Annotated in this window: 36 protein-coding genes and 3 pseudogenes (2 of these 39 cut by a window edge); 14 read left to right on the top strand and 25 right to left on the bottom strand. The window is 52.6% G+C overall.

What is annotated here, in order from left to right:
• The 3 genes in view from BFP95_RS18845 to BFP95_RS18835 are tightly spaced (at most 60 nt apart) and all read right to left on the bottom strand, a layout consistent with a single transcriptional unit that may run on beyond the window.
• On the bottom strand, window positions 1–4,435 hold the 5' portion of the coding sequence (locus BFP95_RS18845) for an NEL-type E3 ubiquitin ligase domain-containing protein (RefSeq protein WP_065910551.1). The gene continues 380 nt to the left of window position 1, outside the view; 4,435 of the gene's 4,815 nt are visible here — the first part of the coding sequence; it begins with the start codon at window positions 4,433–4,435; the stop codon falls past the left edge of the window.
• A 60-nt stretch (window positions 4,436–4,495) separates the two neighbouring features.
• Window positions 4,496–9,436 (bottom strand): NEL-type E3 ubiquitin ligase domain-containing protein, encoded by a 4,941-nt coding sequence (locus BFP95_RS18840; protein ID WP_065910550.1) that lies wholly within the window; start codon window positions 9,434–9,436, stop codon window positions 4,496–4,498.
• A 36-nt stretch (window positions 9,437–9,472) separates the two neighbouring features.
• The gene (locus BFP95_RS18835; RefSeq protein WP_065910549.1) at window positions 9,473–12,592 is read right to left on the bottom strand and encodes a transglycosylase domain-containing protein; all 3,120 of its coding nucleotides are present in this window, start codon (window positions 12,590–12,592) and stop codon (window positions 9,473–9,475) included.
• Between the two features lie 292 nt (window positions 12,593–12,884).
• Here BFP95_RS18835 and BFP95_RS18830 point away from each other — a divergent pair, with 292 nt between their 5' ends.
• Window positions 12,885–14,303 carry an amino acid permease gene (locus BFP95_RS18830; protein WP_065872554.1) on the top strand — a complete coding sequence of 473 codons (1,419 nt, stop codon included), beginning with the start codon at window positions 12,885–12,887 and terminating at the stop codon, window positions 14,301–14,303.
• Between the two features lie 39 nt (window positions 14,304–14,342).
• Here BFP95_RS18830 and BFP95_RS18825 read toward each other — a convergent pair whose 3' ends face one another.
• The 5 genes and pseudogenes from BFP95_RS18825 to BFP95_RS18800 all read right to left on the bottom strand — a co-directional run.
• Window positions 14,343–15,473 carry an OpgC family protein gene (locus BFP95_RS18825; RefSeq protein ID WP_065910548.1) on the bottom strand — a complete coding sequence of 377 codons (1,131 nt, stop codon included), beginning with the start codon at window positions 15,471–15,473 and terminating at the stop codon, window positions 14,343–14,345.
• A gap of 132 nt (window positions 15,474–15,605) precedes the next feature.
• Window positions 15,606–15,902: a cupin domain-containing protein gene (locus tag BFP95_RS18820; protein WP_065872552.1), complete on the bottom strand. Its 297-nt coding sequence runs from the start codon at window positions 15,900–15,902 to the stop codon at window positions 15,606–15,608.
• A gap of 58 nt (window positions 15,903–15,960) precedes the next feature.
• Window positions 15,961–16,245, bottom strand: coding sequence for a putative quinol monooxygenase (locus BFP95_RS18815; protein ID WP_049709792.1), 285 nt, complete (start codon window positions 16,243–16,245; stop codon window positions 15,961–15,963).
• A gap of 14 nt (window positions 16,246–16,259) precedes the next feature.
• Window positions 16,260–16,631 (bottom strand): annotated as a pseudogene (locus BFP95_RS18810) (glutamate synthase-related protein); the annotation flags it as partial.
• Between the two features lie 1,159 nt (window positions 16,632–17,790).
• Window positions 17,791–18,309 (bottom strand): annotated as a pseudogene (locus tag BFP95_RS18800) (glutamate synthase-related protein); the annotation flags it as partial.
• Between the two features lie 471 nt (window positions 18,310–18,780).
• On the opposite strand from BFP95_RS18800, the gene BFP95_RS18795 reads away from it, so the two are divergent.
• From BFP95_RS18795 to BFP95_RS18770, 7 genes are all read left to right on the top strand, one after another.
• Window positions 18,781–20,829: a hypothetical protein gene (locus BFP95_RS18795; protein WP_139115320.1), complete on the top strand. Its 2,049-nt coding sequence runs from the start codon at window positions 18,781–18,783 to the stop codon at window positions 20,827–20,829.
• A gap of 5 nt (window positions 20,830–20,834) precedes the next feature.
• On the top strand, window positions 20,835–22,865 hold the full coding sequence (locus tag BFP95_RS29090) for a site-specific integrase (protein WP_083224236.1): 2,031 nt from the start codon (window positions 20,835–20,837) through the stop codon (window positions 22,863–22,865).
• Window positions 22,862–23,785 (top strand): ATP-binding protein, encoded by a 924-nt coding sequence (locus BFP95_RS29565; protein WP_139115319.1) that lies wholly within the window; start codon window positions 22,862–22,864, stop codon window positions 23,783–23,785. The genes BFP95_RS29090 and BFP95_RS29565 overlap by 4 nt, the downstream gene beginning before the upstream one ends.
• 11 nt (window positions 23,786–23,796) lie before the next feature.
• Window positions 23,797–25,029 (top strand): tyrosine-type recombinase/integrase, encoded by a 1,233-nt coding sequence (locus BFP95_RS29085; RefSeq protein WP_175405987.1) that lies wholly within the window; start codon window positions 23,797–23,799, stop codon window positions 25,027–25,029.
• A 695-nt stretch (window positions 25,030–25,724) separates the two neighbouring features.
• Complete coding sequence (locus tag BFP95_RS18780; RefSeq protein WP_065910541.1) at window positions 25,725–26,081, top strand: RIP homotypic interaction motif-containing protein; 357 nt, start codon at window positions 25,725–25,727, stop codon at window positions 26,079–26,081.
• A 343-nt stretch (window positions 26,082–26,424) separates the two neighbouring features.
• On the top strand, window positions 26,425–27,285 hold the full coding sequence (locus BFP95_RS18775) for an AbiJ-NTD4 domain-containing protein (RefSeq protein WP_083224234.1): 861 nt from the start codon (window positions 26,425–26,427) through the stop codon (window positions 27,283–27,285).
• 293 nt (window positions 27,286–27,578) lie between these two features.
• Window positions 27,579–29,480: an ATP-dependent nuclease gene (locus BFP95_RS18770; protein ID WP_065910540.1), complete on the top strand. Its 1,902-nt coding sequence runs from the start codon at window positions 27,579–27,581 to the stop codon at window positions 29,478–29,480.
• Between the two features lie 218 nt (window positions 29,481–29,698).
• Here the strand turns inward: BFP95_RS18770 and BFP95_RS30070 are convergent, their stop codons facing one another.
• The 7 genes from BFP95_RS30070 to BFP95_RS18735 form a co-directional block, all read right to left on the bottom strand.
• Window positions 29,699–29,875, bottom strand: coding sequence for a hypothetical protein (locus BFP95_RS30070; RefSeq protein WP_256534252.1), 177 nt, complete (start codon window positions 29,873–29,875; stop codon window positions 29,699–29,701).
• 463 nt (window positions 29,876–30,338) lie between these two features.
• Window positions 30,339–30,707: a histone-like nucleoid-structuring protein, MvaT/MvaU family gene (locus BFP95_RS18765; protein WP_065910539.1), complete on the bottom strand. Its 369-nt coding sequence runs from the start codon at window positions 30,705–30,707 to the stop codon at window positions 30,339–30,341.
• Window positions 30,708–31,151: 444 nt separating this feature from the next.
• A complete protein-coding gene (locus BFP95_RS18760) occupies window positions 31,152–31,691 on the bottom strand; it encodes a hypothetical protein (protein WP_065910538.1) in 540 nt (179 codons plus the stop codon).
• Between the two features lie 1,131 nt (window positions 31,692–32,822).
• Window positions 32,823–33,425 carry a lasso peptide biosynthesis protein gene (locus tag BFP95_RS18755; protein WP_065910537.1) on the bottom strand — a complete coding sequence of 201 codons (603 nt, stop codon included), beginning with the start codon at window positions 33,423–33,425 and terminating at the stop codon, window positions 32,823–32,825.
• A 291-nt stretch (window positions 33,426–33,716) separates the two neighbouring features.
• Window positions 33,717–35,030 carry a hypothetical protein gene (locus BFP95_RS29555; protein ID WP_139115317.1) on the bottom strand — a complete coding sequence of 438 codons (1,314 nt, stop codon included), beginning with the start codon at window positions 35,028–35,030 and terminating at the stop codon, window positions 33,717–33,719.
• A gap of 85 nt (window positions 35,031–35,115) precedes the next feature.
• The gene (locus BFP95_RS18745; RefSeq protein ID WP_065910535.1) at window positions 35,116–37,551 is read right to left on the bottom strand and encodes an SIR2 family protein; all 2,436 of its coding nucleotides are present in this window, start codon (window positions 37,549–37,551) and stop codon (window positions 35,116–35,118) included.
• Window positions 37,552–38,664: 1,113 nt separating this feature from the next.
• Entirely contained in the window at window positions 38,665–39,237 is a 573-nt protein-coding gene (locus BFP95_RS18735) for a hypothetical protein (RefSeq protein WP_065910533.1), read from the bottom strand.
• Between the two features lie 196 nt (window positions 39,238–39,433).
• Between BFP95_RS18735 and BFP95_RS18730 the strand changes: the two genes are divergently transcribed.
• Window positions 39,434–39,736, top strand: coding sequence for a helix-turn-helix domain-containing protein (locus BFP95_RS18730; protein ID WP_065910532.1), 303 nt, complete (start codon window positions 39,434–39,436; stop codon window positions 39,734–39,736).
• A 496-nt stretch (window positions 39,737–40,232) separates the two neighbouring features.
• Here the strand turns inward: BFP95_RS18730 and BFP95_RS18725 are convergent, their stop codons facing one another.
• The 7 genes from BFP95_RS18725 to BFP95_RS18705 form a co-directional block, all read right to left on the bottom strand.
• Complete coding sequence (locus BFP95_RS18725) at window positions 40,233–40,856, bottom strand: hypothetical protein (protein WP_065910531.1); 624 nt, start codon at window positions 40,854–40,856, stop codon at window positions 40,233–40,235.
• A gap of 49 nt (window positions 40,857–40,905) precedes the next feature.
• Window positions 40,906–41,610 (bottom strand): hypothetical protein, encoded by a 705-nt coding sequence (locus tag BFP95_RS18720; RefSeq protein WP_065910530.1) that lies wholly within the window; start codon window positions 41,608–41,610, stop codon window positions 40,906–40,908.
• 57 nt (window positions 41,611–41,667) lie between these two features.
• Window positions 41,668–43,515 (bottom strand): P-loop NTPase fold protein, encoded by a 1,848-nt coding sequence (locus BFP95_RS18715; protein WP_065910529.1) that lies wholly within the window; start codon window positions 43,513–43,515, stop codon window positions 41,668–41,670.
• A 69-nt stretch (window positions 43,516–43,584) separates the two neighbouring features.
• A complete protein-coding gene (locus BFP95_RS18710) occupies window positions 43,585–43,863 on the bottom strand; it encodes a hypothetical protein (protein ID WP_065910528.1) in 279 nt (92 codons plus the stop codon).
• Window positions 43,864–44,420: 557 nt separating this feature from the next.
• A complete protein-coding gene (locus BFP95_RS29080) occupies window positions 44,421–45,569 on the bottom strand; it encodes a reverse transcriptase family protein (RefSeq protein ID WP_083224232.1) in 1,149 nt (382 codons plus the stop codon).
• A 216-nt stretch (window positions 45,570–45,785) separates the two neighbouring features.
• A complete protein-coding gene (locus BFP95_RS29550) occupies window positions 45,786–46,976 on the bottom strand; it encodes a phosphoribosyltransferase-like protein (RefSeq protein WP_139115316.1) in 1,191 nt (396 codons plus the stop codon).
• 114 nt (window positions 46,977–47,090) lie between these two features.
• On the bottom strand, window positions 47,091–49,271 hold the full coding sequence (locus BFP95_RS18705) for a hypothetical protein (protein WP_065910527.1): 2,181 nt from the start codon (window positions 49,269–49,271) through the stop codon (window positions 47,091–47,093).
• A 146-nt stretch (window positions 49,272–49,417) separates the two neighbouring features.
• Between BFP95_RS18705 and BFP95_RS29820 the strand changes: the two genes are divergently transcribed.
• On the top strand, window positions 49,418–49,576 hold the full coding sequence (locus tag BFP95_RS29820; RefSeq protein WP_175405986.1) for a hypothetical protein: 159 nt from the start codon (window positions 49,418–49,420) through the stop codon (window positions 49,574–49,576).
• Window positions 49,577–49,704: 128 nt separating this feature from the next.
• Window positions 49,705–50,433 carry a restriction endonuclease gene (locus BFP95_RS18700; RefSeq protein ID WP_065910526.1) on the top strand — a complete coding sequence of 243 codons (729 nt, stop codon included), beginning with the start codon at window positions 49,705–49,707 and terminating at the stop codon, window positions 50,431–50,433.
• Window positions 50,434–50,461: 28 nt separating this feature from the next.
• Here BFP95_RS18700 and BFP95_RS29545 read toward each other — a convergent pair whose 3' ends face one another.
• Complete coding sequence (locus tag BFP95_RS29545; RefSeq protein ID WP_139115315.1) at window positions 50,462–51,565, bottom strand: hypothetical protein; 1,104 nt, start codon at window positions 51,563–51,565, stop codon at window positions 50,462–50,464.
• A 251-nt stretch (window positions 51,566–51,816) separates the two neighbouring features.
• Here BFP95_RS29545 and BFP95_RS18695 point away from each other — a divergent pair, with 251 nt between their 5' ends.
• Window positions 51,817–54,087, top strand: coding sequence for an nSTAND3 domain-containing NTPase (locus BFP95_RS18695; RefSeq protein WP_065910525.1), 2,271 nt, complete (start codon window positions 51,817–51,819; stop codon window positions 54,085–54,087).
• 199 nt (window positions 54,088–54,286) lie between these two features.
• Here the strand turns inward: BFP95_RS18695 and BFP95_RS18690 are convergent.
• A pseudogene (locus tag BFP95_RS18690) lies at window positions 54,287–55,027 on the bottom strand (glutamate synthase-related protein); the annotation flags it as partial.
• A 28-nt stretch (window positions 55,028–55,055) separates the two neighbouring features.
• Window positions 55,056–55,820: a helix-turn-helix transcriptional regulator gene (locus tag BFP95_RS18685; protein WP_065872550.1), complete on the bottom strand. Its 765-nt coding sequence runs from the start codon at window positions 55,818–55,820 to the stop codon at window positions 55,056–55,058.
• Between the two features lie 93 nt (window positions 55,821–55,913).
• On the opposite strand from BFP95_RS18685, the gene BFP95_RS18680 reads away from it, so the two are divergent.
• Together BFP95_RS18680 and BFP95_RS18675 are read left to right on the top strand one after the other, a co-directional pair.
• Entirely contained in the window at window positions 55,914–56,729 is an 816-nt protein-coding gene (locus BFP95_RS18680) for a carbon-nitrogen hydrolase family protein (protein WP_065910524.1), read from the top strand.
• A gap of 217 nt (window positions 56,730–56,946) precedes the next feature.
• Window positions 56,947–57,671: the 5' portion of an APC family permease gene (locus tag BFP95_RS18675; protein WP_065880110.1), read on the top strand. The gene runs 601 nt beyond the window's last position; only the first 725 of its 1,326 coding nucleotides appear in the window; its start codon is at window positions 56,947–56,949; the stop codon falls past the right edge of the window.

The following is a 57,671-nucleotide window of genomic DNA, read 5'->3' as shown; positions in this document are numbered from 1 at the left end:
CCTGCACCGTGGCATAAGCGTTATCCAGCCTGGCGTCGTCGACCTCGGCGGTGGCGCGGTAGGTCATGTGTTCGCTGACCCAAGGCAGGTCCAGGCGCCCCTTGAGCCCGCTTTGGTAGGCCAGGTAGACCTCGACTTCATCCACCGTGCCCGGCAGGCTGTCGACCATCTCGGTGCTGAAACGCAGGCCCTGGCCGCCTTGCGCCACGGGTGTGACGCGTTGGCGGATATCGGCCTGGGCCACTTGGTTGACCAGGTCCAGGCGCGCCTTGCCCTTGGCCAATTCAGCCAGGCGGATATGCAGGTATTCACCTCGTAACAGGCCCCGAGCGGCGAACAATTCCAGCTCGATGCCCATGGCATTGAACACATGGGCGCCGGCGTCGGCGCAGTTGATCGGGTGGCTGGCCATGGCAAACAGTTGCGTGCGCAGCGCCTGGTCCTCTTCGGCCCCGATCAGCAGGCGCCAGACTTTGTTGGTCAGCTCGCGGCGGTGCGCGCGGTATAAGCGTTCGTCCTGTTCGTGCTCAAATGCTTCCGGCTGTTCCAGGCTCTTGATCACTTCGAAGAAACCCTGTGAGCCATGTTCGCGCTCGACGTTGTTCCACATCTCACGTAGCCAGGGTTTGTGCCGCGTGCTTTCGTCCTGCAGCCAGAACGTGATATCGCCCTTGGGTGGATACGTTCGGTACGGGTCCAGGCCGTGGGCCAGGCGATAACTGACCAGGCGCTGTTCGCCTTCCCGGCTCAGTTGGTTGCGGTCGATGCGGGCGCGGGCCACTTGTTCCGCCTCCGGTTGCCAGGGCAGAAACTGCGGCACGTCGCTGATCGCGGTGTTTTGCAGGTCGAGGGCGAAGTTGGCCGGGCGCGGTGGGTCAAACAGGCCGATGGGCCATTCACTGATCCCGGTGCCACGCAACGACAGCGCACGCAGGTGCGGCATGCCAGTGATATCCGGGGCCTGGGTGAGGGCGCGGTTCTGTGCCAGGGATAATTGGCGCAGCTGCCCCATGCCCGCGAGTTGCTCCAGGCTGGCCGCGTTCCACTGGATCGGGTTGTTGTCCAGGTGCAACTGGGTCAGGTAAGGCAGCTCGACCACTGCCTGTGGCAATCGGGTCAGGCCGTTGCTGCGCAGGCTGAGGTAGACCAATTGCGGGAAGTTGGCGATGAAACCGGTGTCTGCGTCGAGCAAGCCGGCGTCGATCAAGTCCAGGTGCTGCACATGAGCGAAGCTGGCGCGCAACCTCGGCAGGTCGCTCAACTGGCCGCCCAGGGTCACGCCTTCGAGACTCAGGCCGATGCCTTCCTCACCGGGATTGAGGTTGTGTTCCCAACTGCGGATCAGCGCCTGGGCCAGGTCGAGACGGCGTTGGGTGGTTTGCGCCGTTGCTGGCTCGAAGGTGCGGTTGACCCAGTTGCTGAGGTCTTCCTGCAAGGCGTGTTTTTCCTGTTCGCGGGCTTCGAACACCAGGCGCTGGGCAGGAGATTCAAGGCCGCTCAGGTAGGCCTCGATATCAGGCTGGGGCGCGAAGGGGTAGAGAGATTTGACCCGGTCTTCCAACGTCGGCGGCAGGTATTCGCTGCTCCATTGCGGCACGCGGTGCATGGGTTTTTGCGTCAGCACCAGAGCGTCCGGCGCGACGTCGGCGCGCAGCGGCGGCTCGGCCAGGACGGTGCGACGCACCTCGGACGGTTGTAGGGTTGCCATCAGCCAGGTTTTTAAGGCAGCGCCGTCGCCTGGGGCAAAACCCAATGCAGTGCGCTGGCGGGCGGACAGGCAGTGGAGCAACGCCTCGTAGAGATCACTGGCGGCATGCAACGGTTGTTGATCGCCGTCGTACACCTCATACCGCCCGGCATCATTGCGAACCAGAACACGGCGGCGGCTGGCCTGCTGCGGTCCGGCGCTGTAACGCAGTGAGCCTTCGGGCGAATGCTGACGGATTTGCAGGTGCAGGTCGCCGAACGCATCGCTGTGCAACTTGAGGGTGTTGAGCAGCATGCGTTCGCTGTCCGCGCTCAACGGCCCCTTCTGGTAAAAACCTTCGTAGGCGTGACTGCCCCTGGCCTGCAACAGCCGCTCGCGGGCCAGGTTGCGCAGGCGCAGGGGCAGGCGTTGTTCAGCGTCCATGACCTGGCGTTCGTCGCGGCGCGCATGGCTCAGCACGTCGTCTACCAGGCTTTTGGGGAGCTCGGGAAGCGCCTCGCGTACCAACCTATCGTGTGCGCGGGTGACCTCTTCACTGTTGCGGTAGAGGTAGTCGAACACTGCGCCCTGCTGCCCCGCGAGGTGCGCCGCAAGCTGTTCGCGCAGTGCATCGATCTGCGCCGCGCGGTTTTCGGGCACTGCGCCGAGCATGGCATGGCGCTCGTCGGTGTCGAGAAAATCCACCAGCCGCTCGGGTAACAATCCGGCGTTCAGGTCCTGGCGGCTGATACGCAACACCAGGTCCGCATCCGCCTCGCCAAAGCGTACGCACGGGCCTTCCAACTGCGGGTTTTCATACACCTCAATCGCCTTGGCTGACGGCCAACCCGGTAATTCCCGCGCCAGGTGCGGGCTCCAGTAGGTGGTTTCATCGGCGGCGATGCCGGCGCGGATCTGCTCGGGCAAACGGCGTGCCTGCTGGTCGAGGGCCGCGCGTTTGAGACTGTCGGCCAGCAATGGCGCAATGGCTTTGCGCAGGCTGTAGGCGCCGCGCACTACGTCAATCGAGACGCCGCTGCTGGTCAGCGCTTGCCTGCGCTGTGAGGCATCGAGGTCGGGGGCCAGCGCGTGCAGCAGTCGTGGCTCGTCCCAGGCGGCGGCGGTGTCGTTGTGCTGAAGTGTCGGCGAGTAAGCGTCTCGTCGTTCGGGATGCAGGATGCGGTAAAGGCCGTTATCCGCTATGGGTTCCAATGCATAGTGCTCACCCTTCCACGGCAGCAGCGTACGGCCCTGATGGGTGTGCAGCCCACGGCTGTCGGGGGTCGACTCCGCCGGCAGCACGAGATTTTTTTGCGCGTAGGGTTTGAGGTCCGGGTTCCACAGGCGCGTCTTGCCATTGACCTCTACCGCCTTGAGTTGATTGACGAAGACCGAGGGAATCAACGCGCCCGCAATCCCGAACGCGCCCAGTTGCACCACATCGCTGACCACCCCGACCAGATGCCCGGCGGCTTCCAGGGCCTGCCCTTCGGCCAGGTCGACCACGCCTTCCACCACTTCATCAAGCAATTGATAGGCGGTGTAGCCCAGCATCACCTCCCCCAGCAGCGGTACAAAAGGCGTAATCACCAGCAACGCGGCATTGAAGATCTCGCTGAGCAGACCGCTGGCGTTGTCCCACCAGGCCCAGCGCGCGCGGCTGTCGGCGTCGGCGGTGGACACGGCCAGGTCGCGGGCGTCATTGAGGATTTTGTTCAGCGCCTGTTGGTAACGGGTGGTCCACAGGTCGCCGCCAATATGCTGGGCGGCGTAGTGCGCAGGTTGATCCAGGCGGCTGGAAAAAAGCCTGCGTTGCGACTGGTCGACAAAGCGGCTGAAGAAGGTGCGGTAGGCCGGTTCGCGCAGACGCGCACTGAGGTCCTGCTTAAAGGCCAGGGTGCTTGGGTACTCCTTGACCGGGCACTGTGGGTCATCGGGGATGTAGGCGATCACCGGCACCACCCTACTGGCGCTGTCCAGGTCGGCGGCGACCAGCAGGATGCCGGTCAACAGGCTGTCCATGATCTGCAAACGGTAGCACTGCATCACCCCGCGTTCGCCCATGATCAGCCGTTGCAGCACATGAAAGCTGGCCGCAGTGATTGCCTTTTGCGCCAGCGCCACGTGCGCGGCGGCGTCGAGCGCGGCCTTCTGGCTGGCGATCACCGAAGCCTGCAATGCCGGCTGTAACAGGGGCGGTTGCAAGTGCGCCTGGTATTGCTTGCCCAGGTCCAGCTCGCGGCACAGGGCGACGAACTGCTCGATGCTCATGCGCTGCTTGAGCGGCTTGATCGTGAAGTGGCCGCGCTGATCGGGCCGGGTGATGTAGCTGGAACTGGCGGTAAAGCGTTCGCGGCTGGCGAAGTTCTGCAGCGCCGCATCCAGCAGCGACACGGTGCGGCTGGTGCTGCCCTTGAGCAGCGTGCCGGACTCGGTATGCAGGAACAGGTAGGTGTCCTTGACGCTGTCGTTGAGGCCATGGCGTGTGTTGAGCGCCTTGGCCAGCAGCGGTTCGGCAAACGCATACAGGTCCTGAAGCGCCTGCAATTGCTGGTCGACGGTATTCTGAGTGCTCCAGGCCTGGGCGTTGGCGCGCTTGAGCTCGGGCGTTGCGCTCGGATGCCAGTGCTCGATGGCCAGTTGGGCGCTGGCCAGCGCTTGGGCGCGTGTCCATGACGTTGTGCGCAGCCAGTCGGGCAGGGTCTGTGTGATCAGTGAGTAATGCGGGCCTTTATCGGGTGGCGACATGGCGGATGACCTGTTATTAAACAAGGTCATCAGCCTAGGGGCGGCAAACACGCCCGGGCGTTAGATAGTTAGGTCGGCCATGGCCAGTGCGCGTCGCGTCAATTGGCGGCGCAAGGCTTTTTGCTCGACGGCCAGGTTTTGCAGCAGGCGGGTGTAGGTGGCGTCGGTCATCGGTGCGCCGGTCAGCACCTCGCTGTGGGGAATGCCCAGGCTGTCGGCGAGGTTTTTCAGGGTTTGACGCAAGGCGACTTTTTCCTCCTCCGGTGCCTGGGGTTTGTTCGCCAGGGTGTCCTGGATTTGCTGCAGATCATCGACCATGCCCGCTTTTTCCTGGAACCGTTCGGCGTTGCGTTGCAGTTCATCGCCGTGGGTGGCGTCCAGGTAGTCGTCCCAGAACGGCACGTCGAGCATCTGGTCCAGCAGGCCGTCGCCTTGTTCGGCGCTGATGATCTGTTGATGGGCGCTGTCGAGCAGGTTTGCCGACACGTCGGCGGTGGCGCGGTAGACCATGTGCTCGGCAAGCCAAGGCAAGTCCAGGCGCTGCTTGAGGCCAGTCTGGTAGGCCAGGTGTACTTGCACTTCATCCACCGTACCGCGTACACCGTCGAGCACTTCGGTGCTCAGGCGCAGGCCCAGGCCACCGCGCCCGGTCGGTGCCAGGCGGCGCTTCACCTCGGCTTCGGCCAGGCGATTGACGTGGTCCAGCCGGGCTTTTTGCCGCGCCAGGTGGGCCAGGTGTGCGGCGAACGTGTCCGCGCTCAACTGCGCCCGGCGCCGGTAGGTTTCGTACACCAGCGTCTCGACGCCGAGGTTATTGAAGATCTGTGCACTGGCATCGGCACAGTTGCCGGGGGTGCCGGCCATGCGGAAAAACTCGCGGCGCAGGCCTTCGTCCTGATGCATCGCGTCGAGCATGCGCCACACATTGGCGCTCAAGCCGGTGCGGTTGGCGATGAACGCGTCGCGGTCACGTTCGGTTTCGACCTGCTCGGGCAGTTGCAGGCTGCGGATCACCTCGAAAAAGCCTTGGGAACCGTGCTCCTGTTCCAGATCGTTCCATTGGTTCTGACGCCAGATACGCTCGCGAGCATCGAAGCCTTGTAGCCAGAAAAAACTGTCCTGCGCGCCGCGCGGTGGATAGGTGCGATAAGGGTCCAGGCCGACCTCAAGACGGTAACTGACCATGCGTTCCTCGGCGTCCAGGCCCAACTGGTTGCGGTCCAGGCGCGTGCGCGCCACCAGGTCTGCCTCGGGTTGCCAGGGCAAAAACTGCGGCACGTCGTGGACCGGCGCGTTCTGCATATCCAGCACGAAACCGCGTGGTCGCGGGTGCTCGAATAGGCCGTTGGGCCAGTCGGCGATAGCGGTATTGCCCAGGTAGAGTTCGCGCAGGTCACGCATGCCGCTGACATCCGGGGCGGTGGTGAGGTTGCGGTTGTGGGACAGGTCGAGGGTTTTCAGTTGGCTGAGGTTTTTCACCTGCTCCAGTTGCGCGGCATCCCAGCGCAACGGGTTGGAGCCTATATCCAGCTGGGTCAGGCGCGGTAGGTTGGCCAGGGCCGGCGGCAATTGGGTGAGGTGGTTGTGGGTCAGATCCAGGGACAACAGGTTGGGAAATAATTGCAGGAACGGCACATTGGCGTCGGTCAAGGCGGTGTTGGGCATGGCCAGGCTGGTGATGTGGCCGAAGTTGCTGCGCAGGGTCGGCATGCGCAGCAGGTTGGGGCCCAGGGGCCAGCCCTCAAGGTCGAGACGACTGCCCACCTGTCGCTCGCCAAGGTCGTCGATGTAGCCGCCTCCGGAGGTTTCCCAGCTGCGTTGCAAGGCACGCGACAGCAGCGAGCGGACCATGCGTTCGGTCTGGCGGCGTTCCGCATCGCCGTCATGGAAGTCGGTAGGGGCCTTGACCCAATGGTCCAAGTCGTCCACCAGGGTCTTTTTCTGTCGCTCCAGATCCTGCAGCACCAGGCGACCTTCAGGGGTTGAAAACGTCTGGGCGCGAGCGTTGACCTGTTCGGCGCGCAGGTGCGGGTAGAGCGCACGTACACGGTCTTCCACGGTCGGCGGGGTGACGCCGAGCATTCGGCTGACCCACCGAAAGCGTTGCAGGGGGATCAGGTTTTCGCCGAGCGGCGCTTGCATCGGCTCATCCAATAGCAGGCGCCGCGGCTCCAGGCTCGCCAGGCGGTCCATCAGCCAATCGCGTAGCTGCGCGCCGTCGGTGAAGGCACGCTGATTCACCTCGGGCAGGCTCTGGAGCAAGGCGCTGTAGAGGTCGCCGGGGGCGGTCAACAGGTTGCCGTCGTGGTCGTGCACCCGGTATTGCGCGTGCTCGTCGCGCACCAACACACGTACTCGTCCGGCCTGCTCGGGCCCGGCCTGGCAGCGTAGTTTGCCGACGCGGCTGTGCTGGCGGATTTCGACGCGTGTGCGGCCAAAGGCATCGCTGTGCAGCTTCAGCGTATTGAGCATCAGCCGTTCGGTGTCGGGAGTGATCGCTTGCGTGGCGTACAGACCTTCATGGGCATGGCTGGCGCGAGCGTCCAAAGCCATGGCGCGGGCCAGGTTTTTCACGCGCAGGGGCAGGTGCTGTTGTGCGGTGATGTGCTCGATCTCGTCCGGGCGTGCCTGCTCGAGCAGGCTGCGCACCAGGGGGGTGGGCACTTCGGGAAACGACGCGCGGATCACTTCGCCTGGTACCGAGCCCGATGCCTGGCTGTTTTCATAGAGGTAGTCGAAGACATCGGGTTGGCGCTGGGCCAGGTTATCGGCAAGGCGATTGCGCAGTGCCTCTATTCGTTGGGCGCGTGGCTCCGGCAGGGTGTTGTCGTCGAGAAAGTCCACCAGTCGCTCGGGCAACAGGCCTTTGTTGAGGTCCTGGTGGCTGATGGCCAAGACCTTGGAGGCGCCGGGATCGCCAAACTCGGTGGCCGTCCCGGTGAGGCTGGGTTCCTGGAACACATTTATCCGATGGCTGGCGGGCCAGCCCGGCAGTTCCAGGGCCATGGCGGGGCTCCAGTAGGTCTCCTCATCGGCGGCGACACCTGTGCGGATGTTCTGCGCCAGGGTGAGCGCCTGTTGGTTGAGGCGCAGGCGGTGCAGGCTGTCTTGCAGCAGCGGTGGCGGGGGGCTGTGTTCAGTGTGCATCGCGCATAGGTGTTCGGGTTCGGTGCCACTGTTGCGACTGACCTGAGCCAGTTGTGTGTCGCTGAGGTCGCTGACCGAATGGCCGAGGCGGCGCAGCAGTTTTGCCTCATCCCAGGCTCTGGGATTTTCCGCCTCATGGCTCCACGCGCCTTGGCCGTTGTGCTGCAAGCGGGGTGCATAGGCATCGCTACGGCGGGGATGAAGAATGCGGTAGTCGCCCTCGACGGGGTGTTGTTCAACCCGGTAGTGCGCGTTGTCCAGCGGCAGGATCGTACGGCCCTGCTGTGTGTGCAGGCCCAGGCGGTCGGGGCTCGAGTCCGGCGTCAGGTCGTGATGCACATAGGGCTTGAGGTCAGGGTTCCACAGGCGCTGCCGGCCCTTGACCCACACCGGTTTGAGCTGATTGACGAATAACGACGGCAGGATTTTCCCGGCCGCGGCAAACGCCCCCAGTTGCACCACGCTGCTCACCACCCCGACAAGATGTTGCGCCGCTTCCAGCGCCTGGCCCTCGGCGAGGTCCACCACGCCCTCGACCACTTCATCCAGCAGTTGGTACGCGGTGTAGGCCAGCATGGCTTCGCCGAGCAACGGTACAAAAGGTGTGACCACCAGTAAGGCGGCGTCGAAGATCTCGCTGAGCATCTTGCTGACGTTGTCCCACCAGCGCCAGCGTGCATGGCTGTCGCAGTCGGCGGTGGACACCGCGAGTTCACGGGCATCGTTGAGGATTTTATTCAGGGCTTGCTGGTAGCGCCGGGTCCACAGGTCGCCGTCGATGCGGGTTACGTGGTACTGCAAGATTGGACTGTTCACGGGCGTGTCGCGCCAGGTGGGGCGAGGGTCTGTCACGTCATCCTTGCGATGCCACTTGACCGTGCTCAAGCGCTGCGCCAAGCCACTGAAAAAATGCCCGCGTTGCTGCTGGTCGACAAACTGGCTGAAAAACCGGCGATAGTCCGCATCGCGCAGGCGAGTGGTGAGGTCATTCATCAAGGCCACGGTGTTGGCGTGCTCCTTGACCGGGGTGTGCGGGTCGTGGGGGATGTAGGCCAGCAGATTGACGGCCTCGCGAGCGGTATCCAAGTCGGCGGCGATCAGCAGGATGCCACTGAGGCTGGTATTCATCATGCCCAGCCGATAGAACTGCATCACCCCGCGCTCGCCCTTGAGGGTGCGCTGCAGCAGGTGAAAGCTGGCGGGCGTGATGTGCTGCTGCGCCAGCGCCATGTGCGCAGCGGCGTGCAGGGCGGCTTTTTGGCTGGCAATCACCGATGCTTTCAAGGTGGTTTGCAACAGGTGTCGTTTGAGATGGCGTTGATACTGCGCGCCGATATCCAGGCGGCGGCACAGGGCGGTGAACTGCGCGATGCTGATGCGCGGCTTGAGCTTGAGCACGGTGAAATGCCCACGGGCATCGGGCTGGTTGATGTAGTCGCTGGCGTCGGAGAAACGCTCGCTGCTGGAAAAATTATGCAGGGCCGCGTCCAGCAGCGACACGCTGCGGCTGGTGGCGCCCGGCAGGATGTGGCCTTTGGCACTGACCAGAAACAAGTAGGTCTGACGCACATCGACGTCGACCTGGTAGTGGGTTTTCAACGCCCCGCGCAATAACGGTTCAGCGAAAGCGGGCAGGTCCTGCAGCGCGCTCAATTGCTGGTCGACGGTATTTTGGGTGGTCCAGGCCTGGGCGTTGGCGTGCTTGAGCTCGGCGGCGGCGGTGCTGTACCAGGGCTGGATCGCCAGCGCGGTGCTGCTCAGCGCCTTGGCGCGGGCCTTTGAGGTGTTGAGCAACCATTTGGGCGCGGCCTGCTGGATCAGTTCGACGTGAGGGCTGGTATCGGGTAACGGCATGGCGGATGACCTTGTTGGATGAACGAGGTCATGAGCCTATTGGGCGAGCGTCGGGCCGGGAGTTAGATAGTTAGCGGCCAGCGGCTGGCACAAGGTCTGGCTGCCCGGCTGCAGGTACGGCATGAGGATCGGCGCCATGCCCTTGAGCACCTGCACCGGCAGCGCCGAGGTAAAGGTGAAGTGCTCGGCGCTGCGCCCCGGCACAAACGCAGTGAGCGTGCCGAAGTGATGCTCGCCCAGGTAAAACACAAAGGTCGCGGTGCGGTTGATCGACTTGGAACTGAGAATACGCCCACCAGCACCGACGGCCTCGATGCGGTTATCCCCGGTGCCGGTCTTGCCGCCCATGGCCAACGGCGTGTCGTCGGCCAGTTTGAAACTGCCGGCCACGCGTTTGGCGGTGCCGGCGTCCACCACTTGGGATAAGGCCCCGCGCAGCGCCCGCGCCACTTCCATCGGCATCACGCGCTTGCCGGGGGCGGGGTCGTTGACCAGCCGGGTTTCATAGGGCGTGCCGGCGGCAAAGTGCAGGCTGTCGATGCGCAGCACTTTATCGCGTACGCCGTCGTTGAGAATGATGCCCATCAATTCCGCTAGCGCCGCCGGGCGATCCCCCGAGCTGCCAATCGCCGTGGCCAGCGACGGCACCAGGTGATCGAACGGATAGCCCACCGCCTGCCAGCGCTGGTGAATCTCCAGGAACGCCTCGATCTCCAGCATGGTTCGGATGCGGCTGTCGCGCGCGCCCTGATGGCGGCTCTTGAACAGCCAGCTATAGACCTCTTGGCGCTCGAACTCGCTGGCTTTGACGATCTGGCTGAACGTCGCTTCGGGGTGATGGAGCAGGTAGCCCAACATCCACAAATCCAGAGGGTGGACCTTGGCGATGTAGCCCTGGTCGGGCAAGTCATAGGCGCCGGGGCCGTAGCTCGCATACAGTTTTTGCAGGCGTTCATCGGTCAGTTTGGGGGTGGGTTTGGCGCCGCTCAGGTGCGAGCGCAGGAAACGGTTGAAACTGTCCTGGCTGGCCTCGGGCAGCAGGTAGCGGTGCACGGCCGCCAGGCGGATCGGCGTGGGGTGGATGCTGTCGAGGAACGTCTCGAGCCGCGCCTGGGTGTCTTTTTTCTGGTACTTCTTCCAGAACTTCTGCAGGAAGGTAATACCCTCGCGATCGGCGAATTTAGCCAAGTATTCCTGGCGGCGCGGGTCGTTGTCGTCCTTGAGTAATTCAGCGCTGTTGTTGGGCCCGGCATAGGTGGTGTAACGCACCACGTCGCGCATCAGGCGAATGAACGGCAGGTTGATCGATTCGCGCAAGGCGTCGCGCAACGTGGGGTTGCGGCCATTGTCCTGACTGCGAAAGTTATGAAAGGTGTGCAAACCACCGCCGGTGAAAAAGCGTTCGCCGGGGCTGGCCGAGTAGGTCCGGTCGAGGGCGGCGTCGAGCATCTTGCTAAGGCTTTTGTCCGGGGTCTGGGTCAGGTAATCCACGGCCCAGCGGCTCAGGCGGTCCTGGTCGGCGACCTCGGTTTTCTTCAGTTGGGCCGGTGTGCGCGCGGCGTATTGGTCATGCAACTCGGCAATGATTTGCAGGTAGGTGGTGAGCACCCGCAGCTTGGCGGTGGAGCCCAGTTCCAGCTTGCTGCCTTCGTTGATGTCGAAGGGTTGGTCGGTGTTGTCGGTTTGCACCCGTACCCGCGAGCCGTCCGGTGTCAGTTCGAACAAGGTGAAGCTGTAGCGCACCTGGGGCGTGCTGGTCGCGGTGAGCAAGCGTTCGCCCAACAGGCCGATCTGGCGTGCGTAAGCCGGGTCGGCCAGTTGCCTGAGGTAGGCGCTAACCTCGGTTTGTAATTGGCTTTGCAAGGTACTGGTGGCGGACAGGTCGAGGCGGTCGAGGTCGTAGAGCGGGCGCTGAAGCAACCCTGCCAGGCGGCTGCGCGCCGCGCTGATGCCCTTATTGGTCTCGATCGGTTGCACCGTCGGTTGTTGCACCCAGTCCCGGTAAGTGACCTTGCTCGCCAGCGCGGCTTTCAAAAGCTCAGGTTCGATCACGCCATTCTGGGCGAGCAGGCGCAGGTGGCTGTCGGTGAGTTGCGCCAATTCTTCGCGGCCCTTGGCCAGGTAATGGGAAGGGCGGCGCTGGGCGATGATCAACGACAGCACCTGACGTAACGCCAGGCCTTGTTGAGCACTCACCGGCCCCAGCAGCGCCTGGTTGACCTGGTTGAAATCGGCGCCGTACCACACCCGCAAACCCTCGGCCATCCCGTGCACTTCGCCGTGCCCGGGGACTGCCGACAATGGCACGCTGTTGAGGTAGTCGCGCAGGATGTTCTGCCGTGCGGCGAGGGTGTCCGGCCCGTCGTGGTAGGCGCGCACGGCGGCGGAGAACATCTGCCGCAGCTTCTCGCCACCGGACAGGGTCAGGCCATCCGGCGAGTGGCGGTATTTTTCCAACTGGGTCGCGAGCGTGCTGCCGCCGGCGCTTTGGCCGGGCAAATGCAGCACTTTGGCAACTTGCGACCACGCCGCCTTGGCAAAGCGTGGCCAGTCTACCGCCGGGTTTGCCTGGGGTTGGGCGGGGTCGAGCAGGTCGCGGTTTTCGATAAACAGCAGGCTGTTGCTCACCAGCGGCGGGATCACGGCAAAACTGGCGTACAGCTGCTGTGGGTAGTTGTATTGATACAGCGGCACGGCGCGGCAGTCGGTGATGGACAGCCCGGCCTGAATCTTTTCCGCGTAGGGCACAAACAGGCCCTTGGCGCTGTAGTCCATCAAGGCCGGGGAAAAGCGCGCCTGGGCCTCGATCACATAACCGCGCTTGAGCAGGCGCGGCAGGAAGCTGTCGAGGTCGCTGTAGCCCAGGCGGCGGTCGAACGGGCCGGCGCGGGGGTAGGCGATGGTATCGCTGGGGCCGGGCTCGACCTGGTAGGTGAGGCTGCGGGCCAAACGGCTGAGTTCCTGGGCTTGCAGGCGCGAGGTGCGCACCTCCTTGGCGGCAGCAAACCCCAGGGCAATAAGCCCCATCAGCACGATCAGCCAGAACAGCCGGCGACCGTAACGGGGCCTGGGGGTATTTTTCGGTGACGGCGCTGGGTCCGAACTGCCGTGTACTTTCGCAGCCTTGGTCGATTCGGTTTGCCACAGTGCGCCCATAGTCGATTGATCCCTGCACGCAGATTGATCGGACTTGCTGGAAGCTTAGTCGCTGAGGGCTGCCCGTGAGGGAAATCTGTTTTGTTTGTGGGAAATATCATAAAGGAGGCCTGCGACGTTTAGTCGCTCGGGGCAGGTAAGATGCTCCTGTAAAGTGCGTTTTTCGCGGGCATTTCAACTAAATTGGATGGCTTTTATAGTGAAAGGCCCTGGGCTGGGCTTTTTATACTGCATGCCCCGCCGAGCTTGCCCAATGGCGGACACTCCAATAACAAAATGAGGTTGTACCTTTATGCCAGTCGGCAACCCACTGCCCCACGGCGAGACCGCTCAAGGCGGTCCGCTCAAACGCGAACTCGGCGAGCGGCACATTCGCCTGATGGCCTTAGGCGCCTGCATCGGTGTCGGCCTGTTCCTCGGCTCGGCCAAGGCTATCGAAATGGCCGGCCCGGCAATCATGCTGTCGTACATCATCGGCGGCCTGGCGATCCTGGTGATCATGCGTGCGCTCGGTGAGATGGCGGTGCACAACCCCGTCGCCGGTTCGTTCAGCCGTTATGCCCAGGATTACCTCGGCCCGTTGGCGGGCTTTCTCACCGGCTGGAACTACTGGTTCCTGTGGCTGGTAACGTGCGTTGCGGAGATCACCGCCGTGGCCGTGTACATGGGCGTGTGGTTCCCCGACACGCCGCGCTGGATCTGGGCCCTGGCGGCACTGATCAGCATGGGTACGATCAACCTTATCGCAGTAAAAGCCTTCGGTGAATTCGAATTCTGGTTCGCGTTGATCAAGATCGTCACCATCATTGCGATGGTCATCGGCGGCGTCGGCATCATTGCGTTCGGCTTTGGCAACAACGGCGTGGCGCTGGGTATTTCCAACCTGTGGGCCCATGGCGGTTTCATGCCCAACGGCGTGCAAGGCGTGTTGATGTCGCTGCAGATGGTGATGTTTGCCTACCTGGGCGTCGAGATGATCGGCCTCACCGCCGGTGAAGCACGCAACCCGCAGAAGACGATTCCGAGCGCTATTGGCTCGGTGTTCTGGCGCATCCTGCTGTTCTACGTCGGCGCGTTGTTTGTGATTCTGTCGATCTACCCGTGGAATGAAATCGGCACCCAGGGCAGCCCGTTCGTGATGACGTTCGAGCGCTTGGGCATCAAGACCGCTGCGGGCATTATCAACTTCGTGGTGATCACCGCGGCGCTGTCGTCGTGCAACGGCGGTATTTTCAGCACCGGGCGCATGCTCTACAGCCTGGCGCAGAACGGGCAGGCACCGGCCACCTTTGGCACCACCTCGAGCAATGGCGTGCCGCGCAAGGCGCTGTTGTTGTCGATCTTTGCGTTGTTGCTGGGCGTGTTGCTCAACTACCTGGTGCCAGACCAGGTGTTCGTCTGGGTAACGTCCATCGCTACCTTTGGCGCGATCTGGACCTGGCTGATGATCCTGCTGGCCCAGCTCAAATTCCGCAAAAGCCTGAGCCCCGCTGAACAGGCCGGCCTCAAGTACCGCATGTGGCTGTACCCGGTCAGTTCCTACCTGGCGCTGGCGTTCCTGGTGCTGGTGGTGGGCCTGATGGCGTACTTCCCGGATACTCGCGTGGCGTTGTATGTGGGGCCGGCCTTCCTGGTGCTGCTCACGGTGCTGTTCTACGTGTTCAAGCTGCAACCGAACAACGCGACTGCGGCGCCGGTGCGTTCGGCCTGACGCCACCAATGGCCCGCTGCGTGCGGCGGGCCATCCAGTCTATCCCGCCTGCACGCCTGCCTTGAGCGACTGATCCAGGCGCTTGTTGAACTCCAGCCACAGCGCGAGCAACCCCATCAGTGCAGCACCGGCCACAGCGGTCAGCAATTGCATCGCCAAGGCATCCCCGGCCATGGCATTGATCATGTCCGCCAATGGCGCGAGCACGACGCCCAGGCAAAACACCTCCAGCGAATAACGCCCCATGCGACAGGTATGTTGCGCCAGCCAGTTTTCGGTCCAGCCACGGCCCGGCAGCAGCTTGGCGGTGACATAAGCCAGGGCAAGGAAGTGCAGCAGGCGCAGCGGTGACAAGTCGGTCTTGCTGATGGGGTAGATGAGGTCGCTGATCACCGACGGCATCAGCGCATCGTGGATCTGCGGCCAGCGCCAGGACAGCGTGAGCACGCCGGCCATCAACACATAAATCGTTGCTGCGACAAACACCGGCTGGCGGCGCAGTGGCCGAGTGTCCACCGGCCGTTCTTGTCGGCTGTAGAGCGCCGCCGCGCCTCCCAGTATGAACAGCAGTTGCCAGGTCACCGGGTTGAAGTACCAGACACCATCGGCAATCGCCCGCAGATTCCAGCCCATCCACGGCGCCAGCAAGTAGATCGTCGTAGACACGGTCACCACCGCCCAGGTGTTGCGCAGCATCAACGGCAACACCAGCGGCAGCCCTGCCAGCAGCACAATGTAGAGCGGCAACGGGTCCATCAGGTTGGGTTTGAAACGCAGCAGCAGTTCATCGGTCAACGCTTGTTGCGGGTGGGTGACGAAATGCGTCAGGCCCATCTCTTCGACAAGGTCGCGGGTTTCCACGTGGCTGTTAGCGAAGAACACGATGCCCATCAGCATCGCCAGCAGGAAGATATGCACCACATACAACACCCAGGCACGCCGCAGGATTTTCAGCGAGGCAATCCAATAGCCATCGCGTTGCAGGATCTTGCCGTAGGCCAATACCGCAGCGTAGCCGGCAAGAAATACAAACACCTCAGCCGCATCGCTGAAGCCGAAGTTGCGCAGCGTGATCTGGCCGAGGGGGTTGTGGGGGACGTGATCCCAGAAAATGAAGATCAACGCCAGGCCCCGAAAAAAATCGATGCGCGGGTCGCGTCCGTTCAGCATGGCAGCGGGCTCTTGTACGAAATGTTTATTAAAGACAGGCAGGCGTGGGCGTTGGCGCACGCCACCCGTCGGGCGGGCGCAGGTTGGCGGTATTTGTAAGCAATTGCAAAGGCTGGGTATTACTGAATGTCTCTAGACATCGATGATGACTAACGTGCCTTGGCTGCCGGCGAGTACGCCATGGGCGGTACCCGCTTCGACCAGGTACATCTGGCCGGCGGCCACGTTGATGTGTGTATCACCGATGCTCAGGCGCAAGCAGCCGTCGATCACCAGCAAACCTTCGTTGTAGTCGTGGGTTTCTTCTTCATAGGCCTTCTCATCCATGCGCAACACCTTGATCCGCGCCGGGCCGACTTGGCCCAGGCGCGTTGATTTCCAGCTGTCAGGCAGTTGCTCGGCGATGGCGGCGAAGTCCAGTAACGGCATGTGAATCTCCTGTTTGCAACGATGCCGTCGGTGGTCCGGTTCAGCGCGAAGTTGTGGTTCAGAACGTATCCATCAACAGCACCCGGCAGGGCTTGGCTTCATACGCATTGATCTGTGGGACCAGCCGAGTGAAGTGTTCGGTCTGGCAATGTGTATCGAGTGCGGCCTGGTCCGGCCATTGCTCGACAAAGATAAAATGCCCCGGGTCTTTTTGATCAACGAACAGATCGTAGGCAATGCACAGCGGTTCCTGGCGGGTTTTTTCCACCAGTTCTTCGTACCACGGGCGCACCGTTTCCAGGTGTTCGGGCTTGATGAAATCTTCGGCGATGACTTTCAACACGGTGTCTCTCCTTTTTAAGCCGCCGCCACTTCATGTGGCTCAAAACTGTCCGCCCGCGCCATCTGCCACATGCGTGAATAGAACTCGCCATTCACCTCGCCGGTCAGCAACTCACCGGGTTTGAGGAACACATGCAACTGCGAAAACAGCTTGATCTCTGTCGCCGACATCCGCCGTACCAAGTGCTTGGCCGACAGTTGCGACGGATGATCCAGACCGGCCGCGGCGAGCATTTCCGCCAGCGCCTTGAGCGTGTTGCGATGGAAGTTGAATACGCGCTGGGCCTTGTCCGGGACCACCAGCGCACGTTGACGCAACGGATCTTGGGTAGCAACGCCGGTCGGGCATTTGTTGGTGTGGCAGCTCTGCGATTGAATGCAACTGATCTTTATGGCCCCCAAATTCCAACTACTCGTCTGTGAGTGACTGAGTGAGTGGGTCGCCTAGTAGTTGCTTATACTACTCAGCGCGCTAATTTGACCATCCACGACCTGCTTCACCCAAGACATGGCTAACAAATGTCGTTTGGATTTGCAGGGACAATCTCCTCATGTGCAGATCGCTCGCGTTTCATGAGTGCCTGAAGAGCGCCCGTCAGTTGTCAGCTTTCTCCCCCCCAGAGGCGATTGACGGTTGTCCACGTGCACCCTAGCTCTCGCGCAATCGCAGCACGGCTATGGCCCTGGGCCTTTAACTCCTGAACCAGCTGCATCCGGTGTCTGCCCTCAGTCACTCTAGGGGCTTCAAGCTTGTCCGGTTTCGCTGGCAAAACAGTGTCTGCTAGTCCTAAAGCTTCCATTTCTGCAATGGCTGCGAGCATGACGTTTCGCGGGGTTTCTTGTTGGCTGGCAGCGATAACTAGCCCAAAGAACGTTGCAGAATTTACGCCTAAAGCGTCTGCCAGAGCTTTAGTGACGTCCACTGTAGCGTTAGCTTTGGACGCTTCTAGCAAGCTGACATATGGCTGCGCAACCTCTCCAGAAATAGCTTGCTGGTGCAAGCCCTTGGATTTGCGTAGCAGTTGCAGTACGGCCGCGTACGGGCGACGCAATGACATTCTATCGCCTCATCAAAAGGAGACGGTATGCCGTGTTTGCCAATAAACACTCAAATATATATAGTTATTCAAATGTTGATTTGGCCTTGACCTTTAGCTTCGGCTCGGTAGCCCAGATGTCAATTTACGCATTACTAAACTGGAGGGGCGACTCATGGTGTGTCCGTCCGAAAGCGAGCTACTTCAAGGGAGCGGCCTAGCGCTAGAGGGCAGCACTTTCTCGGCCGTATGGGAACTTCGACGACGCTGTGAAACGAACGACGAACCACGTTAGACACCAATATAATAGTAAGGGGGTCTTTTCGGTATAGGAGGGTTTTTTTGAGGGAGCAACCTCGTCGGGCTGCTTATAGACGAACGGTGGGTTCTTGATCAAACGCTCGGTATAGAGGGGGTCTGGCAGGATACATTCGAGCCTATGCTGTAGATGCTCGACAACGTGCAACTGGCGGGACACTAAATAGTTTTAGTAGTAAGGGGGCAAAAACGATCGCGAACATAAAGCCCCGCGCCGAGTTGGCCCAGTCGGCGCCGATGGCCAGGACGCTGGCGATGTCGAACGCGCTGACGATCTTGCCGCTGGCGCCGAGCTTGATCTTGTCGCGCAGGTTCAGGCCCACCAGGGTGTTGTGCACAAACAGCAGGCCTTCGCGCAGCGGCACGCCGATATGGTCGGTGAACTCCACCGGCGCAGCGCCGGTGCCGCCTTCCTTGCCATCCACCACGATAAAGTCCGGGAGGATGCCGGTTTCGAGCATGGCCTTGGCGATGCCCATGAACTCCCACGGGTGACCCAGGCAGAACTTGAAGCCCACCGGCTTGCCGCCGGACAGTTCGCGCAGTTGGGCGATGAACTGCATCAGTTCGATGGGCGTGGAAAACGCGCTGTGGCGCGACGGCGAGATGCAGTCTTCGCCCATCATGATGCCGCGGGTGTCGGCAATTTCCTGGGTGACTTTGTGCTTGGGCAGGATCCCGCCATGGCCGGGTTTGGCGCCCTGGCTCAAAAAGTTAGAATTTCCCAAGTGTTGATCTAACGAGAATTGACCCGCCCATAGGCGCTGCTGCGTGGCCACGCTGTATTAACCATAAGGTTTATGGCTGCCTTACTGCATCAGCCCTGACAGCTGTGATGTGCGATTTTTACCAAATAGCTAACAACTGCCCTTATATAATATATCTGTAAGTATCGCTAGAGAACTGCTGGGGTTACACCCAAAAGCCCGGATTTTCTAGGCTAATGTCCTATTCGGAGCGTCAGCTGAATAAACTCTAGCGGGCGGTTGAAAAACATGATTTAGTTATCTTAGGTCGGGTGCTATGGAAGTGTGTTTTACGATGGGTTCAAATTCAAAAAAAGAAGTTCTAAATCCCATGTTGGGATTTTCTTACACAAGCTAGTGTGTGCGGAACCGCGCCAAGCAAACTCAGCATAGTTTCATAAAATCTTATAAATCCTTTATATGGAAGGTGTATCTGTGGGCCGTAAGCGTGTCAAGGTGAATGTTGAACATGAATTGTTGATTGCAAAAACGCAGCAACGGTTTGATTTTACCGATGACGATGGCTTATACCCTTTTTCCAACGTATTCCAATGGCGTCCTCAGAAAGGCAAAGCCGAAGGAACTCTGGTTTCGCTGACAATCGATGTGCAAGCTGCTACGAAGATGGAGTTAACATCTAGAGCAGATAATTCATCTAGATTTTTTTATTCTGAATTCAAAGAGCGATATCCTTGGGCAGTACAAGCACTTGGACGGGGGCTTAAAACTTTATGTTTGGGTAACCGCGTTTCGCATTCGGAAGGCTCCTACACTCGAAATAGCGTTGGAGTTTTTTTAGATTTTTGCAGGCGTGAGGATGTAGAGTTAAGTAATTTTGAAGATTTAAACTTTCAACTTCTTTGTAGTTGGCGAAATGATCTGCGTTTGGACGCTAGACAAAGCAGTTACAAAGCAGCCCTATTTAGACGATTCTGTAAGGCGCTTGAGTTATTGATGAGAACCTCTGAATATCCCGTAAGGTTTTCGGTTCCGGTATACAGGTCTGATATGCCAGAGCATCTGACTCCTTATAGTGATGCGGTGATGTATCAATTAATAGCTGCGGCGATTGCTGATATTGAAAATATTATCGCTGGCGCAGATCAGTTTAAAGAAGTTGCCTTTGGTATTGCGAATAGTAACCCTCTAATATGGCGTGCGAAAAGGTACGATTGGAAAACTATCGTATCCGATTATATGCAGGGAGGGTGCAATATCAGGAATGCAGTCAGTAATTGTATACCCCTAGATGATGGGGCTAGAAGGGAGCTTACGCGTAAAAGTATTTACATGTTCAGGCGCTGTCCAGATGAATTTCAAGAGTTTTTTTTAAAATTTGGCCTGGTTGCTAATAAGAAGGATGGGGCGTTGGCCGCGTTACGACGGTTAGATGAAACGCAGATACCTAGCCGAGACTCTATGTTCCCGTTTTTTTTATTCTTCCTAATAAATTCTGGCGCTAATAAGGAGACGGCGTGTAGCTGGAAGCGCAGATATAAAGTGGGTGGTAATTTTATATCTCCTCTGGAATGGAAAGACCCGTTTGACAACACGCGATGCCGGCTTAGAGGAGTCAAGTATCGTGGCAAAAGCGTCTTGAACGTCGGCGTCGAAGATACGTGGATACAGATATCGGAAGAAGGGATGTATCCGATTTTAGAGTTTTTAATTTGGTATACAGAACCATTGTCAAAATTGGCAAAAACCGGATTGCGAGATAATCTGTGGTTATATACGGAGAACAACAAGAAAGAAATTTATGACTATGGAGAACATAACACTTTTTGGGTGGCAGCCAAATCGTTCTTGAGTCGTCATGAAATTTGGGATGTTCAGATTGAAAAGGATGGAAGCTTTACTAAAGAAAGGGTCACATCTTTAGATAGTAGGCGATTTCGTAAGGTTTTTATAGCTAAAGAATTATTGAGAGCGATTAACGAGTCGCAAAACTTTCAAGAGCTATCGAATCAGCTACAGAGTGCCATGCATCACGCCAAATTTGACACAACATTAGCAAGCTATATGTCTCTAGGAAAGTCAAAAGATATTCTTGATATAGGTATATTCGCGTTGCAAACACAAATGGTAGAAGAGGCTCTTAAATTTAGAGGAGGGCGAGTAGAGCACTCCGATTTATCAGGTCGGCCTGGCTTATACACCAATTGTGCGGACCCAACCCATCCTGATCATGAATGGGCGGTCACTGAGGTGGGATCGGAGTGCGGTGAATATGACATGTGTCTCGGATGCTCTCAGAGCAGGGTGTTCAGCATACATCTTCCTCGAATTGCAATGAGAATCCTTCAGTACGAGGGCTTCCGAAAATCAATGTCTCGTGAGTCGTGGGAGGCCGCATTTGGCCGTAAAACTGCGCGTGCCTATGACTTGCTGAGCGGCTGGTCAAATGAGAAAGAGGTCGAACAAGCGTGGCTACAAGCACGTGCCGGGATGATTTCTCTTCCACAAATAATCGTTCGGGGGTAGCAAGAATGGACTCGAAGCCATTATCGTTCGAAGTTACGGACAGTGCTGTAGAAAATCCGAATATAGTGGAAATACGATGGGCTGATCTTTATCGCCATGCTGGGTTTTATGGAAATAAAAAAGTCTCAAGGTCCAGCACCTTTAGTGAGGATGTTTGGGATTTTCGTATAGAAGGGGGAGGTCGTTTATCTTTTAATTCAATTCTAGGAAATAGTGGGCGTAATGTGTTGCCTGCTAAAATCTTATTAAAGCTAGTCGCTTTTATACTGTTAGGGTTCAATGCAAGGTTCGAAAGGTCTTGCAGGACGGTACAGAATATCTTAAACGAGGGCAAACAGTTAATTCAGTGGCTACTCATGCAAGGGTATTTTTACGCTGAGAATCAAGACGGGTATTTTAAAATTCCTAGTGATCTGTATGTCGAAGAATTTACGCCATTCTATAACAGGGTTGCAGAGTCTAGTTATCACGAAAATACAAAATTTGACAAAGTGAGGTTTCTCTCCGAATGGTGGATTTTGTCCGCATCTGATGATTATCTGCCAACCTGTCTGAAACTTACCGCTGATCCATTTGGTGGAAAAAGACTTGGCGATCTATTTGGCAAAGCGGATTTTCAGGAAAAGATTTCAAGTTCAAATGATGAGTATAAAGAAGAGAGTGGGTGGCTACCTATTCCCCTTGATTTTGCGTTTCCGATGGCTAAAGCAGCTGTTGAATACGTGGATAAATACGCGTTTTCGCTTATTAGATTCTATGAAGTAGTTTACGAGGGTATCGTCAGCGTAAAACGTAGTAATACTGTAACTCGTGGTCGTGTGATTAAGGAGTGCGCAGCACGCGGTATCACACTTGAGGAATTAGGGGAAGACTTACCATTTCCATTGCAGTTTGAGTATTATGCTTCTCCATCAGACCCATCAAGATTCACCTATCGGTTAGACCGGAGAATTGCAGATAAGGCATTTTCATATATAAAGCGGGCAGCAGTTGTGATTATTTTGTTCACGACCGGAATGCGCTCTCGCGAGCTTAGAAGTTTAAAGGTCGGCTGTTGTGTTTTGGACTACCGCATTGGAGTTGAAAATCTTTATCGCCTGACTGTTACCATACAAAAGACTAGTGCGGAGTATATTGCCGGTCAAGTCGTTACAATCCCTGTGCCAGAAGTAACTTATCGTGCGGTTATGCTTTTGGAGAGTTTGGGGCGCGCTACTCGACGTGGCGATATTCTGATTTCTCCTCTTCACAGTAATGAGAAATCCGATCATGTAACGGAACCGGTATGCGGTCAAACTGTTACTAATTACGTGCAGAGCTTCTGCAAGGATAGCGGCATAGATTATCTTCCTCATCCTCATCAATTCAGGAAAACCATTGCAGGTTGGTTTGCGATGAATAGTCCCGTTTTGGGGCCTTTACTTGTCATGACGCTTTTTTCTCATAAAAATATCAGTATGACGGAGATGTATTTCAGAAATAATCCCATGATTAAGTCTGCTCGTGAGGAAGTATTGGTGCAGCAGTCTCTGACATTAGTCAAAGGTGTTAGCCATGCCGTATCAACGGGGAAGCTGGCGGGGGTGTCCGGAGAACGTCTTAAAGAGGGCGTCAAATCAGAACCTCTTTTCCAAGGGTTAACGGGAGAAGTTTTAGGAGCTACTCTTGAAGAGTATCTACTTGAGCGAGCTTATCACGGTTCCATGCATTTTCTACTCACTCCGTTAGCAATCTGTATGTTCAACCCAGATGATAGTGACGAGAAACCATGCTCTAATTTGATTGCGAGCACCGCGCAGAACAGAGATGATTTTGCTTCAATTGGGCTTCCACTGACGAGTGCATGTGTAGGTGCCAAATGCAATCACTGCCTGCTGACTGAATGTCAGGCAGAACAGCTTGAACAATCTCTGAATTTTTATCGGGAGCTGATCGACGGTGCAGGTGTCGATGACTATTCTAAGAACCTTCATCTCATAAATACGGCACGAGAGTTCGTAGTGGAGTACACACCGCTATTGGAGAAAATCAGGTGAACGATAGCTGGCAACGGCTTACTCGTGCTGAAAATGTGCTAGATGAACTCCGTTCCGAGTGCATGCACAGCGGTAAGAAGATTGCAGTATCTCGACTAGCAACAATGTCTGGTGTCGATAGAAAGTATTTCTACGGTCACGTCAATACGCCTAATACAGAGCTGCGGATGCGCTGGAAGGCGCTGGGGGATAAAGTTAAGAGTTTCAATCAGTCTTTACTCCCTTCACAGAAAGTTAATGACGGAGATCAGTTGTCAGTCAATGACAAATTGCGCAATGCATTGATTGAGAATTACACTCTTGTAGAGAGTACGGGTCGACTTAGCTTAATCAAAAAAAGTTTAGAGGAACACTTGGTCCTAGCAAAAGAAAAAAATGAAGCTTTGGAACACCGTATAAGGTTTTTGGAAGCTCAGCAGTATAATGGATTAGTAACGAAAGGTGCGATAGTGCCGTTTCTACATAAACCAGTTATTGTGTCGCCAGATAGCTTGTCTACAGGCGCGGACTCATTGAGCCGTGTTAAAGCATGGGTTGCGGCAGTTAGCGAACTAAAGATTTTACTAGCTAGGCCGCTGGATAAAAATTTATATATTACTATTGGTATTCCTGGTAGCGGAAAAACGACGTGGGCTTCTGCTGTACAAGCGTCCCTGCGTCTGCCTTTAATCTTTGATGCTTGTAGTATTACAAAGTCAGATCGATATGAAATTCTGGAAGCGGCTAAAGGTTCGTGTGGTGTGCGTTGTATTGCAGTGGTTTTTAAGGTGCCATTGGATACAGCTCTTGATAGAAATGGTCGTAGAGTAGAACGTAGTCGCGTCCCAGAAGAAAAAATTGTCAGCATGTACTCGTCTATCGAGTATCCAGAGTTATTCGATGTCGTTGAGCTATTTGATGAGATCATAATCATTCGTTGATGGTGTGGAAAATGGTTTTAGAGTTTGTTCGTACGGACATCGGTTTAATAGTTCCCCACATTGGAGGGAAGCTCGCTTTTCCATTGGTTAATTATTTAATTCATCAGTCCAAAACGCCAATCAAAAGAGGGGGCACCCGAGAGCTTCAGACGCTTGAAAATATTTACAGTTACATGAAAATTTGGTTTGACTACTGTTCGGATCTAGGGCTGGGATATGAGATGGTCACCTATGAGGTACATTTAGAAGCATTTCACAGTTCGCTAAAAAATCGGGGGCTAAAATCAGGCTCTTATAACAACTATTATCGAGCTTGGAGAAACTTTTATGAGTGGTGTGATTCTGAAGGAATTCCCCACCTGATGCGGTTTCCTGCAAAACATACTATTGGTAATCGCTCATATGTCGGATATGGAAATGGTTCTAAATTTGTTTCTTTTGAGAAAGTAGAAGTAGACCCAGGTCTGGAAAGCACCAGCAGTGTTTCTGATTACAAAGAAAAAATATTAAATCATGAGGATTTTGAAGCTTTATCAGAAGAATTAAATAAGCAAGACCCTGTTTTCAAACATATCGCATATATGATGGTTACCACTGGGCTTCGAGTCGGTGGAGTGATACAAATTCCAGTCGGCGCAAACGCTCTTAACCCAAAATGGCTACGTTACCCTGATCTTCAAAAAAAAGGGGTTAACTTTCAGAAGCTCGTCTACATTCCAAAAGGGCGCAAACGTAAACTTGAGTGTCTGGTCCTCACTGAAGCTTTAGGCGTACTTCATAATAACTATATCACTCAAGACAGACCGAAAAGAGCTGACTTGTTTAGAAAGAAAAAGGGTAGCCATGGATTGGTTCCGCTGTGGCTAAATGTAAATGGTAAAAAAGTTTACCTATGCGATATTTGGGCCGCTTTTCGTGCGGCATCAAAAGTACTTGGTCGACATATAACTCCGCATTTTTTACGGCATACTTATGCTTCTTATATAGTGTACTACTATTTTAAAGCTAATGGTTTTTCTCCTAATTTAGCGTACACGCACGATATTCATGAACAGTTGAGGATTCAGTTAGGGCATTGTGACGTGGAAACAACAAAAAAATATATTCGTACCGTTATTAGTGTCAAGATGGAAACTTGGTTGCCCTTATTAACTCCCTACGTACAGCAGGTTGTGGATACGCATTTGCCAGAACAGGTATTAGCTGGAGTCACTCGTTTTTTTGAGCCACATGTTGACAGCTGAATACACCAACGCTGTACGCAGAGCGGGTCTCGTTCCTATATGTAATGCGATGATTCAAGCTAACTATTGTTGCCGTTCGCTGTGGTTTAAGCATATTCAGCGCCTCGATACCCTTTGTATGAACTTCTTACGCCAATCTCTCTGCCCTATCTAATTAGTCTCTATTCATTAGGCACTCCCGAGCTTTCGCACTAACACTGGTTAGGGTAGTTTTCAAACCATGTCACCGGCTCCGGAACAAATCCTGGTTGTGCTAGGGGGTTTAACTTATCCGACGTCACTGTATGGACAATTGAATGTGCCGCGATACTCATGAGGTAGATCGAGAGATCCGGATCAGGTTACGTTTTTCAGACATGGCTCCAGCGCCTGCGCAAACTGTTGCTGTAGCGAGTACTTTTCACCCTCCATTTCCCGGATCGTAAGCGGCAGCTCTTCATGAATGGCCTTGTGCAACGCGGTGCTCGGTAGAAATGATCATCTTCAGTGCCTCTCGCTGCGTTGGCTGGTCCTGCAAGGCGTGCAATACCTTGAGCAAGTCAGTGCACGTGTCGGCGACTTGTCGTTGTTGCTGTTCAGCGACCAAGCTTCCACGTAGACCACTGTATTTGTCATTTGTCCTCGGGAGTCAGCTGCTCGATTAAGGACTGAATTCCCTCATAGCAGAGGCAGATGCCACTAATGACCAGAAGGCCATGCACGATGACTGGATATACGTAATTCAGAGCAATTGCCAACGTAGCCAGGATAGCCTTGTAACCAGCGACACTTTGCTTACAGCCCACACCACAGGCAGCTCGCGGTCCGCTTTGAGTACAACGACCAGCAAGGTCGTCAGTATCCACGGATCGACCGGCATCCAGATTGGCGACCACAACGTGCAGAACCTTGAAGTGGCTTTGAATGAGATGCTTGCCTCAATCGACAACGCAGATGCATCCAAGGAAGAGCGAGAGCAAGCAAAGAACCGGCTCAATGCCTTCCTTGCCCACCCATTGGTTTCTGCTGCTGTTGGTGCATCGCTTCCGATAGCCTTTGGCTTACTGAGTTGACGAGAAACTATACACCCTCGGCCTGCCTTGGCCGGGGGTGTTGCCGTCTTGCAGAATTTCGCCATTTCGCCATTTCGACGTGCTTTGTGCGGTCTGAATGCTAGAAAGCGGTCTGGCGATATTTCTCACAAGGGCGAGCTTGTCTGTTTCTGACATGGCCCACGGAAATAATCGGCTGTAGCCTTGATTAATAAATACTATCACATATAGTAAGTGGATAGTAATAAACTATATACATGCTTGTATTGAGGTTAACTTTGGGTTATTTGAGGTTTCGGAGATCGTAGTCAGGCAGTTAGCCATCAGTTACTATCTGTGTCATTGACTACTGCAAGGGAATTGTATGTCCGACGATATGAACCACTTGAATTTCTCACAGCGCATGGGATTAGTCTCGGTTGTGAAAGCTCAAATTGACAATATTGATTTGCAACTCCAAAACTCTCTATGGAATGTGTTAACTACAAAATTCTTAAACTGTTACGAATCTCGAACACCAGCATTTTCAAGCTGGATAACGTATTCTAACTTTAAAAAATTTACAGAGTTGCTTTATAGTGATTTTTACAAAGCTCCTGTAGATACAATCCCCATTCACTGGAAGGAGTTTGTAGATAGCTTCAGAAAAGCTTTTTACAAGATGAGCTGGCATCAAACATACAGCCTTATAGAGTTTATCGTGCAAGTTAACTATCTAGGTACTAGGCAAGCCTTGATTGAAGGCTTCAATAGAGCTTTAGTGCGAGAAAACTCAGCGTACCGGTTTGTCAACGGGTTACTAACACCCATAACCTCTAAGGACGAAATCGGAGAGATAGAACGAGCGATTACAGATTCCGACCAACATGCAGGCGTGAGAACTCACATTCAAACATCACTTCGCTTCCTGACAGACAAACAAAACCCCGACTATCGGAACTCCATCAAAGAAAGCATCAGCGCTGTTGAGTCTTTGGCAAAGAAACTGGTGGGTGATGAAAAGGCTACGCTTGGCCAAGCCCTGAAAGTTTTAGAAAAACATCACAACCTTCACCCAAGTCTCAAGATTGCTTTCTCCGCTCTATATGGTTACACCAATGATGCTAGCGGTATTCGTCATTCATTGATGGATAATGAATCCGCACTTACCCAAGCAGATGCTCGATTCATGCTCATCTGCTGCTCAGCGTTCATAAACTTTGCAATTGATAGCACGAAGATCTGATTAGTCCCAAGGCAAAGGATCACCAACATAATCGACGACAGTCCCCTGCTTGAGTACTGTGTACTGATCAATTGCGAGCAGCGCTGACAGCTCGGCAGTTGGATATCGCCCAACTGATGCTAAGCGGCCATCCCAGTGAAGCGATTGTCGACTGACTGGCGGCCTAGGTTGACGCCGCCAAAACGTATCGCAGGCTTATCTATAGTAAATTGTCTATCAAGGGGCAGTCTAAGTTGTATCCCAGTTTCTTGATCGGCGTTTGATATTATGATCTCAAGGGGGGTTGAGTATAAATGAAGCTTCGGAGCGCTGTATTTCATGGTTTGCCTGGTATCGAAAGGTTGCCCTTGGAATTTGACAATGTAAACGTTTTCGTCGGGCCCAATGGGGCTGGGAAAACGACGATCTTGCTAGTGGTGAAGCTTGCGCTCGATATTTTGTCGCGCAAGACAATATGTGGTGAGATTGGTGATTTTCCTAGATGGCTTTTATTCCGGTCGGCCGAGTTGGTGTTCGAAGATCAGGAAAAGTGTCTGTCAAGCTCTATGGCTGAAGTGCTTGAAGTGGTTTCAGATGAGCTGTCTGTGAAAATCATATGCGATGGCAATGAATTTTTCATCGAGCATTTAAAGTCTGATTCGGAAGTTCACATCGTTTCTGCTCATAGCATTGTCAAGATTGAGGACTTGCAGAGGACGATAGAAGAAACCGAGCGCCGGATAGATGAGACTCAGATGCAGTTAAACGTTAATAACAACTCCAATATCAGGGAAGTGCTTAATCAACTTCAACAAGCGCGTGAAGGTTATCTGACTGAGCTTGAGCGGGTTTCGCAGTGCGAGATCATCAAGCCAGGAACCTTGACTGAGGACGTTGAACGGAGTCTTTTAGATGAAGCCCTTGGTAGGACTTTGTTCCCGGCGGCGGTTCTAGTGGACTCGAACAAAAACATTGATAACGTCATTCCAGAGTTCATCAGCAGGATGTGCGATCAGCAATCTGGAAAGCCAGTAGAGAAAAGAAAGTTTCGCGCTGCCCTAGAGGATCTGGGACGGCTGCTCCAGCATGAGATTGATTTTCACGAATTCGATGGTGAAAAGTGCCTCTCAATTGATGGAGTCGACTACCGCAGGGCTTCATCAGGTACCCGAGTTTCGCTTGCTTACTTTGGTTTGACTCAATTTTTGAATCCTACAGACCTGGTAATTTGGGACGAGCCCGAGAACGGCTTGCACCCCACTCGCAGGATCAGGATTTTGGATCTCATTCAACAAGACCCACGGCAATTCCTGATCGCTACCCACGCCCTAGAGTTTGCCCCTATCTTCGCGACCGATAGCAAAATCTACAGGTGCGACTCGTCCTACGAAGAGGATGCAGAGAACACGACGCTTCAAGTCAGAGAAGTGACCAACCGCAAAGATGGGTTCCTTTTGCTGGAGGCGTTGGGCGTGCAACCTGCCCGTACCTTGTTCACTGCGAATGTAGTGCTCTGGGTTGAGGGCCCTACGGAACTGGTGTTCTACCGTCACTGGCTCAAGCATGCCCTCCAGGGGAAGGATCTTGAGGAGGGGTTTCATTACACAATCATGCATTACGGTGGCGGCTTGATTTCGTATCTTGGGGTTGCTGACGATGAGCACCGTGAATTAGCTTTTGATGCACTCAGTATCTGCCGCAACATCATTATCGCCATCGACTCCGACCGCGATGGGGTTTTGGAGGGCAATGACTTAGAAGGTCTGAAGCCTGGCGCCCGGGCGGTGAAAGCCGAGGTGGATCGACTGAACACTAGCAGGCCCAACTCCGCGCTGTTTTGCGTTACCAATGGGCGTGAAATTGAAAACTATTTGCCTCCCAAGGCACTACTCCATGCAGCTGCTAAGTGCTGGCAGGGCTACGCGGATCATAAGGCAAAACTCCCAGTTGATGATTTTGCATTTGGGCAATACGAGCCTTTTCACAGGGCTCTGGAGACGTTTTTTGAGAATGCTGGTATCACCAAATCGAAAGTTAAAGGTGACGTCCATTACACTCATGTTCATGGAAAAAGCTTATGGGGTGAGGCCAACAAGGTGGCAATGATGAGGGCCGCTCTGACTTTCGAGGGCCTGAAACCAGAAGACATGCTCTGGAAGTTTTCACACGAGCTTGAAGAGATTGTTAAGTTTATAACCCGGGCAAATGCCTCATGACCCGAGCCTTCTGCTTAAGATCATATGGAGGCCTGCGACGCGGGTCATTGTGGCGGGGGCATAGGTCTATTTGGGCGCAAGTCTCAGTGAGTACTTGAGCAACAGTCATCCATGATGAAACCGATATCTTCATTCGCTAATGACGGATTGAGGCGCGATCATTAGGGTTGGAGCTACGTTGCGCATTAAAATCCTGGCGATAAGGGGGGGCCGTCCGCTTAAAAACGCGGAGACCATCGTCCTAAATACTGTAGTTCGGAAGGTGTGTTCGCCATCCGCTTACCGTCAGTGAGCACGCTTGCAGTCTTCATCGCAGCGACTTTTCTCATGACCGAGATATCGTCGAACAGCGTGGCGATGTAATCAAATAACGCAAAAAAACTGCTTCCTGCCATTGTGACGACTCCATAGGGTACGGGCGCTAGACAACCTGAGGCTTCTCCAGTTCGAATTCTATGCGAAGGGTCCGAGTGTCGTGCCTCTTGACCCACCGACGCTCACATTTACGTAGATTGATCGGGATAAATTTTACGTGCGTGTAGGTAACCAGCAGCAATATGCAAAAATTGCACATTACAGTTACGTATGATCGCGGCCGGACCTTCCGCAGCCGCAGTGTCCGTTAGCACATAGTCACGGAATTACTGCGGAACTCGGTGCGACTGAGGCACGCAGTGTTTGTTGACTAAATACGAAGACAAGGTGAAGGTCGGCAAGAACTTGCGCAGGCCGTCAGAGTTGCGCCCAACAGAAACCTACAGAGATACTCCTCTTTCTCGAAAAGCGGTCATCTATCCTCGCTTTGAACACCCTCAATAAAAAAGGGCCCTCTCAGGCCCTTTTGCACTTAAACCAAAATCACTTCGTCAGCCAGGACTCAACAGTCGAGGAGCCATGCTCTGCTTTCCAAACCTTCAACGTTTTATGATTTCCGCCTTTAGTTTCGACGACTTCACCAGTGTGAGGATTCTTGTAAACCTTAACGGCGCGAGCCTTTCGGATAACTTTGGTCGCTGCGGCTACAGGAGCCTGCCGGATAGAAGACTGTGGGTCGAGGATCGCGACGATGTTGCGCAGGCTGTAACCGTATTCACCCAGTAGATCGCGGAGCTTTTGCTCGAACTCAATCTCGCGTTTCAGGCCATCGTCGTTTTTAAGTGACTCAAGCTCTGCAAGTTGGGTAGCAAGCTGCTGTTCAAGAGCGCGGAACTCAGCAAGACGGGACATGTAACACCTCCGGTAAGTAGTTCTGGAATTATACCGCTAACACAGGTGAACGAGTCAGTGTACCTTCTCATTCAGGTGGGTTTGAGCTTTTCGCCGATGGTGTTGAAAAAGTCGATTTTCCCAAATACTCGAATATTGATGGGTTAAAACACCACTGTTGCACACTGCTACGTGAAACCCCAGTCCTGAGCCATCTACAAAAAATTCAGATTTCAATCTCAAGCGCGTGCTTTTCTGGCGCGGAATTAGACACCGACTGTTTTCAACAGAGTCGGCCGATGACAGCCCTTCGTGAAATACAGAATACGACCAGTAGTTGACCTGGGGCCTCACTGGATGGGTGCTCCCGAATTGGTACCATGCTGTGCCATAGGTCCGCATCCCTGGGTGAGTCAGCGCGCTTTGGGGACGCTTTCAGCTTGCAAGCTAATGACAGACGTGACGCTAGCCCGTAAAGATCAGTGCATTGAAGGCCTTTGCTAGCATGTAGGCGCAATCGGGGAAGGCACACAATGCGGTACCGAAAAGCGTCAGTGTGGTTGCAACGATCATTGCACCGGCCTGACCTGCTAGCGCGTAGGGAAGTGTGATCTCCTCGTGGTAGCGAATGTTATCGAAGCATAGGCGCATATGCGTTTTCAGCGCGGTAAGCTCAAATGCGGCGCTATTATGTTTATCCTGAAGCGCTTTTAGATCCTGGCGTAGCGAAGCCAATTCACGGTGCTCCTCGCTACGGTAATTCTGTATTGCTGTAGTGTTGCTGAAGGAGAACGATTTGTTCTCAACGACCGCAGGCGTGGGCACAAAGATCACGCGCAAAGCTTGGATCTTCGCCATGGCAGCCAAGGCGATGGTGACTAAGCCTGAGAGCACAGCCAGAAAAAGCCCAAAGCCCAGCATATAGTTTTTTTCGGTGAAGCCGAGCGCCGTAAAGATCGCCGCGACCAGCACTATTGTCAGTACCATCCCTAGAACTGTTTTCATTGACCGCGCCTACGCATTTATCGGGGCGGCAGTATGAGCGGCGTCAAGCGAGGAATCCATACGCAAGACTCCAACGCATAGTGTGACCCTATTGGGGAGCGGCGCACGCCTCAGCCTAATCGGCCGATACTGGTTGTCAACCATTCGCGTCTAGATCGCCTTTTTCACGGTTCGCACTTAGAGTGCTATTCTGCCGACTGAAAACTGACCTAGGTGTTCAACTACTTGTGCTCACTTTTTGAGCAGGAGAACACAGGTTGATCAGCATGGAAATGTTGGGAAAAATAAGGAGGATGTACTTCCGCGACAAGCTCTATATATGTGACGACAGCAAGAGTGAGAGCTACTAACGTAGCGATGCCCGAAACGGCCTCAGCTCAGCCTGAAGGATTTAACAAGCCTTTTGCTATTAGTCCGAAAAATAAACCAGTCGCGAACGAGCACGCTATCAGGATAGGTAAGATAAAACGGCGATTCGAAAGTGCGGCCATGCTTCACCAAAGCACTAGGAATCAGATCTATTGTGGATCATCAAGTGATAGTTTGGGAGGCCTCATAGTTTTTTGCTGGGCGGATGTGAAGCGCCACTCTTTTCCTAAACGCCTTCGACGGGCTCCTTTTGGCCGATCTCTACCTGTCGCGAGAGCCGTAATCGACCTAGAGCGGATGCCCAGACATTCAAACCAAACGAGTAGACAATCGACTGCTATTCCAGCCATTTCCAGTGCGTATGAACAACGAATCTTCCCAAAGCGAATCTACCGGCAGCAGTACAGCATATAACCTTGCGCAGGCCCACGGTGCCCGGCCTCTGTCCGTTGAAGGCTATCATCAAACGGTAGAACTGTGCGGTCGCGTCGCCTGCGGCTGGCTGTTCCGCTACAGGATCATTTGCAGCTTGGACATCCCGGCGCATGACCAAGAGTCATTCGCTGGCGCTGTAGGTTGCTTGGTTGCTGGCGACGGTGAGATACGTGATCTCTCAGGTCCGATTTTCATGGACATGCTTCACATGCTGGCATAGCTCGCGGTACCACTTTGGCCGACCTCTGCCGGTCACAATGGGCGGGAGTCGACCCGTAGCGGCTGTTCATGGGTGAGTTATGTCGTCCAAGCATAGGCTGGAGATGCCTACGGTGCCGGGGGCAGTCCACATAGACGTAGTTCCTGTCCGCGAATTATACGCCTCACATGGCCATACTCTCTCTTCAAGTAGTCCGTATCCAAACTCAATCCGCACAGATCCGCTATCGATGACGTCAGATCCCAGACAGCGCCATTTGGATTCTGCATCTTTGAATATTCATCTAGAGTTTTGTGAGCAATCTCCAACCCGTGCTCATGAAGCCCAATGGTGGTTCTGACTCCATATCTAAGTTGAGTCGGCTGCGCTGAGTCGAGATCGAGGGTTGAAAATATCGGCGGTCCAACATCTACCCCGCCTTTGTCAGGTAAGGAAACCGCTACATCAAAAATTTTGCCATCGACTTCAACCCATGAATGATCAAATGCCCCTACAGTTGACATGACCTCACCGATTACCAGTTCAGGTTTTAGTCCCATCTCACTCAAGATTATGTAGAGGCACGCAGAGGTGTCATGACAGGCACCGCCCCAGTTGTTCATCCAAGTCATGTTGAGAAGAACGTCGAAAACCTCAAAAATGTCTTTCCCATCTTCAATGGTAAGTGAAGCTATATGGGCATTCTGGAGCCATAGCGGTATGCGCGACATATTAATTCCTTCTCCTATACATTTTGAATCGTCCCAGATGCCATAGACTGCTCCCAACCTCAAATGGAGCGCTCGTGAACGTCCTCTGCTGGCTGGCTCCTAGCTGTCGGTGACAGGCAGAAACCGGCCAAAAGCTTATACTCATAAGCTTCACAGAATCCCCCTATTGGGATCTGCCCTCAGGAGTCATGATCTGACTACAGAAAGCTTGTTCAACATCTAACATGTCACAAATATTTTATTTGTAGGGATTCGGCTTCATCACTTTGCAACGGATTCTAAAATAATGGACTACTGCGCCGCGAGAATCTCTCTTTCATAAGCTTGACTAAAATCGTCATAAGCACCGTGCACTTCATCAAACGCTCGATGCAATCCTGCGATATAGTAAACCTCAAAGAGCTTGTGAACGTCCCGGATGTATTCCGAAAAATCAAGATCCCCCAGATATCCATCTACATCTATATCGCCATCTAATAGCGCTTGATGGATACACTGCTCGGCAAGAACACCTTCGTCGGTGCGGCAAAATTCAATCACCTGCGTACAGTCAGGATTCTCGATAATATGCTGTACTAGGTCGTGCTGATGTTTGTCAATCAACTCATTCATATCTGTAGCATAATGATTTTCGACTACAGTTCGAAGCTCTTCCACAAAAGATTCGAAATCTTCCTCCTCAGCAAAACCCAGGCGGCTTGAATAAACAGCGCGAAAAATATTCAGCACAGCTTGTTTCTGTGGTAACGCGACCTGATCCACCAGCTCGACAAGCTGAGAAATTTCGAACACATAGTCGGTAAACTCTTCGCCAGCGGGATAGTCTCCACCGTCAGTGTAAATTGTTCGGTATAGATTATCCACGTGATGTGAACCAACATCCTTCGCGTGATAGAACTTGATCAAGGCCTGTATAAAATATAGATTGTTTTCTACAGATGGCTCAACCTTCAAACTGCTGGGAATAGCTATACTCTCGTTGAGCAGTTCACTTAGATCCGTTGCCAACTGAATTTTCTGGCTGACACCTTCAGCTTTCGCGCCCTTTATTATGAAGTCAGCGACAGCGCCAGCATTGCTCTCACTAGAAATTTTCGCATACATGGATGAGTCACAGAGAATTTCTTGGAATAGCTTTTTCGCATGTAATTGATCTGGATCTTTAAATTCGATCTGAGCTTCATGGTATTTATATTTTGCGTGAGTCCTAGTAGATAGCGAAAGAGAGGCTGATGATAAATTTTGCGATCCTATAGTGGTTAAGGAGCCATAACTCAACATCTTCACATGGCAGGCTGCATGAATGTTCAGTTCTACGTTAACTGGAATACGTTCAATCAATGTAGTCAGCTCGCTTTTGAAACGGTCTACTTTGAGCCCCCGTCCATCTCCAATTCCTCCCAGTCCGATTATGACCCGATGACGCTCGCCATTGGGAAAGACATGATCATTGAGAAATTTTAAAGCACTAACCACATCAAGATAGTTACAATAAGTAACGATCAGGACGTCTTTGAGTCCCGGCGTAGCCTTATAGGTCGCGAAAGCGTCCTCGATATAATGTTTATGGTACAAGTCACCAACAATCGAACCTAGCTTTTTCATTTGTCTTCCGCACTTCCATTGCTTTCGTAAAGTTTATTCAGACCGAGCTTGATTGGCGACGCTGTAAAACACCAAGATTGAGTGATTAATCATTTTCAGCGTCTGTATCAGCTATCGATCCGTAATCATGGCCTGAAATTTTTCTCTGATACTGAATAATCAACCCAGTTATGTCTGGGTCGCCTATTCGCTCCTCAGCAAGTCTCAGCTTACCCATCGCCTCATTGAATACCGACATATCTTTGGTTTTTTTGAAAACTTCTATACCTACATCACAGAAGATACGCATTATATCTTTATTATCCTTATATCGATCTACGGCATAGCTCGCGAGCGCGCGAGCCTTATCCAAGATGGCTATGCGATCCTCGTCAAGGATGCCGGGCGTCCTTTCAGCGCGCGCCAGCAAAAGCATGATTTTGAATCGGTGTACTGGTCCATCCGCTTTAAAATCATTCTCGAAGAGACGAATTTCTGTATCCGCCTTTTCAATCTCATTTATATCGATAAGATTCCGGATCAAGCGATGGCGAGGGACCCGCTCACCAGGTGCGATCGAAATCATCTTCCTCAGCAGCTTATTGCGAACATGTTTGTCAGGAATCCGGTTGATACCTTTCTCGAACCCGCACAACTGTCGGATGGTACGAATTTCGACATCATAAGTCGGGACGATATTATCAATCACCTTTTCAAAAAGTGAAAAATACTCCTTAATATCCGTCATTTTGTATTGGGAGATAATATCTGTGATAACCGGATGTCGTCCCTTCCACCCATAGATTCCATCTTTTTCGCTGATCACATACTCATGAATGATGTCTACGAGATTTGTTAACGAAGCAGTCACGTTCTGCGCGGGAATGCCCAATAGTCTAATAACTAATTGCCGGTGAACATTTATACCTGAACTTTCCATTGCAGCGACTAACCGATAGACTTCTCGATAGTCCTCCGGCAGCGATGCAAACTCACGCAAGACAATGTCATCAAACTTTTCAGACGCAAAAATGTTTTTCAAACAGACAAATGTATCTGATTCGCATCGAACCATAAGACGACGTTTTCTCTCAGCCCGCGAGAAACCAGAGAAATTATTTTCAACGAGTGGTTTAAGATCTGGATTGGTATCCACCAAGGTGAGTAGTTCATCCACCTCATTATAATCAAGACCCTTTAGCACGTACTGTTTGCCACGCTTAAAAATATTCGGTGTTTTGACGCGTGGATTCCACTGATTACGTGCGGAAACCAAGATTAACTTTAAGTTCTTGTTTTCCTCACTGACCAGTAGGTCGACTAGTGAGTTCACCTCATTCATATGAATGTGAGCATCATCTACAAACAATATGCCTTGCTCATTCTTGTTTTTTAGGTAAGTTGCTACTTCAAGCCAATGGCTGTACAGCAGAGTGTGATCGCGTTTATGCTCCCATGCGTGCCAGCCCCTCATATTCTGAGCATGCATCACTTGCTTTGCCAGTGTTGTCTTACCCGTTCCACTTGCGCCCAAAATGACTATACTGGATATTTCTTCTTTATCTAGTTCAGATTGAATAAGTGGGCATTGCGTCCTGCGAAACGTTAAGTTTGCAGATATGTCTGCATATGATGCGGGCCACCCATTGAACATTGCACTCGCATCTTTACAACTACTTCTGATCTCATGAGCGACATCCTTCGTCACCGGGCGCAGTACATGAGAATAGTCCAATGGGTCGCCCGTGGACGCATATGTTGTCGACACCTCTGCATTTTTCATTAATTCGACAAAAAAATCGTCCAACCCGCCGAAGGCAACCTTTATACCGCGACGTTCGTGCAATAAAGCTCGATTTTCATCCGGGGTGTAGAGCAAAAGGTATATTGTAGCTGGATTGTGACTCTTACTGTTAATATCTAAAGCTTTGGTGACCAGTTCCTTAATATGAGGATCCGCAAGTGAATAGCCGATGACCACTAGGTCTGAACCGGCTAGATCCAGCCTCAAAGACTCATACAAGTGTTCTCGATACTCGCTAGTAAGATCATAGTCATTCTCAGTGATGACTATTCTGCTGTGGACCCCATCGACTTCATCTTTCTCAATTGAACCATGCAGCTTAAATAACTTTGTAGCTTCGGGAACTCTTTGAAGGGTGAAGTCGAAATTAGAGGAAGTGACAGATAACGGGCGATCCTTTTTCGAATACGATTGTTCTATGAGATTATCGTAATTTGTGGTGTAAATGTTTTTCCATTCATAGAGCGGGAGATTTAGTAGACTACCGGTTGCCGTTAGGTTCTTGAATGGAACACGTAAGCATTCGATCATTTCCTTTCGAGAGCGCTTTTGCTCTGCCAAACTGGTTATCTCGCTTAACGAATATCCTTCACTGGATAAGCTAAACTTCGATGAGAAAATCTCTATTAATTTCGATACTGACGGAGCACCGGATGGAAGCGAAGAACCTGCGCCAAAAAAAAGCACCGTATTACTGGGGTTGATTCTCTTCGTTAAATCGGCAAGCGAAATACTCATCTCAAACTCCCTTTCGAACTACATCATCATCATGCGAATAACCAATTTAAACGAGGGGCACGGCATTGCCGAAGCATTGTGCCACCACCCGCTCAGTAGATACCATCCCTACGCTCTGTACGAAATCCTTTGAAGCCTAGATACCACCCTCTGAACCTCTGATTTTCTTAGGCCCAGGCCTTTTCAGCACGGGTTTCACCCATGCCCTAAACGTGCGAGCCATCCCATCAACACTGGGAATTAGTCGCAGATAAAGGTCATAATCTTGAGCTACTCTGATGTGGACACTACTGAATTTGCCCATCCCCCTCATGAACCTCATGCATGGAAGACATTCCAATCTGTTGCGTTGACCGGTTGAATCCAAGGCCGTTTTTAGCCGTGCGCGCCCGGCTGAAAACGGCCATAGCAATCCTAGCGCCGACTCTCGCGGTTTACTTCGCTAGTGTGAGGGCTCGAATCGCTCGACAATGGATAGACTGTTGCGGGGCGGTTAGGTGTTGGCAAAGGAGATGGCAGTAACCAGATAGAGTTTTTCGCCGGTGACGGATATGCACGCCCCTGGAATACTCGCCTTGGCGTGATTGCCTGTTTACGTACCGGAGGATATGTCAAAAGCCGCATCCGCGACCATTTCGCCTTTAAGCTCAGGCGTTAGCGTGCTGCGTTATTCGTCCTCGGCTAAACGGACCACCGTTGAGTGCATTTCGCAGCGCGTCCTCTGCCACCCGTCCCGATACACGAGCGTTCCTTTCCCACCGCAAATTTCGCATGTGCGTGTTGATTCCAGCTCTGCATACCTGATCCATTCGTGCGCCTCGGGATCTCGGCGCGAGACAAGAACTTGCAACGCCCCAAATTTTTCTTTCGCGCACAGCAGGTGAGCTTTCGTGTCGACTCTTCGCAAATTCATGTCGGATAGGATTGCACAGAGCGTTTCGACAATCTCAAACCACCCCTCGCCGCAGTCCAACTCAAGCATCGGCTTTGCATCTGCGCGGAAGGCGGCTGGGTACTTTTCCTGGAGAAAACGCATGTGATTTTTAGCTGACATACCAACCCTTTTAGAATTCTGCAAAGATAGGTAGTTACCCAATTGACCTAGGAACTAGCTCACTCTTTATTGCTGGTGACTTTCACACCGTTGCGTTTTAGGGTCTCAATCGTCCCCTGAACAAAAACCTCCATCTGATCCATATACTTTTTGTCCGTCTGCGGCCCGAGCAGCTCGCGTTTCGGGGGATTCCGGTTAAGCGGTACATACGCGCATTTCGGCTTGTCTTTTAGCTTCTTGGCCAATCCGAAGGTCTGCACTGGCAGTGAGGGCATATGGAAAGATGGAGAGCCAGGAGGCAATTGATCAAGCCTGTGGTGGGCTTGATAGAAAGCAGCTAAATAAGTCCAACCCAGAGCGGTAAACGAAAGGATCCCGTAATCACTGCCACTCTGCGTAGTTATCCACACGCTTTCGCCTCGGGCATGAATCTGCACAATTTCGGATGTCTCAATCCGGTGACCATCGCCAAACGTCCCGAATCCGTCGGCGCAGACATGGGCCCAAACCTCACCCGTCAAAATCGCGGAAGGCTCAGGCTGAATATGCGCGTTCGTGACAAAGCCCGTGAATACGACGCCCTCAGCGTCTGCTTTCAGCTTTAATATTGCTGCGCTGATTTTGTCATTCATCTCATAGCACTCATCGCACAAGGATAAGACGAGCCAAGACACTTTCGCCCTTACGACTTAGGGGAATATGCGCGTAATTGGCTCGTCAACATGAAAACAAAAAATATTAAGATATATCTTAACTTCGCCGATCGTTGATTCCAAAATACCGCAAGCGTCGATCCAATGCTAGCTCTGTGATTCAAGGCTAAGAGCGATGGATTTCAACGAGGCCGTCGGCCTTGCAGTGCAGGCGTTACGCCTCAGCAAAGGGCTCACACAAAAAGATTTTCTTGGTGTGCTTTCGATTCAGTATTTGTCTGATATTGAGCGGGGAAAGCGCACGCCTTCTATTGCGGTACTGGCTCAGATCTGTGAGCGATTGGAGGTGCATGAGGCAGTGCCTGTGATTATGGCTAAGCATTTCATGCGCCCATCGGAACCTCTCACTCATACATTGCAGGAGATAGAGAGACAGCTGTATGTGGCGGGATTCATCGATCCAGGCTCTTGTGCCTGAGTACCTTGGGAGCGCGGTTTCGTTTCTGCCTTTATAAAGCACAACTGTCTAGGGTCTATGACGAGACAGAAATAAGCCATATTTGACGCTTTAATGGACAGATTATCTACTTACCGTATGGAGGCTAGCGCGATCCAGATTCGGCTTGATACAGCAGCGCTCGCTTAGTCGTCGTGCGTACGATCCCATCGTCAGTATCCAGCCTGCACGCTTCTCGGCCCTATATACATTGGTGAATTTACTCTTTCCGTAACTCGATTTTTTTACGTAACACGACGCGTGTTACGTAAAATTTTCGCGTTACGACGGGACAACGCAATCGTATTTGTAAACCATAATCGCCCCCCTTTATTCAGCGTTGACGCCCTCCATCGACGGAGGCGGGATTAGTCTTATTCGACTCAGCAGAGCCCAAGCCATCTAGTCGAAGCCCGCAGGCTGCATGACGAACTCTCGCTTTAAGGGTCAGGATATCCTTAGAGAGCTTTCTACACTTTTACTTACGGTTTTGAGGAAGCGGGGGCGGTGTCTGATTGACAGGCAAGTGCGGCCCGTTTGGCTCTTTCGTACCTACATACGAAACTGTGAGCATCCCGTATTCATAGCTACCTTCAACACCTCCAATTTCCACCTGCTCCCTGCCTTTGATGAAGCCGTTGAACAGAACCACTGGATTGCCGTTGCGCGGGGTGATTGTGATCTTGGTTTTGCCTGAAGGTCGGCACGTGGCGTGCAGAAGAGCGTTCGTGTATACGACTTCGTCACCAAACTCATACAACTTGTAATCACTGGCGCCGCCTGGCTTTAGGCAATCGATCCCCCTCAACGCGACACCCATCAACTCGCCAGAGCGAGGTACTCCGGACTTCTTGGCTACGAAGAAATGAGCCTCTGCAACGATTTGTTGGTCAGCAGGCATCGGCAGAAGGTGGTCTTGAGTCCATTCCACCATTGATGTCAAAAAAGGTCCGACGTATCCCGTGATGAGGCTTGTGTAAGCCCCCAAGAAAACCCCACCGGTTGCAGAAATGACTGCGAGACGAGCCTTTTTAAACAGCCCAAAGTCATCTGGCTTGCTGGCCGTACCCGGCTGGGATTCCCTATTTCTACGTCTGGCCACGTTGTGTCTCTTCTGATCTGTTCAATGCAGGTGATGAAGCTGAAAAGACTTAGCGCTTGTCGTTCCAGAACAAGAGGCTGAGGTTATTCAAGCCTCCGCCGTATTCACTATGGTTGGCTTGGAAGGTTTGAGGGATCTTGCTGCCATCGCGGCCGTTCTGAAAATACTCTTTCACAGAATGCAACGCTAAGCGCCGCAAGTGATCCCAGACGCGATGCAACTCAGCGTCCTTCTCTGTGGCTTGAGCCGCCGCGTTAGGTTTTCTCTTTGGCTGAGAAGACAGATATGCAAGTGCGAAATGATGCGTGTGAGTGAATTTAATGCTGCCAATCTCCCAATGCTCCGTGGCCTGGCTACGCCAGCGGTAGCTGACAGACACTGTTAGACGATTGCTGTGCAAATAAGGCTGGCCTACGTAATCATCAACAACAAATAACTCAGCTTCTTTTTGCTCCTGTTCGACCCTGCCTTGCATCAGCTGCACAGCAGAAATCAACGCACTCCCTGCTCGCCGAACGTCCTGTTCCGTTTGGGCACGTTTTTTTGGAGCCCTCGCTATCGCGTGTCCTTGCACTGCCCTCTCAAATATTCTCAATTGTTCGCCGATATAATCGCCGCAGTCATAGAGACGAAGATCGCTCAGTCCGACTAGGCGCTCTTCCCGCAGAGATTGGTCGAGGAGGTTGCCCAGATGGCTGACATCCAATGCGGCGATAGACTTTCGCTGCTCAGCCGGAACATTGATTTCGCTCATTCCCTTTCCTTTTAAAAACCGGGCGGATAGAGCACCCGCCCGAACTAAGCCAGAGGGTTAGCTGGCGGGTGCTGGCCGACCGATTCCCTCTTCAATTTTTTCGAAATAGTAGCCCACACGATCACGGAGCATTTTTGCAAACGGCGCAGTGTCAGCATCGGCCATTGCCAGTAAATGAGTCTTCAAGTTTTCGACCCACTTGTACTCATCCTTCAGGGATTGGCCTGCTTGGAAATTATGCTCGTATCGCTTTACGAGGGACGCGAAAAGCTGGTCATTGGTGCGAGAGTCGGCGATCAGAAGATCCGCCAGGTCCTCCACATTTGTATCGTGAAGAAATGGTGCACCGCCATAGTTTTCGTCCTCAATACCGTACTCATATAGCGAAGAATAACTATCAGGTCCAGTCTCGATTCGCGTCACGTAGCTGTGCGCTTTTACCTTCAACTGCCTGCGTAAAACTTCTGCGCTGGCTTCCTTCACCATCGTATAGATAGAGGTGAATTCTGGGTTGGTAGAAGAAGAATATCCGAGCCCAAAAGCGCCCATGCTGTCGAAGCCATAAACGCCCTTGTTTGGCATCAACGTACCAGCGTCTATCAACCTAGACACATACTCAGTGAAGCACTTCAGTAGGTCCCCATCGCCGCCTATCAACTGGTCGCCATATCCACGTAGGGTAATGGCGATTCCTGCCACATGCAGAATCACACCTGGATGAGTAAGCTTTTCGTCAGCCAATTCACTAAACAGCTCAGCCCTGGCTTTTTCATACTCCGATTTACTCATGCGTGACCAATCCCAGAGAAGCCGCCATGCCGGGATATGAGCGTGCCCGACTACATCTGGATGACGGGCTAACTCATCATTGATTGCCTCTACAGCGATTTTTCCGCTGAAGAACAGATCGGCCAGATGCTTCAGGCTGACGATAGGGTCCGTCCAACGGACCTCGGGGTACCGGTTCTTGAGCATCTCGAAGGCTTGCTCGGTAGGGGACTTTTCTGATTTCGAGAACAGCCCTCCTATTGAAAAAGCGGTAGTCGGAAGCTGCCGGAGCATAGCCTCGTTCAATTCTGCGTTGCGGGCCTCACATCCTGTCGCAATCATGTACAACAGGAGCTGCTTCAGTGCCTCTGGAGCATCGCTCAGCCGCTTATCCACTGCCCCCACCAGACGCTCGAAGTCCGCTAGCACTGCGCGCAGATTGCGATAATTGGGCTTCTTCGAAGCGTTGAAAGTAGCCATCAACGCTGTCTTTTCAGCAGACACGATCTCCTTTGCAGCGCCTGACTTCAGGTCGTTCGTTAACTTGTCCAGGACCTCAGCAGGATCTGCCTTTACTTCAATAGTCTTGCCTACAAGCTTCTCTTTCTGCCTGTCGTAGTCTTCACGCTGGGCTTTGGGGATCTCGCTCTCGTTGGCGAGGATGATAACTTTGAGCTTCTCATGCTCGACCAGAGTATTGATGAAGCCCATGACATCCGAGATCTTCATCGAGCAGCGTTCTAGGTCATCGATTACCAGGATTTTACCGTCCAGGTTCAGTAGCAACCCCTTCAAAGCCTGAACGCCACCCTTAGTGCCGGAAAACTTTTCTAAGACCCCAGAGGCCACGTTTCCGAAAAGCTGAAAACCTTTTGAGTTGAGCTGGGGATGAATCTGGGCGAAGAATTGATCTTTGATCGCAGAGATAGCTGTGACGCCGAAAAGGCTCGCGTACAGGTAGTAAGGGCCTTTTTCCTCGGTCAGACGAGCCGAACGGTGGTCCAGATATTTCCTGATGAAGTGAGTTTTCCCAGCTCCCCATGGTGCAGAGAGCATAATTGCATATTCTGTATCGACAGAATCATCAAGGTAATAGTCCAGCAGTTTGGTCGCTTCGTTGGATTGGCTGCTCGCCATGGCTAAAACTCCGGCATGCTTTGTAGCTGGTCTGGGTTCCCACCACGCTGGAGCGGGGTGGATTTCAGCTCACATTGGCGAATGTGTATCGCCGATGACGTGAGCGTCGTTAACGCTGGCTACTAATCGCATCAACTTGTCTTGAGTGATCTCGGCCAGCAGTTCCTCTTCGACGTCAGGGAAGATTGGGTCAGGCAGAATCGTGAGCCGGTGCACTCCCTTCATGCCAGGTCCGAGCATCAACTCGAACACGTGATGAATCGTGTCTGCTCGGAAAGAGAAGGTGTTCATGAAGTGATCGAAGCCAGAAGGTAGAAAAAGAGTCAGACGAATGCCTTTTGCCGTCATTTTCAGTCCTCGAACTCTACCAGATGCTCATTCCTGAGAAGGACTTCAACTTCTCGAAATCAGGCGATACCGGGTAGCACCCACCCAGCAACTCCAGCCCCCCGCTGGCACCTTCAGCGCGTGCGCTGCTCTCAAGACAATGCCGGGATCTCGCAATCTGCAAATTTTGTCGATCAAGATGTATTCGGTACCGCCGAAGATAACTGTCATGTGTCAAAAATGTACTTTATAGTCGATATTCGAGAGTACACAGAATTCATTCAGATTCTGGTAACTAGACTTTGTCATGCGCACTCAAACTGTTCAGGAATAACTTTCTCGGAATAGAGGCTTTTAGATACAAAAATCATAATCATCAATGAACTGCTCTTGCCGGCAGACTAATCGCTCACAATAGAAGATATAGAGCTATATCATCTAATGCCATAGTCCAAGCAGTAGAAAAACGAACGGCATTCGATAGCTCGACTGAGCTGAAAATTTCAGGGACTATAGAAAACGCAATATAAGAGGGCAAAAATTGTGCGAGTGATAGATTGCTGCAATGAAGCGCATTATCACGGTGCCGGCATTGCCAGTAACTGACAATTGAACTCGCCCCATCTTTTTGGATCAACATCTTTAACAAAAGATATTAGCCCATGAATATGGTTATACAGTCCGATTGGAGAGTCGAATTTTTCATGCGTAGCAACCTCGGCGAATCCATACTTTTGGATTGCATGGAGATGTCGATCAATCCGTTTGTAGGTCTCTTTGGATATTCTAGGAGTCGGGCCGTCCACTAAAAGGCCCAGTACGATTTTCTTCGCTCCAGGACCAGCGATGCGTGTTTTTTTCTGATTCTCTTCAAAGCCACACTTTCGAATAATTCCGATTACTATCCTGCAAATCCGCGCAATAGATAACGAGCTAGGTAGATCAGAGCAGCTAGAAATTGATAAATCATCTGCATAGCGTGTGTAACTAAAGCCATATTTGTCAGCAAACTCAGTCAATGCCACATCTAGCTTAAGCGCCGCAAGATTACTAAGCATTGGGCTAGTCGGTGCGCCCTGAGGAAGCACACCAATGCTATATGCGTGCCGACTATAAATCTGATACTTCCCCCAGTTCTCATTTTGGCACCAAGCATTATCCGTATTTCTTAGCAGATAATGTAATTTTTTAGGCAGCCTAGTTGTAGTACAAATTCTTGCCAATTCAAATGCTAGCAGCGGCCGATATCCAGCCTTATGAAATATCTCATACGCTTTAGCCTCGCTAATTTTAAAAAAGAAATCAGCCAAGTCAAAACTAAAGATCCAACGTGCACCGCAGTGAACTTCAGCGCACTTTCTAATTCCACCCGAGGAGTGAAAGGCAAATGAGGCAGGGTGCGGCTCGATTTTTTGGAGAATTTCAGAGTTTATAAACTGTTGAGTTCGATGAAGCGGCTCGGTGACTGAGTGAATAAACCTTCTTCCACCCGAACGTTTTTTTATAGCAAACATTCTGTAATTTGCGGCTTCTCTGCGACGTTCGACAGTTCTTCGGAGAGCAAGATAGTCTACTCCCGCGATCATAGAAAGGTGCTTTAAGGTGAATATAACTGGCATTTTTTTTCGGATAAGCTGTTGAGCATAAATCCGAATTTGTGCGGCTTCACTTGCACCGAGCTTCAGCTCTGCTGCCTTGTGAAGGTGATGTACTGACCAGTCTTCCACTTACCTCTCCTTTGACCCTAGGGGCCATCACGGCCATGCGACTTCCAAGTCATCGCTGAAATCTTGTTGCATGGCCATGAAGGGCGGCGAAGCCGCCCTTAGCGTAAGATCTTACCAGAGACATCTATCCGATATCCCCATCTACCAAAGTCAGGCTCAGGCAGAATCAGCCTGTCACGTAGTAATTGCGCTTAGCACTTTACTACGCTTGGGCGGCTAAGTGGGCGACTGGCCAGTACGCCACGAAGATGGAATATACAGACTGTAATCCCACCTTTGCAACTCTTTTACCGGCTGCGCGTTTTTCAGCCGATTCATCCCTTCTGGAGTCAACCGGTTTTGTTCAGTTATCAACCCGAGTTGATGTGCTCGCCCAAGAAGTTGCTTCGCGAAGCTCACGTCACAACCTAGTCGCTCAGATATCGTTTTTATGCTCCGTACTCCCCGTTTAATGAGTGCAAGCAAGTGGAGCATGGTTTCAGAAATTCTTCCCGGATGTTGAGACGCCGAGGAGGTGCTAGAGCCAAGCAAAGCCAGCATCCAATCCGGAAATGTCCGTCCAGGGAAAAGAGCTTTCCACCTATCGTTGGAGAACCAGATGCTTCCTGGAATGTTATTTGGAACGCTGTGGTAGAAAACTATATTGGCAAGTACCTTCCCATAGCCGGCACGGGCCCATAATGGGATTCTTTTTTCGGTATTACAAAGCTCTTGTATCTTGGAGTAATCCGCGCCCCAGCGATGCTGGGGCTGTGTAGCATTATAAACAAAGCTACTCATGAACGAAATCTTCGAAGACTTACGAAACTTTCTCTTGCCGTGATCAGACCCTCTAACATTCTTTATTATATTGGATTCTGACTCCCTTGTTCTTGCGAAACTGATAACTTGAAGCCTTACAAGGCCTAGACTCCACCAACTCATGAAGGTAGGATGGCATAGCATTTTATTTATAAAGCTTGAGACTCGATCTCCGCTACCTATAGAGTCATCTATGAGAACAATATTTTTAATTTTTTTATTCCGTAAAACAGATAGCGAGGGATGGTCCAACATGCTAACAGGATGTGCCCGAACGATATTAGAAATAAGAGAATAAACTAGATCCTCACTCCCAAGCGATTCTCCTGACCTTGAGACTATATTGCCAGCGTCATCCCAGAGCGCCGGATTGTCTTCAATTTTCCTAACGGAGTACAACGCATACGAATCTTCACATGGTAGGGTCGAGATGGCTCTTTTCAGCCATTCTGAATAGATATCCCTGGAGACAAAGTTTAAACGGGAAAGCATCATCTGAGCTGAAGTTCTATTTAATTCGGAAAACTGACACAGCCAAGCCTGCACCTCTGGCGAGGTTTCAATTTTTTCTATAGAAAGAGTTTTGAAAGCAATCGGCAGATTCAAAGGTATGCACTCACTCAATACCGCTGTCTATGATGGGGGCTTTATCCGGCAAGTAGCGAAGAAAACCTACATAAAGCCCCTTAATCCCTCATACTAAAGCCGCGACTGTTAATGTCAAGCCAGAGATTTCACTTTTCCATACAACTCATAGAGGTGTAGCGCCGACATATCTAAAATCGGCTCGTACATAAAAGAATTTAAATGGATATTTTCAGGCGTCATAAGATTCACCTGAGATAAGACCATTAAATGATCGCTCGCACCGGGAAAACTTAAGGCAAATCTGCTAAACAACTCAAACGTCTGGTTACTGCTGATAGCATTGACAAATTCAGCGTCGTTAATTTTAGAAATCATGAACTCTTCAGCTTTTAGTCGAATACCGATAGATAAAATCACTTTCGACTCCAGCTCCACATCATCGTCGGACATAGCGGCGAGCTTCTCAGCCTCATCGTAAATAAGCTGCATTGCTGAACCCGTCGGATTTTGAAGTGACAGGGCTGCTTGATCTCGCAATGTAGCTTTAAATGCAGCTTCCAAATCGCTTATGGTCAAAGTCGCTGTATCTGCCTTTACATGCAACAATGACGTAAGCATAAGATAATGCGGACTATCAGTGCCGTGACAGTACTCCGCTAGATTACGTACAAATGGAATACTGGCTACAACAAATGCAGAGTTTCTTGCCAAATCACTTTTCCATGTCGTGAACGGATTTTTCTGATACTTTTCTTGCACAAAGGTTAGAAGTCCTTGATTTTTTCTTGCGAATAGCCGACGGCTCCTTGATATTTGTAGCCTGCTACTGATCGTTCGATGAAAATCGAAGTTATGAGTTAAAAAAACCAATCTGAAAAACGGAATCCTTGAGATTTCATTGAAATATTCAATAATTGCATATTTATTCTTGTAGTCGAATGAATCGGCTATATCATCGATTATCAGTAAGGTCTGCTGACTCGACTCGCGCCGGGCTTGGATTTCAAATAGAACATTGAGGATATATAACGCACGCTTTTCTCCCTGACTTAGAACCTGAAGGAGCTTTTCCTCCTCAACTCCACAGGTCTCATTCCCGTCTTGGAATTCAAATGTAATCTTTGGGGCTTCCCCTTTTAGAATGACATCTTGTTGGTTCTGAACCACCAGTTTAAAGGGTACGTAAAACCGTTCGTTAAATTGGGCAACAACCGCAGCCCACTTGGTCTTTTCTTCCTGTGCCTGATGCGCCGTCTCGGAGATCACATCCTTTGCTGAGGCAAAGGCAGTTGCAAACAAACTCAGCGCTGGTTGTGCGACGTTAAAATATGAGTTCCACACCTTTTTTCTGAAACCGTTGAAATCTCCAAGCTCGGCCAAAATTTCCTGGTGTTCAGTAAGATACTCACGAAATTTTTTAAGCTCTGCATTTTTTTGCAGTTGCTTGTCTACAGCTTCAAATTTTACTGATAGGTCTTTATCACCCAGGATACGTTGCTTCTCTGCAACAACCAATGCCTCCAATTCTTTTGCCGAAGTTACTTCCAGCCTTTCACCACCAATTGAAATATTCAACGTATGGTTGGCATCGAAAAAACCGTTGCTTTGCAGGTTCTTAGAAACGTCAGTTGCGCCAGTATGATTAAATCGTTTACTGAGCAAAGGAGAATTATCAACCAGCTCCTGATACTTCGCCATGTACTCTTGCAACTGCTCATTCAAGGTACCAGCCTTAAATGCAGCAATTGTCTTATCGTTAAATATCTCGGCATATGTCAAATCTGAGAATCGAGTATCACCATCCAACTCGTTGATCAGTCCTGAAAAGAAATCATAGGGGTTCTTAAATTGGAAAACCTCTTTAATTTCGGAGGCGGGCGACCCCTTTCCCGGCCAACCTGAGATTTCCTTTAATACTTTTAGAAGGTCCTCTTGAGTCGACTCGATGTTCCGAACCGCCTCTTCGTACTCGCTCCGAAGCCTCGGGTTTACTAAAAGCGTTGACGTCCCAGCACCCGCATACCGCTCGACGTAGGGTTTGATCACAAATAGGGATTCAGGAGTGATCGCTGCGGCTGGATCAGAGGTAATCGATCTACTGGTAGGACGCGCTGGAAATATCAAATCCTGACTATCTCGCCCCTCTTGGAAATCGAGAAACGTTCGCGCCAGCGATGTCTTCATGAAGCCATTCGGTGCGTAGATCGAAAATGCGGAACCGAGTGCAATTTTCGGACTGGCTTTAAACGTGAGTGTTGCTTCAAGCTTTTGTATACCGTAGCAATTCTCTAGCTTAACCTCTATGACGTCCATATCCTTCTGCCCCACTTCAAAGTGATTGACGGGAAGTGCTCCCGTGAGAATGAAAGCTTCAGCGTCATGGGTATAGTTGATGCGTGCAGATAGCGCGACCCTCTACCAGATCGGAATCTTGTTGAACCAACGCGATGGAGATAGATATGGCCCTCAATTTTTCACCTAAAAACCTCGCCGAATACCTTACCGACCTTTCTGGTTACAAGGCAGGCATTGCGCTAACGCTAGAAGAGCTTTGTGATCACTTGAGCGGCGATGAGGGTTACGCCGATGTTATAGACGGTCTGAGCAGCACGGCGTGAGGATGCATTCTACCGAGCTTGAGGCGATCTCTTATCGACTAATGTATCGCGTTGGCTACAGCGAAACTGAGTAAAACGGCGATAGCACTGGTGTATGGAGATTTCACAAATACCGCCACGCCAACCAGTTGAAAGAATACGAAGCCGTTACCTCGATCTGGCTGGAGATGGTGCCAGGTATGGTGGAAGACGCAGAGAAGAACGGACGCGGCGTGGATCCATGGGCATTTGTTCGGCGTTGCCACAAAAAGCTTGGAGCGCTGGGATTGGAAATGGCGATTGAGCAGGTAATGGTCTTTCACCAAGCGCTGCGGATGAGCCTATTTTCCCATCCACAGATTAATGTTTGGGATGACACTCTCACGCTCTCACAACTTTTCAATGGGCTTCAGCATACCCCTCAGGAAGGGGCATTCATTGACCAAAGATTCAGTGACTACCTGTCGGTTAACTCTGGTCGCCTCCCTGAAATGCATTGGCGTCGGTTCGAAGAATTGACAGCAGAATTTTTCAATCGTGAAAGTTTTCACGATGAACTCGGACCGGGCTTCAATGATGACGGTGTCGACGTGATGGGTTGTAAACCAGACGCTTCTCCAATGGCCAATCTGCTAGGCCTCATCCAGTACAAGCGTGTACAGGCCAAAGTTGAGAAGCTTGTAATCAAAGGGCTTGCGTCTGATGTGCAGTTCGAAAAAGCTGGGTACGGTGTCATCGTGACAACGTCAACGCTAAGTCCAGGTGCAAAAACAACAATTGAATCGCGCGGTTATCCGATTCGAGCCGTTGAGCGTGACGCAGTGGCAAAGTGGCTGGTACAGCTACTAACACCGGGCACAGGGTTAATCCGGATCTGATCGCTCCTTCGCGATCAACTTTATTCTGTCAATCAGGCACCTGCTCACTGAGTGGGCCATCACCGTATGTTGCGACGTACAACACCGATATCCCAACTCTGGGGGACTGAAAATCCCACCCTGCATCTGCTGATGGCGGTTCCTCACCTTGCCCATCGCTGCCAAAGCTCTGATTCCAAGCTTCCACAAGATCTTGCGCCCGATTACGGTATGGAAAGCAATGATGCGGCGCTTGACCTAAACCGAGGAGAAGGTGCACAGCATCTCTGCGGCGGGGCAATTGCGATCCCAGCCTTTGAACTGGATATGGCCTCCAAGTGACGGAAGCCTCTAAGCATCTAACTATAAACGCAGACCAATGGTCAGACGTTGCTGGAGTCGCCTTCCAGGCCCTCCCACATTGACCCAGCAAGAACTTTTCCATGATTTCTGCTAAAGAATCAGGTGCCTCTACGGATGGTTTCACCCCCTTGGGGACCGACGAAGCGGCACCGATAGCCCACGCGCAATCACCTGGAAAACCAGTCGCCTGCTTACTGTTTGAGACAATGCCATAAACGCCACTGGCTGAATGATGCATAGGGCCAAGCTCAAAATTCCAATGGGTTGAACCATCTGGAGGCGGTCCAATCTCCTTATATGGAAAGGTAAAAGGCGTAGCCCAATTGGAGTAAAGCTTATGCTGCATGGCCTCTTTCCCACGAAGAGAGCCTGTTGCTGGCTTCGCAGCGCTCTTTGCCTGAATCAAGAAAGCTTTCCCCTCGGGTTCGGCTACAGCGCTTCGGAAATGCTGCCGAACCAACAGAAGATCTCCTAACTCGATCTCGCTTCGCTTTGTCGTGAACCTGATCTTAGGCTTCTGATGGATAAATACACCTGATACTAATGGCGTAGCAGAGCAAAGCCCCAAAGGTTTCAGATGCCGCTTGATTGCCTCTGAAAGCAGATGGGTTGCCATTGGGTACTCCAGAAGCGATGACACAAAAGCAGGCTCCCCCGGAGTTTTCCATTTTGCGACGCTGGCATCAATCAGACCATAATTAACTGCTTGACCACGAACGTGATCAAAGCGCGTCCAGGCGTGACGATGGGATGCGTTGATCAACCCAGTAAGCTCTTCCAATAAACTCATAGACATTTTCCGCTGCAATCCCTGTCTGCAAACAAATATTGCGAAAGATTATGCCAATATGCGCGAACCGCCGCCTATCGATGTTTGATCTCGCGAAACCAGTTCGTAACAGACCGTGGATTGGCTGGGAACGAATCGCGCTCAACATCCAGATTTTATCCCCTGTTCAAGTGTACGATCTGTAAAAATTCTCATTTGAACAAGCCATTTCTAGGCTATTTTTGTAATCAATCGCGGAATTGGCATTGAGCATGAGCGCTAGCAAATACGATCTGCACCAGTTGGGTTGGCATGGCTTTCAGCAGCTATGTAATGCCGTCATCACCACTGTACTAGGTCAAACCGTCGAGATATTTCTAGACGGTAATGACGCCGGTCGGGATGGAGCGTTTCAAGGTACATGGACGCCAAAAGAAGGCCTGACCTTTGCCGGTAAGTTCGTAATTCAATGTAAATTTACGGCTAGGCGTGAATACAAGCTCACACGTTCTGACATTGCCGATGAGTTGACCAAGGCTCAAAAGCTAGTCGAAAAGGGTCAATGCGATGTCTATTTACTCGTTACTAATGCGGGTATTACTGGCGCAAGCAGCGCAAAGATCGAAGAAGCATTCAGAGCTGTAGGTATCAAAGACGTACTGATCCTAGGCGCGACGTGGATCTGCGAAAAAATAGAGAGCCACAGCAGTCTTCGCATGAACGTGCCCCGACTGTATGGTCTTGGTGACCTCAGCCAGATCATAGACGAACGACGATACAAGCAGACTCAAGCGCTGCTCAGCGAGCTAAAACCTGATCTCGCCAAGACCGTTGTTACGGATACCTATCGTCATGCGTTACGCGCGCTTCAGACTCGCGGCTTTGTATTGCTTGTCGGAGAGCCGGCCGCCGGCAAGACAACCATTGCATCTCTTTTGGCCATGTGTGCAGTGGATGAATGGAAGAGTGAGGTATTCAAGCTTGTGACCCCTCAGGAGGTCAACGCACACTGGAGTACAGAGGAATCTTCGAGGCTTATCTGGGTAGATGACGCTTTCGGTGTCACTCAGTACGAATCACATCTGGTGATGGGCTGGAACCGTATTCTCGATGCGGTATCTACGATGATTAAGCGTGGCCATCGGGTGGTCTTGACGAGTAGGGACTACATTTACAACCAGGCAAGACGCGAACTTAAAAGAACCTCCTTTCCGTTGTTCGACGAGAGCCAAGTTGTCATTGACGTGAAAAAACTGTCTCTGAGTGAGAAAGAACAGATTCTTTACAATCACCTAAAACTTGGAGATCAGGATCAGACGGTGCTACGAAAGTTGAAGCCTTTCCTATCCGCCGTAGCGCTAAATGAAAGATTCATCCCTGAAACAGCCAGACGCTTGGGTACACGAGGCTTCACTAAAGGGCTTTTATACACAGAGAAAAGCATCGGCGATTTCGTCGTTAAACAGCAACAAATTCTCGTAGATACCTTAGCTAGCATGGACACAGACAGTCGCGCTGCCTTGGCGCTGATTTACATGAAAGAGGGGGCGCTGGAGAGTCCTGTATCCCTAACGAATGAAGAGGACCGGGCGATCCATCGTCTAGGAAGCTCAGAGTCAAAATGCTTGTCGGCTCTGGAGCATTTGAATGGAAGTTTCGTTCAACTGGTAGATACAGACGTCGCCAGAATTTGGCGTTTTAAGCATCCCACAATTGGTGACGCGCTCGCTCTGAACCTGGCTCAAAGTCCCGAACACCTCAGCATCTTCGTCGAGGGCACATCAATTGAGCGCTTGATGGACTTGGTGTCCTGCGGCGACGTGGGTGTCACAAATGCTACCGTTATCCCCCCCTCTCTTTTTGACAACATTGCGAGGCGGGTCTTCGAATTCATCTCGGTCCGAAATACAGCGATGCCTTCATATCTGAGAAACGAACGTTTCTTCAGCTTCCTAACACTGCGCTGTAATCGAGAGTTTCTGATCAAGTATTTTCATCACGATGCCGAAGCTTTAGGGCGGGTGGTTCGCGCGCTCTCTAGAAGCTGGATAGGCAGCTCGTTCGCCCTAGCTCGCCGTCTCTTGAGAGAAGGTTTGCTGCCAGAAGAATGCAGGGCAGTAGTGGTGTCGAATATGGTGGAGGAGGCGTTATCGGGGGATGATCTTTCAGCAATCCATGATACCGAGATGCACCAGTTCTTCCGTCCAGATGAACTCACTGAGTTCTTGGCCCGCGTTCAAGCCGATCTAGAATCGATCCTTGATAGTGTTCAGCGTTCTCTAATATCCAAATATGACTACGACTGTAACCCTGAAAGCCAAGCCGCCGGCCTATCTGAGGATCTGGAGTTAATTCTTGCCACTCACGCTGATTGGCCTGGGATTCAAGCGATCATTAGCGATCAACAAACCAGTCTCGACGATTGGGTTTTTGAAGTGACTGGTGGGCATGATCGCAGTGAGCCCTTACGCCGCAGTGGAAACTTAATGCCTTCTCTGACCCATTGCCACGAACGCAGCATTTTTGATGACATAGATGGGTGATTCTATGTATCTGAAATATTCATGACGGCCCTCATTCCGTAAGGCAGGTGACTCCATCACGTCAACGCTTTAAGTGATAAGAGTTGGGTAGTGTTGATCTGTGTTGCTACGTGGCTTTTAAATATTTACGTTACGAATCAAATGGATGCGATAGGTTTTTGCTTTTATCACCTAGGTCAACATCTCATCCATATAACTTTTGACTCATCTTGATTTCGATCATGCGCACTTGCGGGTTCTGCGCCTGCACGGCGAAACGTTCCGGGTCGAAACGGCCGTCGCTGGTGCGGCAGCCGAAGTAGCCGCTGCCCAATTCCCAGGTCAGGTCGCCGCCGTTCTCGCGGTGGTAGGGGCTGATGCTGCCTTCGCCGGTGTCATGGGCGAAGTTGCCCAGCTTGGCGCCTTGGTTCAACGCGCGAATTGCGTTGGCACTCAACGAGCCAAAGCTCATTGCCGAGATATTGAATACCGACGCCGAATACGGTTGCGTGCACTGCGGGCCGCCAACCATTACACGGAAGGCGCTGGGGTCGCTGAGCGGTGCGGGGCGCATGGAGTGGCCGATGAATTCGAAGCCTGACTGGTACACGTCGATCAAGGTGCCGAAGGGTTTGTCGGCAGATTCATTCTTGGCGCGCGAATACACCAATGAACGCTGGGCCCGGGAGAAGGGCAGGGCGTCGCTGTCGGACTCCAGCAGGTACTGGCGGATTTCCGGGCGGATGGCTTCCACCAGGTAACGGATATTGCCCAGGATCGGGTAGTTGCGGCGCACGGCGTGGGGGCTTTGCAGCAGGTCGAAAATACCGATCAGGCTCAACACGCCAGTGACCACCGTGATCGGCCACAGCCATTCATGTTCGATAAAGGGGAGGCTGGCGAGGGTGAAAATGACGCACACGGCAAAGAAAGCGTAACGACTCAGTAGCGACAGGCTCATACGGGTTTCCTGGGTTCGGACTCATCGGCTAGGCGTTTTGCGCCTGTAGAAAGATCGAGAACAGCTCTGACTGGGATTTGATCCCCAGCTTGCTGTACATGTGTTTCTTATGGACTTTCACGGTTTCAACAGAGATTTCCAGCTTACGAGCGATTTCTTTGCTGGAGCAACCGCTGAGCATCAAGCGGCCCACATCCAGCTCGCGGGCGGTGAGTTGCGCGCCCCACTCATCATTCTGGATCGGCGGCTGCGGGGCGCTGACCTGGTGCAGTTCAAAGGGCAGGCGCTGGCGCAGAAGGCCCAGCACCCAGGGCTGGATCAACGACAGCAGGGCAATCTGCGCCGGGTCAAAGCGCTGCCTGGAGCCCAGTGACAGGCACAGGGTACGCCCATCCGGCTGCTGGCAATTAAATTGGATTTCATCAGCCACCACGTTCAGGCGGAAGTAGCGCTGGTAGTACTCGGTGAGCTCGAAGTGCTCCGGCGCCACTTCGGCCAGGCGCAACAGCCCGGTGCGCGAGTGTTCGCGGCTGGCGATGTAGAAGGGGTCGAGCAGGTACAGGCCGTTGAGGTAGTCCTGGAACAAATGATCCGGCGTGCCATCGGCGCCTGGGCATTCAGCGAATACCAGCGGGCGGTGTTCGCTGCTGAACAGCAATACGACCCAACTGTCGAACGGCACGTATTGGTCCAGCAGCCGGACAAGCTGTGTCCAGAAATTGGGCTGGTCCAAGGCGTCTATCATTTGCCCCACCGAACGGTGCCAGGCGATGTCCTGCAACGACATGGTCATTGATCTACCCCTATCGGGTTACCCCCGCCGCGTGATTCCCTGGCCGGTTGCGCCTGCGCATACTGCGGCACGTACACAGAACAAGGAATACCCATGAAGGTCGAATTTGCCCAGTTGGCGGGCCGTGATAACGGTACAGCTTACAACCTTGAGCGGGCCTTGGCGGCGATCGCTGCAGCGGCTGCGGATACGCAACTGATCGTCTTCCCGGAAACCCACCTGATGGGCTTCCCCAGCGCCGAGACCGTCGCCGACATCGCTGAACCGCTGGACGGGCCTACCGTGCAGGCTGTGATCCAGGCCGCGCGCGCGCGCAATGTCGCCGTGGTGATCGGCATGGCCGAAAGCGACGGCGGGCAATTCTATAACACCACCTTGCTGATCACCCCCGAAGGCATCGCCCTGCGTTATCGCAAGACCCATCTGTGGGCCTCGGATCGCGGTGTCTTCACCCCAGGCGATCGCTACGCCACTTGCCTCTGGAACGGCGTGCGCGTCGGTCTGTTGATCTGCTACGACATTGAGTTCCCGGAAACCGCCCGAGCCAACGCGCAACTGGGCGCCGAGTTGCTGATCGTCACCAACGGCAACATGGACCCATACGGCCCCACGCACCGCACCGCGATCATGGCGCGCGCCCAGGAAAACCAGGCGTTTGCGCTGATGGTCAACCGAGTGCAAGAGGGGGACGGCGGATTGTTGTTTGCCGGTGGCAGTGCGCTGGTGGACCCGTTTGGTACCTTGCTGTTTGAAGCCGGGCGTGACGAAGGGCAATTCACGGTCGAGCTGGATCTCGACCAATTGGCAGCGGCGCGCAAGGACTACCGCTACCTGGATGACCAGCGCTTGAAATTGCCGGGTGAGGTGATCGAGCACAATGACGGCACGCGCGAACTGCTGATTCCTTAGGCCTGTAGTGAGCGGGCTTGCCCCGCGCTGGGTGGCGAAGCCGCCCCATCTCAGTCACCGAGTATCTCCAGTCGAAACTGAGTTGCCTGGGTTTGGGGCGGCTTCGCCACCCAGCGCGGGGCAAGCCCGCTCACTACCCATCAACATAAGAAAAATGACACCTGCTTCACCGACTTCAGTTCTGCCATAAATCTAATAATTTCGCGGAGAATCGCTCATGGCTCATTTGCAACGCACCCTGTCATTAGGGTCGGTGGTGCTGTTCGGCATCGCCTATATGACGCCGATCATTGTGCTCGGCACCTTCGGTATCCTGGCGCAATCCACTGCGGGCATGGTCCCCGCTGCTTATCTGGCGGCGCTGGTGGCGATGTTCTTCACCGCCATGAGTTATGGGCGCATGGCCTCGGCGTTTCCGGTCGCCGGTTCCGCCTACAGCTACGTGCGCAAAGCCATCAGCCCGAAACTGGGTTTTATCGCCGGCTGGGCGGTGCTGCTCGACTACCTGTTCCTGCCCATGGCCATCTGGCTGATCGGTGCGGCGTACCTCAATTCAGCGTTCCCGGCGGTGCCGCAGTGGATCTGGGTGTTGGCGTTTATTGGCATCACCAGCGCCATCAATATCGTCGGCCTCAAGCTGGCGAACGGCATCAATGCCTTGCTGATGCTGGTGCAGTTCCTGGTGTTGATTGCGTTTGTGGCGCTGTGCATCCACTACATCGGGGGTGATGCGAGCAAGCCTTTATGGACGACCGCCCCGTTCTTCAACGGCCAGATGCAACTGCCGCTGATCATGAGCGGCGCGGCCATCGCTTGCTATTCATTCCTGGGCTTTGACGCGGTCAGCACCCTCACCGAAGAAACCCGCGACCCGCGCCGCACCATCCCACGGGCGATCATGTTGATCACCTTGATAGGCGGGCTGATTTTCGTGGCGGTGTC

Origin of the sequence: Pseudomonas sp. 58 R 12, from assembly GCF_900005865.1 — a bacterium.
Classification (GTDB): domain Bacteria; phylum Pseudomonadota; class Gammaproteobacteria; order Pseudomonadales; family Pseudomonadaceae; genus Aquipseudomonas; species Aquipseudomonas tritici.
This window is presented reverse-complemented; position numbering and strand designations above follow the sequence as displayed.

Bases quoted from the DNA above. Each gene is read 5' to 3' on its own strand.
- BFP95_RS18840 (WP_065910550.1), bottom strand. From the start codon at position 9,436: ATGCCGTTACCCGATACCAGCCCTCACGTCGAACTGATCCAGCAGGCC.
- BFP95_RS18835 (WP_065910549.1), bottom strand. From the start codon at position 12,592: ATGGGCGCACTGTGGCAAACCGAATCGACCAAGGCTGCGAAAGTACAC.
- BFP95_RS18830 (WP_065872554.1), top strand. From the start codon at position 12,885: ATGCCAGTCGGCAACCCACTGCCCCACGGCGAGACCGCTCAAGGCGGT.
- BFP95_RS18825 (WP_065910548.1), bottom strand. From the start codon at position 15,473: ATGCTGAACGGACGCGACCCGCGCATCGATTTTTTTCGGGGCCTGGCG.
- BFP95_RS18820 (WP_065872552.1), bottom strand. From the start codon at position 15,902: ATGCCGTTACTGGACTTCGCCGCCATCGCCGAGCAACTGCCTGACAGC.
- BFP95_RS29090 (WP_083224236.1), top strand. From the start codon at position 20,835: ATGGACTCGAAGCCATTATCGTTCGAAGTTACGGACAGTGCTGTAGAA.
- BFP95_RS29085 (WP_175405987.1), top strand. From the start codon at position 23,797: ATGGTTTTAGAGTTTGTTCGTACGGACATCGGTTTAATAGTTCCCCAC.
- BFP95_RS18780 (WP_065910541.1), top strand. From the start codon at position 25,725: ATGCACGATGACTGGATATACGTAATTCAGAGCAATTGCCAACGTAGC.
- BFP95_RS18775 (WP_083224234.1), top strand. From the start codon at position 26,425: ATGTCCGACGATATGAACCACTTGAATTTCTCACAGCGCATGGGATTA.
- BFP95_RS18770 (WP_065910540.1), top strand. From the start codon at position 27,579: ATGAAGCTTCGGAGCGCTGTATTTCATGGTTTGCCTGGTATCGAAAGG.
- BFP95_RS30070 (WP_256534252.1), bottom strand. From the start codon at position 29,875: ATGGCAGGAAGCAGTTTTTTTGCGTTATTTGATTACATCGCCACGCTG.
- BFP95_RS18765 (WP_065910539.1), bottom strand. From the start codon at position 30,707: ATGTCCCGTCTTGCTGAGTTCCGCGCTCTTGAACAGCAGCTTGCTACC.
- BFP95_RS18760 (WP_065910538.1), bottom strand. From the start codon at position 31,691: ATGAAAACAGTTCTAGGGATGGTACTGACAATAGTGCTGGTCGCGGCG.
- BFP95_RS18755 (WP_065910537.1), bottom strand. From the start codon at position 33,425: ATGTCGCGCATACCGCTATGGCTCCAGAATGCCCATATAGCTTCACTT.
- BFP95_RS29555 (WP_139115317.1), bottom strand. From the start codon at position 35,030: ATGAAAAAGCTAGGTTCGATTGTTGGTGACTTGTACCATAAACATTAT.
- BFP95_RS18745 (WP_065910535.1), bottom strand. From the start codon at position 37,551: ATGAGTATTTCGCTTGCCGATTTAACGAAGAGAATCAACCCCAGTAAT.
- BFP95_RS18735 (WP_065910533.1), bottom strand. From the start codon at position 39,237: ATGAATGACAAAATCAGCGCAGCAATATTAAAGCTGAAAGCAGACGCT.
- BFP95_RS18730 (WP_065910532.1), top strand. From the start codon at position 39,434: ATGGATTTCAACGAGGCCGTCGGCCTTGCAGTGCAGGCGTTACGCCTC.
- BFP95_RS18720 (WP_065910530.1), bottom strand. From the start codon at position 41,610: ATGAGCGAAATCAATGTTCCGGCTGAGCAGCGAAAGTCTATCGCCGCA.
- BFP95_RS18715 (WP_065910529.1), bottom strand. From the start codon at position 43,515: ATGGCGAGCAGCCAATCCAACGAAGCGACCAAACTGCTGGACTATTAC.
- BFP95_RS18710 (WP_065910528.1), bottom strand. From the start codon at position 43,863: ATGACGGCAAAAGGCATTCGTCTGACTCTTTTTCTACCTTCTGGCTTC.
- BFP95_RS18705 (WP_065910527.1), bottom strand. From the start codon at position 49,271: ATGGACGTCATAGAGGTTAAGCTAGAGAATTGCTACGGTATACAAAAG.
- BFP95_RS29820 (WP_175405986.1), top strand. From the start codon at position 49,418: ATGGCCCTCAATTTTTCACCTAAAAACCTCGCCGAATACCTTACCGAC.
- BFP95_RS29545 (WP_139115315.1), bottom strand. From the start codon at position 51,565: ATGAGTTTATTGGAAGAGCTTACTGGGTTGATCAACGCATCCCATCGT.
- BFP95_RS18695 (WP_065910525.1), top strand. From the start codon at position 51,817: ATGAGCGCTAGCAAATACGATCTGCACCAGTTGGGTTGGCATGGCTTT.
- BFP95_RS18685 (WP_065872550.1), bottom strand. From the start codon at position 55,820: ATGACCATGTCGTTGCAGGACATCGCCTGGCACCGTTCGGTGGGGCAA.
- BFP95_RS18680 (WP_065910524.1), top strand. From the start codon at position 55,914: ATGAAGGTCGAATTTGCCCAGTTGGCGGGCCGTGATAACGGTACAGCT.